We start from the raw sequence: 56749 nt of genomic DNA, 5'->3' as shown, positions 1-56749 counted from the left end.
CGGGATCTGGAAGACGCCGGGCAGGGTCAGCGCGCCGCCGAGGGCCGCGGCGAAGAACGCCGCCAGGCGGTACTGGCCGTCGACCCCGATGTTGAACAGGTTCATCCGGAAGCCCACGGCCACCGCGAGACCCGCGAGGTAGTAGGTCGTGCCCTTGTTGAGGATGTAGACCTGGCTGTCCGACTTCAACCCGTAGTCGAACATGATGCCGAAGGCGCTGAACGGTTCCTTGCCGGTGGCGGCGAGCACGAGGGCGGTCACCAGGAAGGCGACCACGATCGCGAGCAGCGGGGCGGCGATGCCCAGGAGCAGCCGCTCCTTGTCGAACTTCTTCATCGGTCCTCTCCCCCGTGCCGGGGGTCGGTGGCGTCGGCGCCGGCGTCCGGTGCCGCGAGATGGCCCGAGGCCGCGCCCGTCATCGCCGAGCCCAGCTCTTCGGGGGTGATGGTCGCGGGGTCGGCGTCCGCGACCAGCCGGCCGCGGTACATGACGCGCAGGGTGTCGGACAGGCCGATCAGCTCGTCCAGGTCCGCCGAGATCAGCAGCACGGCGAGCCCGTCGCGGCGGGCCTCGCGGATCTGGTCCCAGATCTGCGCCTGCGCGCCGACGTCCACCCCGCGCGTGGGGTGGGCGGCGATCAGCAGCTTGGGCGCGTGGCTCATCTCGCGGCCGACGATCAGCTTCTGCTGGTTGCCGCCGGAGAGGGAGGCCGCGGTGACCTCGATGCCGGGGGTGCGGACGTCGTACTCGCGCACGATCCGCTCGGTGTCGGCGCGGGCCGCCTTCAGGTCGAGGAAGGCCCCCTTGCTGTTGGGCTTCTCGGTGACGTGCCCGAGGATGCGGTTCTCCCACAGGGGCGCGTCCAGCAGCAGGCCGTGGCGGTGGCGGTCCTCGGGGATGACGGCCATGCCGCCCTCGCGCCGCTTGCGGGTGGCCAGGCGCGTGATGTCGGCGCCGTCCAGCGTCAGGACGCCGTGGTCGAGATGGCGCATCCCCATGATGGAGTCGACCAGCTCGGACTGGCCGTTGCCCTCGACGCCCGCGATGCCGAGCACCTCGCCCTTGCGGATGGTGAAGGTGACGCCGTCGAGCACGACGCGCACCACGCCGTCGGGATCGGTGACCGTCAGCCTCATGTCCTCGACGGTCAGCATCGGGACGTCGGTGACGGTGGACTCGCGGGTCTCCGGCGAGGGCAGCTCGCTGCCGACCATCAGCTCGGCGAGCTGCTTGGCGGTGGTGTTCGCCGGGTCGGCGGCGCCCACCGTCGTACCGCGCCGGATGACCGTGATCTCGTCGGCGACGGACAGCACCTCGCCCAGCTTGTGCGAGATGAAGATGACGGTGAGGCCCTCGGCCTTCAGCTCGCGCAGGTTGTCGAAGAGCGCGTCGACCTCCTGCGGCACGAGCACGGCGGTCGGCTCGTCGAGGATCAGGATGCGGGCGCCGCGGTAGAGGACCTTGAGGATCTCCACGCGCTGCCGGTCGGCGACCCCGAGGTCCTCGACCATGGCGTCCGGGCGGACCCCGAGGCCGTACGCCTCGGAGATCTCCTCGACCTTGGCGCGGGCGCGGTCCCCGATCCCGTACAGCTTCTCGGAGCCGAGGACGACGTTCTCCAGGACCGTGAGGTAGTCGGCGAGCATGAAGTGCTGGTGCACCATGCCGATCCCGCGGTCGATCGCGTCGCCGGGGTTGCCGAACGAGACCTGCTCGCCGTCGATCGTGATCGTGCCCTCGTCCGGCTTCTGCATACCGTAGAGGATCTTCATCAGGGTGGACTTCCCGGCGCCGTTCTCGCCGATCAGGGCGTGCACGGTGCCGCGGGTCACGGTGATGTCGATGTCGTGGTTGGCCACGACTCCGGGGAATCGCTTGGTGATGCCGCGGAGCTCTACGGCATGGGGACTGCTGGACGCTTTGATGACGCACTCTCCTTGACAGGAGCGGAGGACGGGAGCGAGGACGGCGGCGGCGCCGCGATCGGGGCGGGGTGTGGCGGGTGTGGCAGGGGGGACTGGTGAAAAATACCCCGCCCGGATGAGCTACGCGCGTAGCGCCGGCGAACGGCCGACCGGCGTGCGGCGGGAGCGCGCACGGCCTCCGGGCGGCCCGGAGGCGGTGGGTACGTGCGTCGGGGCCCGGAGGCACGGCCGAAAGCCGCGCTCCCGGACCCCGATGGCGACGGGCCGGTCAGGTCGTGGTCTTGACCTTGATCGTGCCGTCGACGATCTTCTTCTTCGCCTCGTCGATCTTGGGCTGGATGTCGGCGAGGTGGTTGCCCGTGGTGGTCAGGCTGACGCCGTTCTCGGCCAGCGAGTACGTCTGGGTGCCGGTCACCGGCTTGCCCTTGTCGACCGAGGTGATGAGGTCGAAGACGCCGCTGTCGACATTCTTGACGACGGAGGTCAGGATCGTCTGGGAGTACTTCGCCAGGGCCGGGTCCTTGGCCTGGTCGGAGTCGACGCCGATGGACCAGGCGCCCTTCTTGCCGGCCACGGCCTCGATCGCGCCGGCGCCGGAGCCGCCCGCGGCGGCGAAGATCACGTCGGCGCCCTTGTCGAGCATCCCCTTGGCGGCGGCCTCGCCCTTGTCGGGGCTGCCGAAGCCGGACAGGTCCGAGCCGGTGGACAGGTACTGGATCTGCACCTTGGCCTTGGGGTCGGTGTCGATGACGCCCTGCTGGAAGCCCGCGGCGAACTTCTTGATCAGCGGGAGGTCGACGCCGCCGATGAAGCCGACCTGGCCGTCCTTGGACTTCAGCGCCGCCGCGACACCGGCGAGGTAGGAGCCCTGCTCCTCGGTGAAGACGATGGAGGCGACGTTCTTGGCGTCGGAGACCGAGTCGATCAGGCCGAAGGTGGTGTCCGGGTGCGACGCGGCCACCTTGGCGATCGCGGCCTGGTAGGCGAAGCCGACCCCGATGACCGGGTTGTAGCCGCCTTCGGCGAGGGAGGCCAGGCGCTGCTCGCGGTCGGCCGGCGTCTCGCCGCTCTTGGCGGTGAGCTCCTTGGTCTCGGCGCCGAGGTCGGCCTTGGCCTTGTCCAGGCCGCGGGCGGCGGAGTCGTTGAAGGAGTTGTCCCCCCGACCGCCGACGTCGTAGGCCATGCCGACCTTGAGCTTGCCGTCGGAGTCGCTGGACTCGGTGGACGACTCGCCGCACGACGTGGCGGTGAGGGCGAGGGCCGCGGCGACGGCGCACGCAGCGGTGATCTTGGATACCCGACGCACGAGGGGGGTCCCTTCAAACTGGCCGAAAGCGCCACTTCCGGCGCTGGTTTCGCGGCGATCGTAACGCGCGTAGATGTCAGTTAAGAGTGCCTACGGAAGCCGTTATCGGATCGTCGTGAACAGCAGGGCCCCCCGTGTGTCCACGGACGGCCCGCGAACACCGCGTCAACCCCCCGCTAACGCTTCCCCTCCAGCAGCGCCGCGGCGGTGAACAGCTCGACCCCCACGGTGATCGCCTCCTCGTCCACGTCGAAGTTCCCCCGGTGCAGGTCGAGGCCGCGGGTGTCGCCCGGAGTCCGGACGCCCAGGCGGGCCATGGCCCCCGGCACCTTCTCCAGGTACCAGGAGAAGTCCTCGCCGCCCAGGCTCTGCTCGGTGTCCTCGATGGCGTACGAACCCCGGCGCTCGGTCATGGCGGCGTCCAGCAGGCCGATCGACTCGGCCTCGTTCACCACCGGCGGCACGCCGCGCACGTAGTTGATCACGGTCTTGGCCCGGTGCATTCCGGCCACCTCGTCCACGGCGGCGTGCACCAGGTCGGGGGCCGCCCGCCAGGCCCCCAGGTCGAGGCAGCGCACGGTGCCGGACAGCTCCGCGTGCTGCGGGATGACGTTGGGCGCGTGCCCCGTCTCCAGCCGCCCCCAGGTCAGCGCGAGCCCGGAGCGGGCGTCGACGCGGCGGGCGAGCAGGGCGGGGACGTCCACGGCGATCCGGGCGGCGGCGGTGACCAGGTCGGTGGTCAGGTGCGGCCGGGCGGTGTGCCCGCCGGGGCCGTCGAGCGCGATCTCCAGCCGGTCGCAGGCCGAGGTGATGGCCCCGATCCGCAGTCCGATCCGCCCGACGTCCACCTTCGGGTCGCAGTGCACCCCGATGATCCGCCCGACGCCGTCCAGCACCCCGGACCCGATCGCGTCGACCGCGCCGCCGGGGAGCACCTCCTCGGCGGGCTGGAAGATCAGCCGGACCGCGTTGGGCAGCAGCCCCTGCCGGTCCAGGTCGGCGAGGACCAGCCCGGCGCCGAGCACGGTGGTGGTGTGCACGTCGTGCCCGCAGGCGTGGGCCCGGTCGGGCACGGTGGACCGGTAGGGCACACCGGCCTTGGTGTCCGGGATCGGCAGCGCGTCGATGTCCGCGCGCAGCGCCAGCATGGGCGTGACGCCGTCCCACTCCCCCACGTCGCACATGAGCCCGGTCCCCACGGCGAGGACCCTGGGCCTCAGCCCGGCCTTCTCCAGCCGGTCCTTGATGGCCGCGGTCGTACGGAACTCCTGGTTGCCCAGCTCCGGGTGCATGTGGAGATCACGGCGGAAGGCGATCAGCTCGGCCCGGAGTCCGTCGGGAAGTCTGCCGGGCAGCGCACCTCCTCGGGGCTGGTCGGCCAGGTCGGGGAGGCGGGGGGCGCGGGACTTCACGTGGTTCACCTTCTGAAGGGTAGGCCTTAAGACCCCCCAACGGACCACGGATCAACAAAACTTCAGCCGCTCAGGGGAACGAAATCCGGGTGCGGACGTGTGGCGCGGGGTGGAGGTGGGTATACCTTGGCGCTTTTCGGACGGGAGCGGGGCAGGGCGGTCTTCCGCCGTCCGGAGCTCGTCCGCGGGGCTCCGGGCGGGGGCGAGCACCGTACGGCGGGGGGCGGCCCGTCGGGGCGTCCGCCGCCCGGTCCCGGTGACGTCGCAGGGCCGTCACGGCGTCCGGGCGTGTCCACGGGGACGGGGTGGCGGCGTCGGCCGTCCGGGCGCCCGCGGGAACGGAGTTGGCGGCGCCGGCCGTCCGGACGCCGGCGGATGCCGGGAGGAGTGGTGCCCTGGCCGGGCGCCACCGGAGGCCGGGATGGCCCGCGGCCGGGCTCGCACGGGCGGAGGCGCAAGGCCGGGCCCGCGGAGGGGGAGCGGGGGCGCCAGGCCGGGACCCGCCGGAGGCCGGCATGGCCCGCCGCCGGGGTCGCACAGGCGGAGGCGGGGGTGGCGTGTGGCCGGCCCCGCCTCCTGGGTGTGCGGGTGTCAGATGGCCACCGACGACAGCTTCTGCGCACCGCGCGCGGTCTCCGTGACCCCGCTCAGGAAGCCCTGGGCGCGGGGGGAGGCCGTGGCGCGCAGCCACTCCGGGTCGATGTCGCAGACCGCGACCCGGACGCCGGTGCCGGCCAGGGCGAGCGGGAGGGTGTGGACGACGGTGGAGGGGAAGCTCACGACCGTGCTGCCGATGGGGCCGCGGCGGGCGATGAGCTCCAGGGGGAGGTCCGGGCGGACGATCTCCAGGCCGGTGGCGGCTTCCAGGGCGTGGAGCTTCTCGGCGGACTCGCGGCGGTGGGCGAAGTAGCGGGTCGCCCCGTGGGCGCGGGTCAGGGTCATGACCGCGTCCTGGTACGGGACGGCGTCGACGACGCCCGTCTCGACCAGGGACGTGCCGACCAGGTCGGCCCCCGTGCCGATGCTCGGCGGGCCGAAGCGGGCGCGGGTCCAGGCGAAGGTGTTCGCGGTGACCGCGATGCCGGGCGGAGCCTCGACCGGCATCGCGGTGAACACCTCGACCATGTGCGTCGCCGACGGGGTGAAGCGGCGGCGGGCGGTGGCGGCCACCGGGGCCAGGACCAGCTCGCGCGGTCCGCTGCGGCCCCGGCGGTGCCAGCGCGTCAGCCGCTCGCCCCGGCCGAGTTGGGCGACGAACTCCATGGTGGCCGTGCCGTCGTCGACCACCGTCAGACGGTGGGCGCGGACCAGCGTCAGCAGAAGCTGGACGTAGCGCGAGAACGGGTCGCCGATGACGATGTGGTCCGCGCGCCTGACCAGGCCGGCCAGGGCGCGCAGGGCCTTCAGAGGCGCGCCGGACTCCCCGCGCGCCTCCTGCCAGCGGACGGTGATGCCCTCGTCGCGGGCCAGCTCCGCCATCCGGCGCAGTTGACCGCGCGACATCGGGTCGACCGGGGGGAGAACGACGACCGTGGTGTCGGACGGATCGTTTCCCCCCTGGGTGTGAACCCACTCCAGGACGTTCAGGAGCTGGACCGGGCTCTCGACGAAGGCGAGGTTCACCGGTCGGCGCTCAGACCGCGGCCGGCTCGGGGGCCGGAGCGTTCTCGGCGACGACGCCCGCGACGCGGCGGAGCTTCTTCATCGGGCCCAGCTCGGACTCGTAGACCTTCTTGACGCCGTCACCGAGCGACTGCTCGATGGTGCGGATGTCGCGGACCAGGCGGGCCAGGCCCTGCGGCTCGACCGAGGCGGCCTGGTCGGAGCCCCACATGGCGCGGTCCAGGGTGATGTGGCGCTCGACGAACGTGGCGCCGAGGGCGACGGCGGCCAGCGTGGTCTGCAGGCCCGTCTCGTGGCCGCTGTAGCCGATCGGGACGTTGGGGTACTCCTGCTGGAGGGTGTTGATGACCCGCAGGTTCAGCTCCTCGGCCTTCGCCGGGTACGTCGAGGTGGCGTGGCAGAGCAGGATGTTGTCGCTGCCGAGGACCTCGACCGCGTGGCGGATCTGCTTCGGGGTGGACATGCCGGTGGAGAGGATCACCGTGCGGCCGGTGGCGCGCAGGGCGCGCAGCAGCTCGTCGTCGGTGAGGGAGGCGGAGGCCACCTTGTGGGCGGGCACGTCGAACTTCTCGAGGAACGCGACGGCCTCGGTGTCCCACGGGGAGGCGAACCAGTCGATGCCGCGCTTGGCGCAGTGGTCGGCGATGGCCTGGTACTCGTCCTCGCCGAACTCGACGCGGTGGCGGTAGTCGATGTACGTCATCCGGCCCCAGGGGGTGTCGCGCTCGATGTCCCACTGGTCGCGCGGGGTGCAGATCTCCGGGGTGCGCTTCTGGAACTTGACGGCGTCGCAGCCCGCCTCGGCGGCCACGTCGATCAGCGCGAGGGCGTTGTCGAGGTCGCCGTTGTGGTTGATGCCGATCTCGCCCGTGATGTAGACGGGGTGGCCGGGGCCGGCGGTGCGGGTGCCGAAAGTGCGCTCGCGGGAGGTGCTCATGGTGGTGCTTCCTTACTTGGTGGGGACTGCGGGGACAGAGGGGTGCGTGGTCGTGAGGGTGGGGCCCAGGAGCCAGGCCGCGATCTCGCGGATGGCGCCGTAGCCGCCGGGGGTGGTCGTGACGGCGCGGGCGGCGGCGCGCACCGAGTCGTGGGCGCTGGCGACCGCCACGGGCCAGCCCGCGACCGCGAAGCAGGGCAGGTCGTTGACGTCGTTGCCGACGTAGAGGACCCGGTCGGGGGCGATGGAGTGCTCGTCGCACCAGCCCTTCAGCGCCTCGTCCTTGCGGTCGATGCCGTGCAGGACGGGGACCTGGAGCTTGCGGGCGCGGGCGGCGACGACCGGGTTCTGCTCGGTGGAGAGGATGAGCAGGGGCACGCCGGCCTTGCGCAGCGCCGCGATGCCGAGGCCGTCGCCCCGGTGCACGGACACGGTCTCACGGCCGTCGGAGTCGATCATGACCCGGTCGTCGGTCTGGGTGCCGTCGAAGTCCAGGACGACCGCGTCCACGTCCGCGAGGGTGGGCAGCGGCGAGGGGTCCAGGAGCGGGGCGAGCGCGCGGGCGCGGGCCAGGTCGTGCGGGTCGTCGATCTCCAGCACGCGGGCCGGGTCGGTGTGCACGAGGGCGGTGTGGCCGAAGAAGCGGTGGCGGTGGGTGCGGAAGCCCGCCGCGTCCATGGCGTACGCCGCGCCGGTCTCCAGGAGGTCCTGCGGACGGTCCTGGCGGCGGGGGCGCACGGCCTTGTCGTGGTTGACCCCGTACGTGCCCTCCTCGACCGCGTGCCCGTCGCGCCAGACGAAGCCGTGGAACGGGGCGACGGTGACGGCCGTGTCCGCGCCCTCGCGGGTCACCGCGCGGGCGACGCCGTCGATGTCCTCGCGGGAGACGAAGGGGCTGGTGCACTGGACGAGGAGGACCACGTCGACGGTCCGGGCGCGCTCGGCCTCGTAGACGTCCATGGCGTGCAGGACGGCCGCCTCGCTGGTGGCGGTGTCGCCCGCGATGGCGGCGGGGCGCTCCACGCAGTGCAGCCGGTGGGCCGCGCCGAGGTGGGCGGCGGCCGTGCGGGCGGCGTCGGCGATGGCCGCGTCGTCGGTGGTGACGACGACGTCGGTGACCTCGGGCGCGGCGATGGCGGCCCGCACCGCGCGCGCGACCAGGGGGATGCCGCCGACCTCGGCGAGGTTCTTGGCGGGCACGCCCTTCGATCCGCCGCGGGCGGGGATCACTGCGAGGACGGTCGGGGTCATGGAGGCTCCTGATGTGGTGGTCACAGATCGCCCATCCGGCGGATCACGGGGGCGACCCGCTGCACGCCGTGGCGGTAGGCGCCGCGTGCCGCGTTGCGTACGGTCTCCCGTACCGCGCCCCGCACCCGGCCGGTCTCCTGCGGTGCGGCGGCGCCCGGCAGGGGCGTGCCGTCCGGGGCGAGGTGGTGGCGGGCGAGGATGCCCGGAAGGTAGCCGGGCGCGGTGGCGGGGGTGTAGTAGGGGGCCAGGGGCGGGAGCCGGTCCTCGTCCAACAGGGCGGTGACCTTGGCCTGGGCGCTGTCGTAGGCCCGGCCGTAGGAACCGTCCGCGGCGACTCCCTGGCCGGCCAGCCACGCGCCGTCCGGGCGCGGCCGGTACCCGCCGTCGAGCCGGTCCCAGGAGGTGAGGAGGCCGGAGCCGATGAAGTGGTGGTTGCCCAGGGGCTCGCGGACTCCGAGATCGGTCAGGACGGCGGTCGGGATACGGCGGTGCAGGGACTCCAGGGCCGCGGTCGAGGAGACCGTGACCAGGAGGTCGGTGCGGTCGAGGACCTCACCCATATGACCGTACACCAGGCGGAAGTTGGGCGGCAGACCGCCCGGCATCCGCTGCGCGAGGCGCTGGTAGGGCAGCTCCTCGATGTGCGTGGTGTGCTCGCCGGGCTTGGAGCGCAGCTTGAGCAGCACCTCGCGGCGGGGGTGCAGCCGGGCGTGCTCGACGAGCCGGCGGAGCAGGTACGTGCGGTCGGCGCGCGAGGCCGGCACGGAGGGCTGGGCGGCGAACACGACGGTGTCGCGGCCCTCTTCGGGGCGGTAGGGCGCGCCGCCGAGGAACGGCAGCGCGGCCTCGGTGACGGCGGAGGCGTCGGCGCCCACGCCCTCGTACACCGCGCGGAAGCGCTCGGCGTCGTGGCGGGAGTTCGCGAGGACGACGTCGGCGCCGTGGCGCAGCAGGAGCCCGTCGGCGAGCTTCTCGTAGACGACGCCGACGTATCCGGTGACGACGACGGGGCGGCGCGGCAGGTCCAGGGCGGCGAGGCCGTGCAGCATGGCCTGGACGCCGCCGCCGACGAGGGCGAGGACGACGAGGTCGAACCCCTCGTCGCGCACGGCGTGCAGGAACTCGACGGCGGTGACCTCGCGGACCCGGTCGGCGTCGATCCCGACCTCGCCGACCTCGGCGAGCTGGCGGGGGGTGGGGGTGGCACGGCCGCGCAGCAGCAGTCCGCTGACCTCGACGGGGCGTGCGCCCGGTCCTCCCGCTCCCGAGGTCAGGCGGTGCGCGGTGAGCGCGCCCCACTTCCACCGGGTGTCGGAATCAGCGAGGACGGCGACCCGGAGCGCCGGGTGGGGCGAGACGGGGACTCCGGCCGGTTCGGCCGCATTGCTGGTACGTGGGGGCACGCCTTAAAAGCTAGGAACAAATTTCGATGTGTGGCCCAACGTAATGGCAACAATTGGTTAACAGAGAGCCGACTGTTGGAGAATCCTCGTCCACTTTGCGTCACATGTCCGTTAATGGGCGGTCGTTCACCTCTCCATCGCTGCCTGTTCACCCGTCAGAAGATGAACGGAGGGCTCGAGGGGAGGCTCGGGGCGCCGGGGCTTCCGGAGGGCCCGCGGAAGAACAGCAGGTGGTGCGGCACGACGGCGACGCGGACGGCGCGTCGGAGTGGTGCGGCGGGCGCGCGGCCCGGTCGGGGCCGCGCGGAGGGCGGCGACGGGCCCGGCGGGCAAGCCGCTTCACCGTAACGATATCTTCCGTTCACCTTAAATCCACTTGGCGGACAGGACGGAGGCCGCGATCACGCCTAGCGTGAGCGGGTGGTCAAGCTCTCCGTCATCGTGCCGTTCTTCAACGTACAGGCCTACGCCTCCGACACCCTGAGAAGTCTGCGGGCGAACGCCCGTGACGACTTCGAATTCCTCCTCGTCGACGACTGCTCGACCGACGGGACGGGGCTGCTGCTGGACCGGGCCGTGAACGAGGTCCCCGGAGCCGTGCTGCTGCGGCACGAGACCAACCGCGGTCTGGCGACCGCCCGGAACACCGGCCTCGACGCCGCGCGCGGCGAGTACATCGCGTTCCTGGACGGCGACGACTGGCTGGCCCCCGGCCACTACGAGCGGCTGGTGGCCCGGACCGAGGCGCTGGGCTGCGACTTCGTCCGCACCGACCACGTCCAGGTCAACGGCAGGACGCGCACGGTGCGGCGGGTCCCGCACGGCCTGCGCGACACGGTGGGCGACCCGCGGGACGCGATCCTGCCCGCCACCCGCACCACGTCGGTGGACTACGCGTTCGCCTGGGCGGGGCTCCACCACCGCCGCCTGCTCGACCGGGGGCTGCTGCACTTCACCGACGGGCTGCGCACGGCCGAGGACCGGCCGTGGATCTGGCGGCTGCACCGGGAGGCGGAGTCCTTCGCCGTCCTCGGGATGCTCGGCCACTTCTACCGGCGCGGGGTCGCCTCGTCGCTGACCCAGATCGGCGACGTGCGCCAACTCGACTTCCTCCGCGCCTACGACCAGATCATCGCGGACACCGCGGCCGACCGCGACGCGGAGACCCTGCTGCCCAAGGCCGTGCGCACCTACTGCGCCGTCCTCTCCCACCACCTCGGCACGGTCGACAAGTTCGAGCCGGCGGTGGCGCGGGAGCTGCGCTCGCGCGGCGCGGAGGCCCTGGGCCGCCTGCCGCGACCACTGTTGGACGAGGCGATCGACGCCATGGACGTACAGCGGGCGACCCGGCTGCGCAAGCTGCGCCGCCGCACCGTCGCCACGAAAGGGGCCTCGGCCGCATGACCACGCGCATCTTCCACGCCGCCACGCCCGCCGCGGCGGTCCTGCTCGCCGCGGCGGTCGACGCGGGGTGCTTCCCCGGTCCGGGCCGCCGGCTCCTGGTGCTGTCGGAGACCGGCCCGGTCCCCGAGGCCGTCCCGGACACGACGCGGACCCCCGGCTTCGAGCGGCTGCGCACCCGGTTCGACGAGGTGGTCTCGTGGAACGACGCGGTCTTCCCCTTCCACCCGAGCGGTTGGCAGCCGCGGGCCGACGACATCCCGCTGTGGGAGCGCCACTTCCGGCGCGCCTTCGGCGCCGGCGACGGGCGGGTGGAGCTGGTCCTGGACTCCCCGCACACCGGCCCCGCCCGGACCCTGGCCCAGGTCTTCCCCGGCGTTCCGATCGACGTGTACGCCGAGGGGGCGGCCGCCTACGGCCCGACCGGCGGCAAGATACCGCCGCTGACCGGCACCCGCGTACGGCGGCTGCTCCACCCGGACCTGGTCCCCGAGCTGCCGCCGCTGCTGCTGGGCGAGTTCGGGGCCGAGCCGCGGACCGTGCCGGCCGAGGCGGTCATGAAGGTCGTCGCCGAGCTGGCCGACGCCCCGCAGCCGTGGCCGGACGTCGAGGCGCCCGCGCTGCTGCTGGGGCAGGACCTCGCCGCCCGCGGGCTGCTCACGGCGGCCGAGGAGGACGGGCTGCGGCGGGAGATGGTGCGCGGCGCGGTGGCGCTCGGGCACACCCGGCTCGTGTTCGCGCACCCGTACGGGCCGGTGGAGAGCCCGGCGCCGCTGATCGTCGAGGCGGCCCGGCTGGGCGCCGAGCTGACCGTGCTGGACGCGGCGGTCCCGGTGGTGGCCGACGTCCTCCTGCACCGGCTGCGGCCCGCCCTGGTCGTCGGCTGCTCGTCGGCGGCGCTGCTCGGCGCGGAGCGGTTCCACGGGCTGTCCGCGGCGACCGCGGGCACGCGGCTGCTCCTGGAGCGCCTGACCCCGTACGAGAACGCCGAGCGGATACCCGTGACGGTCGCGGACGCCCTGCTGCCGGACGTGGCCGACGCCGACGCGGTCGCCGCCCGGACCCCGCGTACGGCGGGCGACCCGGCCGGCCTGCTGGCGGCCGTCGCGTTCGCGATGCAGCCCAGGGTCCGGCCCGATCTGCGGCCGGCCGCCGAACGCTACCTGGCGGAGCGGCTGGACGGCCACACCTGGCGCTACTTCAAGCGCCGCCGCCTGGCCTCGCTCGCCCTGCCCGGCGTGATGCCCGCCCGGCTGGCGTTCCTGCGCGGCAACCCCGCGCTGCGCCGGGTGGCGCGGCGGGCGCGGGCGCTGAAGAAGTCCGTACGCGGCTGAGCGGGCCGGTGGGGCGGCGCACGGCGGCCCCGGCCCTCCCCCCCCCCCCTACACGCCAGGTGCGCCGAGGGAGGTTAGCCCGCAGGGCACGCTTCTCCCGCGGGCGGTGTTCTACCGCCCCCCCCCCCCCCCCCCCCCCCCCCCCCCCCCCCACCGCCGAAAGGCCGGGCGTACCGCGGGAGTTCCGCGGTACGCCCGGCCTTTCGCGTGCTTGGGCCGACCTCGTGGCCGTACGGCTCGACTGCCGGCCGTGGGGCGGCCTTGCGGACGGGGGGGGGGGGGGGTGGGGGGGGGGGGGGGCGGCCCCCCCCCCCCCCCCCCAAAACCCCCCCCCCCCCCCCCCCCCCCCCCCCCCCCCCCCCCCCCCCCCTCCCCCCCCCGCCCCCCCCCCCCCCCCCCCCCCCCCCCCCCCCCCGCCGTCCGTCAGCCGAGGACCCGGCCCGCTCCCAGGCGGTTCCACAGCAGGGCCGCGCCGAAGGAGAGCGCCGTCGTGGCCGCCGTGACCCCGACGACGAGGGCGGCGGCGACCGGGGCGCTCAGGTCCGCCCGGACGAAGGCGTCCGTGAGCACGCCGAGGACCAGGACGTGCACCAGGTAGGCCCCGAACGACGCGTCGGCCAGCCGGGTCAGGCCGGGGCGCAGCCGCTCCGGGACCCGCAGCCCGTGCAGCGAGAGCAGGACGCCGAGGCTGAACAGGGCGACCAGGACGTGCGCGTACGGGATGGCGTAGTGGACCTCGTGCTGGTACGCGACCACCCCGGCCAGGCCGGCCGCCGCGAGCAGCAGCCACGGCAGCCGCCGCCGGCCGAACGTGCCCGCCGGTGCGGCGATCAGCAGCGCGCCGAGCACCGCGTAGATGAGCTGGTACGGGCCGAACGCCCAGCCGAACCGGGGCAGTTCGCGTCCGGTCGCCTCGGCCAGGTCGCCGAAGAGCGAGGGGGCGGCCGCCAGCACCAGCAGGACCGCGCCCAGGCCCCAGGGCCGCTTGCCCGCCCGGACCAGCACCACGAAGGCCAGGACCATGATCACGGGCAGGTACGCGTACAGGTACCAGAGGTGGTACGCGGGGCGGACGGACGCGAACACGGCGTCCAGGGCCAGTTCGCGCGTCGGGTCGTCGTTGGTGCCGCGCAGGCGGCCCCAGGCGAGGTAGATCGCCGTCCAGGCGGCGAGCGGCACCACGATGCGCACGACGCGCTGCCGCATCCGCGCCCCGTCCTTGGGCGGGGCCCCGACGAGGACCACCCAGCCGGCGATCGCGAAGAAGAGCGGCACCGCGAAACGGCCCGCCGAGTCGGCGGTGAGACCGGCCCAGTAGGTGCCGGGCCCCTGCGACGCCGTGCGGCCCACGGTGTTCACGAACGCGGAGCCGGTGTGGCAGACGATCACGCCGACCGAGCAGAGCAGCCGGATCAGGTCGATGTCGTAGCGGTGCTCGCGCACGGGAGCGGCCGCCGCCGTCACCGGCTTCGGGGACTCGGCGGCCGCGGCGGGGGCGGAAGGTGTGGTCGACATGGTCCTCAGGGGGTGGACGGGGTACGGGTGGTCACGGAGCGACGGCTCTCACGCCGGGCCGGAGCGCGGCGCGGCGGCCTCTCCCGCACCAACCCGGTCGCGGGGTCCGGCCGCCGTCGAGGGTCCGGCCGCCCCGCGCGGCGGCCGGGGTTCCGCCGGAGCGCGAGGGGCCGTGCGTACGGCCCCGGCCGCTCCGCCCCCGTCAGAGGCCCAGGGTGCTGCGGGTGCGCCGCACGGTGCGCCGCAGCCGGACCGCCGCCCCCCGAGGGCCGCCGCCGGGGAGGGTGAGGCTCTGGAGGCGTCGGCGCTTGAAGTAGTACTGGGTCGTGCTGTCGAGCCGCTCCCGCAGCCATTCCTCGGCGTCGGGGCGCAGTTGGGGGTGGAGTTTGGCCTGCATACAGTAGCCGACCGTCCGCACCAGCGGGCCGAGGGTGTCGGGCGCGGTGCGCGGCAGCGGGGGGACCGCTCCGCCGGTGTGCTCGTCCAGGTCGGGCAGGAGGTGGTCGGTGATGGTCAGCGGGATGCGGTTGCTGTTCTCGTACGGGGTGATGCGGTCCAGCACCAGCCGGGTGCCGACGCGCGCCACGGGGATGCCGTAGTAGGCGGCGGCGGTGAACAGCGCGGTGGAGAAGCAGCCGACGACGAGGGTGGGGGCGCACCGCTCGTAGAGCGTCTCGGCGAGCAGCGGGCCGTCCAGCTTGGTCAGCCGTACGCCGGCCTCGGCGGCGGCCTCGTCCAGGGCGCGGGAGTAGTCGGCCGGGGCGGTGGGGTGCGGCTTGAAGAGGATGGAGGTGTGCCCGGCGCGGGCGGCCCCGCGCAACATCCGTACGTGCAGGTCCTCCTCCTCCTCGACGGTCAGGATGTTGAGCGCGGCGAGGTACTGGCCCAGCAGCATCGCGGTGGGCGCCGCCGCCTCGGCCGCCGCGAGCCGGCGGTCGCCCTCGGCGGCGGTGGCGATCTCGGACAGGACGGCGCGGAAGGCGTCGTCCGGGACGAGCTCGGGTTCGACGCCCGTCTCGGCGAGCAGGAGCGGGCGCAACCCGGTCACCAGGTCGAGGTGGAGGACCCGGCGGATGCGGCAGGCGATGGACTGGGGCAGCCGGTTGCGGGTGGGGCCGTAGGACATCAGGCCGTCCGCGTACACGTGCACGGCGCTCTCGGAGAAGATCGCGGCCAGCGCGCGGGCCGGGTTGACCTGTATCGACTCCACGGCGAGGTCGATGGGGCCGTCCGGGTCGATGCCCCAGGCCAGGCGGAACGCCCGCTGCCACAGGACGGTCTCCTCCGAGCGCGGGCCCCAGCCGCTGGGGTGGTGCGGGCTGATCGCCTCGTTCCAGTCGACGACGGCGTCGAACCGCGCGGCGAGGGTGCCGTATCCGCGCATCTCCTCCATCCGCAGGGCCGTCTCGGGGACGGCCGCGTTGTTGGAGACGAGCAGGATGCGGTGGTGGTCCCGCGCCCGGCCGAACTGGCCCGCGTCGAGCGCGGCGGCGAGGGTGGCCACGCCGTACAGGGTGGAGACCTGGAAGATCTGGGTGCGCACGGGCATGGGTCAGGCGGCCTTCTGCTTGGCGCGCAGACGGCTGAGCAGCGTGCCGCGCTTTTCGTCGATCATCGTCAGGGTGCGGTCGAGCACGTCTTGCGGCATCCGGTGCAGCGCGGCGGTGGACTCGCCGCGCAGCCGCCGGGCGGTGGCGGGCTCGTAGTCGTCGGCCTTGCCGTTGTGGAAGGCGATCATCGCGCAGTAGGTGCGGACGGCCTTCGGAAGCAGCACGTCGGCGTCCCGGTCCGCCCGCAACTGGTCGAGCAGCGCGTCGTAGGCCGGGAAGAAGTCGAGCTGCCGGGCGTCCTTGATCTGGGTGAGGGAGGTGGTGACCCCGCGCCGGTAGAAGATGCCGTACAGCCCGAGGGAGGCGTAGGTGCGGGCGCGCAGGTGCAACTGCCATATCCACAGCCGGTCCTCGGCGGTGCGCAGCTCGGTGGCGAAGCGCTGGGCGCCGTCCTCGAACAGCCGCCGGTGGTAGATCCCGGCCCAGACGAACGGGTAGTCGACCATGGTCTCCCGCTCGGGCGTGCCGATCCCCTCGCGGGGGTCGAGCAGGGCGTCGCGGAGCGGGGCGGGGGCGCGCCGCACGACGCGGTTGGTCCCGGTGGACTGGACGTGGTCGGTGCGGGCGAAGTCGCAGTCGAGGTCCTGGGCGGCGCGCAGGAGCCGGTCCAGGTGGCCGGGGGCGTACCAGTCGTCGCCGTCGAGGAAGGTGATGTAGTCGCCGCGGGCCGCGTCGATGCCGCTGTTGCGTGCGGCGGCGATGCCCACGTTCGTGGCGTGCCTGATCACCTCGGCGCCCGGAAGCCGGTCGGCCCAGTGGTCGATGATGTCCTGCGTGCCATCGGTGGAGGCGTCATCGACCAGCAGGAACTCGACGTCCGGGTCCGCGTTGCGGGCCAGGCTGCTCAACGTGGTCGGGGCGTAGGCCGCGACGTTGTGGAGCGGTACGACGACGGACAGTTTCGGCACGCGTGCCCTCACCTTCGATCATGGTCCCGACAACGTAATGATGCGGTGAAAGGAGGGGATGAAGCCAGTCCCGACGGTGGATGAACTCTGCGCGACCGCAGGGTGGCCGGGTCCGCGTCCACGCGCACGCTTGACCTCCAGCGAGATTGAGGTTCTACGTTCGCCGGCATGGACTACTCACACGACGACGCGGGACTCGCACGCCAGCCGATCGGCTACTGGAGCGGAGCCGCGCACCAGGCGACGGTCACGCACATCCGGGCGGCGCTGGCCGAACACGGACTCTCCCAGCCCCCTTGGTGGGTGCTCAACCAACTGCACGACGCGGACGAAGAGGGGCGTGCGCGCGGGGAGTTGGCCGCTGTGCTCAGCGGTTACCTCGACACCGGGGAGGACGGCGTGGCGCGGGCCGTCGACGAAGTCCTCGCCCGCGCCCTGGCCACCGAGGGCGCCGACGGACGGCTGCGGCTGACCCCGCAGGGCCGCGCACTGCGGGAGAGGGCCATGGTCGGCGTCACACGGGCCGGCGCCGAAATCCACGAGGGCATCCCCGAGGCGGAGTTCGTCGCCGCGCTCAAGGTGCTCCAGCGGATGATCCACAACGTGGGGGCGACGGCCTGGCACCAGTGACGATCCTCACACCCCGCCACGCCTCCTAGACGCCGCTGAGCGAGAGTTTCGCGGCGAACCCGAGGAACAGCACGCCCGCCGCCGAGGTGGCTCCGGCGGAGAGCCGCTTGCGGCGGCGGAAGGCGGCGGCCAGGCGGGTGCCGCCGAAGATCAGCACGGACAGGTACAGGAAGCTGGCGAGCTGGAGCAGCGCGCCCAGCACGAGGAACGACAGGGCCGGGTAGGCGTACGCGGGGTCGACGAACTGCACGAAGAAGGAGATCAGGAAGAGGATCGCCTTCGGGTTGACCAGGCTGACCGCCAGCGCCCGGCGGTAGGGCCGCTCCGCGGGGGCGGAGGTCGCGGGGGCGGGGCCGGGGGTCGCGGGGGCCGCCGGGTCCGCCTCGACCAGTTCGGCCGTACGCCGGTGGCGCTCGCGCCACAGACCGGCCGCCTCCCGCAGCATCCCGACGGCCATCCAGGTCAGGTAGGCCGCGCCCGCGTACTTGACGACGGCGAAGAGCAGGGGCGTGGTCCGGAGCAGGGAGGCCGCCCCGAGCGCGGAGAGCGTCATCAGGACGGCGTCCCCGGTCCACACCCCGGCGGCGGCCCGGTAGCCGGTGCGCACACCGCGCCGGGCGGCGACGGAGAGCACGTACAAGGAGTTCGGCCCCGGCAGGAGGACGATCACCGCCAGGCCGGCGAGGTAGGTCGAGAGGTCGGTGACACCCAGCATGGGCGGAGTCTCGCACGCCCGCGCCATGTCCCGCACGCCTGTTCGGGGTGCCGCCGTCGCGGGGTGGAGGGGAGACGGAGGTACGACGGGGAGTGCGGCAGGGCGCGTAGGGCTGGGGGTGCGGGACCGGGCGCGGCGGGGGTCGTACGGAGGCGGGGCGCGGCGGGGGCACGGCAGGCGCACGGGGACGGGGCGCGGCGGGCGCACGGGGGTGCGGCGGCGGCACGGGCAGAGGTCGGGGACCGGGGTGGCGGGGGCACGGCAGGCGTGCGGGGACGGGGCGCGGCGGGCGCACGGGCAGAGGCGCGGCGGATGCGTACGCCGGGGAGGGCCGGCGGCGCGGCAGGCGCACGGGGCGGCGGCACGAGGGCGCCTCCCCGCCCGTAGGGGCCCGGCGCGCGGCCGGGAGGGTTCGTCGCGGCGGCAGCGGCAACACGGTCAGCGGGACCGGAGCGCAACACGGTCAGCGGGACCGGAGCGGCAACGGTCGGAGGAACGGCGGACGGTATCGGCCGCCGAAGGCGCGTACGAACCGGGGAGGGCTGGACGCGGGCTCCCGTCGCGGCGGAGGATTCACCCATCGGGCCGGGCGGGAACGCATCACCGGAGGCGCCGAACCAGCAGGACAGTCAAGGGGGTTCGAGCATGGCGGACACGAACAGCGGTGGCGGCGGCCGGAGCACGCGGGACGCGGCGGTCTCCTCACCGACCGGAGGCGCGCGGGCCGGAGGGCGGGTCGCCGCCGTCTCCGTACTCGCGCTGGCCGCTCTCGCGACGGGCTGCCAACCCGGCTCCGTCGAGGGGGCGTCCAACGCGCCCCCGCCGGTGCGGGCGTCGCGGACCGCCGAGCCGACCGCGACCCCCTCCCCCGTACCCCCCGCCGCCGTCGAGCCCCCGCCGAGCACCGCGCCGCCCACGCGTTCGCCGGCCCCGGCCCCGGAGCCGGACCCCACGACCGCGCGGCCCGTCCCGGCGCAGAGCACCGCGCCGGCTCCGCGCGTTCTGATGCGTACCGGTTCCTCGGGCGACCAGGTGCGCGAACTCCAGGCCCGACTGCGCCAGATCGGCCACTTCGGACGCACCCCCACCGGCTACTACGGCTCCGTCACCGCCGACGCCGTACGGTCCTTCCAGACCAAGCGGCAGGTGGCGGTCACGGGCAGCACCGACGCCGACACCTGGCAGAGGCTGCTCGCCATGACCCGCGAGCCGACCGCCGCCGAGCTGGACCCGCCGACCGAACGGCCGATGGACGCACCGGACGCGCGCTGTCTGGAGGGCCGGGTCATGTGCGTCAGCAAGAAGAGCCGGACCCTGGCGTGGATGATCGACGGCAAGGTGGTCTCGTCGATGGACGTGCGCTTCGGCTCGGAGTACACGCCCACCCGCGAGGGCGTCTTCAAGGTCTTCTGGAAGTCCCGCGACCACGTCTCGACGCTCTACGACACCCCGATGCCGTACGCCCTGTTCTTCAGCGGCGGCCAGGCCGTGCACTACTCGGCGGACTTCGCGGCCAACGGTTACGGCGGCGCCTCGCACGGCTGCGTCAACGTCCGGGACAAGAAGAAGATCGCGGCCCTGTTCGACCAGGTGAAGAACGGCGACAAGGTCGTCGTCTCCTGGTGACGCCGAGCGGCCGGCGCCCGGCGGGGCGCGGCCGGTGGCCGAAAAGGGCCGGCCTGGGAGCCGGGAAGGGGCGCGGGCGGGATCGGGGGAACCTGTCCCGCCCGCGCCGGCGCGCCGAGCCGAAAGGACCGGGGGGAACCCGGCTCGTCGCGCGGCCGATGACCAGTCGGCTCACTCCGTACTGCGCTCGACGGCGAAAAAACGTCACACCTGCGTCGGCGACCGCAACGGACACGCAGGTCAGCCGGTGGGAGCCGGGCGAAGAATCGTCACACCCGAGCCGACGACGACCGTGACGCGGACCCAGGTCAGCCGGTGGAGGCAGGGCGATGGAACGTCACACCTGAACCGGCGACCGTAGCGGAAGCGCGCATCAGCCGGCGGGGACGAGACGAAGGAACGTCTCATCCGAGCCCACGACGCCCCTGAGGAAAGACCGAGGTCAGCCGGCGGTGGCGGGGACGGCCGCGGACCTCTTCGAGGGCGGGACGGCCCCGGAGCCCCCGCCGTGCGCCGGGTTCGCGCCGGAGCCTCCGCCGTGCGCCGGGTTCGCGCCGGAGCCCGGCGCGGGCCGGGGGGAGGCGGACGGCGGCGCGCCGTCCCCGCCGTCGGTCCGGCCGTGCTCGGGACCGCCCCGGCCGGCGTCGTCGCTCTTGCCCTTGCCGCTCTCGCCCCCGCCGCCCCCCTTGCCGTCGTTCCCCTCCTCCGTCCCGCCGTCCTCGCCCAGCACCCGGTCGCAGAAGCGCCCCAGGTTCCCTTCGCCCTTGGCCTGTGCGGCCAACTGCCGGCGGTCCTGCTCGTCCAGGGAGCCCTGGCGGAGGGCCCTGCAGTCCTTGGCGGCCTTCGTGTACCCGTTCTTCGGGGCGTCGCCGTCCGGGCCGCCGGGGCGGCCTTCGTCGCGGCGGGCCCCCGCGGCGGCCTCCTCGCGGTCGGACTCGTCCGGCCGGTCCGCGTCGCCGGGGCGGTCCCCGCCGGACTCGGGGCCGGCGCCGCCGGTCTCGGGGTGGTCGGCGCCGGGCCCGGCGGACTGGCGCCGCGCGGCAGGCGAGGACCCCTTCGCCCCCTTGGGCGCGGAGGGGTCGGCCGGGGGCGGGTCCGCGTCCGGCGGCCCGGACGCCGGCGGCTCGGGGGTCGGCGCGGCCGATACGGAGACGGCGGGCGCGGGCGAACCGTGGTGGCCGAAGGGCCCGTCGAACATCCCCGTACCGGCGGCGACCGCCACGCCGCCGAGCGCGCAGCCCGCGAGCGACACGACCAGACCGAGGCGGACCGGGCGGTTCCATCGCGGACGGCGGGATGCGGCGTCGGGAGCCGTACCGCGCGGAACGGAACGCAGGGGCCCGGCGGCGGCTCGACGGGTGCGCAGCTCCGCACCGCCGCCGTGGGCGGCCTGCCGGAACGCGGTCAGCACCGCCTCCTCGCCGGGGAGGGCTCCGCCGGCCGGCCGCCGCGCGTCGCGGGCGGCGCCGAGCGCCGCGGAGAGCCGGAAGGCGTCGTCGCGCGCCCGGCGGCCGACGGGGACGACCGGTTCGCCGCGGAGCATCCTCTCCGCGGCGTCCTCGTCCAGCCACTCGTCGTGCTCGTCGGCCATCACATGTCCTTCTGCGTCCAGGCCCGCGAATGCGTCACACCGGGGGCGGCCCCGGCGGCCGCCGGACCGCCCCGGCCGATGCGCGGCGCGGACACCCCGCCGAGCCCCGTACCGCCGCCCACCGTCGCGTCCGCGATGCGCCCGGCATCCCCGACCGGTTCGGGACCGCTGCCCGGCCTGGGCGAGGGGTGCTCCGCGCCCAGGAGTTCGGCCAGCCGCTTGAGGCCGCGGTGGGCGGCGGTGCGTACGGCGCCGGGGCGCTTGCCCAACGTCAGCGCCGCGCTCTTCGCGTCCAGCCCGACGACCACCCGCAGCACGACGGCCTCCGCCTGGTCCTGCGGCAGTTGGGCGATGAGGGACATGGTCCGGTCGGTGTCCAGCGCCTCGATGGCGTCCCCCGCGGTGTCGGACGCGGCGGCCCGGCCGGTCAGTTCACTCTCGTCACCGCCGATCGCCGGACGGCGGCTGCGCATCCGCAGGTGATCGAGCGCCCGGTTGCGCGCGATCCGGGCCGCCCACCCCCGGAACCGGTCGGCGTCGCCGCTGAACCGGTCGAGGTCCCGCGCTATCTGCAACCACGCCTCGGAGGCCACGTCCTCGGCGTCCGGCTCCCCCACCAGCGTCCGTAAATACCCCAACAGCCTCGGCTGCACCGCGCGGTACACAGAACGGAAGGCATCCTCGTCCCCGCCCTGCGCCGCGAGCACCGCGGCGGTCAGCTCCGCGTCGTCCCCCAGCACTCCCCAACCCGCCCCGCCGTGCTCGACAGCGGCTGGTCACCACTGTCCGCGCCACTCTGCGCGAAGCAGCACGCTACGTGCTCGGCGGGGCCGCGTCCATGACTTGTACAAGGCGCAACGACCCGGTTCCGGGCGGCGGTGTGACAGAAAACGCGGGCGCGGCGCTGAGTGGAGTACGGGGTCGTGCTGCGACCCCGTGGAAGACGGCCGGGGCCTCTCCTGTGGGGGGTGGCGGCCCCGGTCGTCGCTCCACCTCGCCCCCCTCCGACCAGCCACTCCGCGGGCCGCCTGACCCTTGGGCCCGACCATCGGCGCGACCCGGCCCGGCGGGCCCCTCGGCCGTCCCGGACCGGGCCGATGCGCCGCGCCGTTCCTCTCTCGGGACTCCGCCCCGCTTCCGGCCCGCCGCGCTGCGTGCCGTCGGGCAGCTCGGCGCGCGGCACGGGACATCGACGGGGGTCCGATGGCGGGGCCCTCTCCACGGGAACCGACCCGGCGGTCAGGAGTGGTGGCGGGCGGCGAGGATCACGATGCCCTTGCCCGTGACGCGCTTCCCGCGCGGGCGGCCGCCGCGTGGAAGACCCCCGCCCGGCCCCGCACGGACGGTCCCCGCCGGGCCGGCCCCCTGGGGAAGCGGAGCTTCCGGACGACGGCCCAGGCGCTCCCCCGATCTCCGGCCAAACGGGCATAGGCGGGCAGAACGATGCCACTATTTCCAGCCAGGTCTAAACCACTGCCCCATCGCGCACCCATGCGCCACAGACCGAAAGATCTTCACAAGCGAGGCACATTTTCGACGGAATCTTCGCTTCCGCACTCGCCCCCGTGCTGCCGCGGCTCGCGACCCGTGTCGGTGGCACCCCTATGACCTGTACGGATGTGTCCGTATGACAGCCAACCAAAAACGTCCTCCTTATGCGGCCGTCAGGGCCCGTGTAGACATGGCCGAGGCGGCCCCGAACATCCTGGGAGGCCGCCTCAGCCATGTTCTGGAGGTATTTTCGCCATGTCCAGACCCACCCGCCGCCAGGCCCTCGGGGCCGCCACCGGTGTAGCCGCGAGCGTTGCGCTCGTCGGCATGGCCTCCACGTCCACGGGCGCCGTGTCGGCCGCGCCCAGGGCCAAGGCCCCCGCGCCGGACGCCGCCGCGGGGCCCGCGCCCTTCGACGAGGTCTACCAGGGGCGCCGCATCCAGGGCCTGCCCGTCGAGGCCCAGGCCCACGCCCACGGCCACGCGCACGCCGGGCACGGCGCCGGTTACCGCGTACTGATCGACGGCCGCGAACTCCACGTGATGCAGCACGGGAAGAGCGGCTGGAGCAGCGCGATCAACCACTACGAGAGGTTCGCGACCCCGCTCGACGCCGCTCGCACCGCGGTCATCTCCCTCAAGGGCGCCTTCGTCGTCCCCTTCGACCCCACCGCCTGAGCCGGGAGCAGCGACCATGACCGTACGCAAGAACCAGGCGAACCTCACGACCGCCGAGAAGAAGGCCTTCGTCGACGCCGTACTGGCGCTGAAGCGCAAGGGCGTGTACGACGAGTTCGTCTCCACCCACCGCACGCGGTTCGCGCTGGACATGAACACCGGCAGATACGTGGGCCACTTCGGCCCGTCGTTCCTGCCCTGGCACCGCAAGTACCTCATCGACTTCGAGCACCACCTCCAGCAGATCGACCCCTCGGTGTCGATCCCCTACTGGGACTGGACCGTCGACAACACCGTCGCCTCGTCCCTCTGGGCGCCGGACTTCCTCGGCGGCACCGGCCGCCCGCTGGACGACCAGGTGATGGACGGCCCCTTCGCGTTCTCCACCGGCAACTGGAAGATCAACATCCAGGCCGACAGCCGCGAGTTCCTCGCCCGCAACCTCGGCCACCGCGTTCCCACGCTGCCGCCGAAGTCCGAGCTCGACGCCGCCCTCGCCATCCCCACCTACGACTCCGCCCCGTTCCGCGACGGCTCGGCCGGTTTCCGCGCCACGCTGGAGGGCTCGGCGGGGTACCTGAGTATGCACAACCGCGTGCACACCTGGGTCTGGGGCCAGATGGAGTCCAGCGTCTCCCCGAACGACCCGGTCTTCTGGCTGCACCACGCGTTCGTCGACAAGGTCTGGGCCGACTGGCAGGCGCTCCACCCGACCAGCGCCAAGTACCTCCCGGACGGGGGCACCACGGACGTGATCGACCTGAACGAGACCATGCCGCCCTTCCCCGCGACCACCCCGCAGGACATGCTGGACCACACCCCGTTCTACACCTACGCCTGATCGTTCGGCGGAAACGATGCGCCGCCCCCGCCGTCTCCGGACGGCGGGGGCGGCGGCTTGGGCCGGGCCTGTCGGCGGCGTTCAGCCCGCGCTGCCCGTCCGCTTCGCCAGCTCCTGGAACCGCGGCCAGCTCAGCGCGGGCTTCCTCGGGTCCCAGAGCTTCTGCGAGGTGGCGACCAGCGGCATCCTGATGCCGTCGGCGACCTGCTGGGCGGTCTGCGCGTTCGGCAGGTCGCCCCAGACGGCGAACCGGCCGCCGAGGATCTGCCCGGAGTAGCGCTCCGCGACCGGTTCGGTGCCGCGCAGGACCAGCGGGGTCCACTGCTCGTAGATCCGCTTCCCGGTCGGGTAGACGAACTGGTTGGGCTCGCCGAGCACGTAGTAGAGGAACTCGTCGTTGAGGTTGAGGACCTGGTAGCCCGCGGCGAGGTACTCCTGCGGCGGGCGGGCGCCGATCTCCTTGCCGGTCCAGTACTCGATCTCGATGTCCTCGTCGCCCTTCACCCCGGTGCCCCGGAACAGCCCGTCGTTCCAGGCCTTGGCGGTCCGGCCCTTCGGGACGACGACGGCCGCGCGGTCGTTCAGCCAGCCCGTGGCCAGGTCCTCGATGGTCGCGCCGGAGCCGTGCTCCTTCTCGGCGGCCCGCTGGAGCTGGGGGTAGGAGGCGGCGGGGTCCCGTACGGTCAGCGCCTGGTACTCGTCCGCGCCGAGGTGCCAGTACTTCCCCGGAAACAGCTCGGTGTACTCGTCGAGCAGCTCGTCGATCAGCTTGGCCGCGCCCGGCTTCGAGATGTCGATGGACCCGCGCGAGGCCGTCCCGGCGGTGTTGCGGAGCTGGAGGTCGGGGTGGGCGCGCAGCACCGCGCCGAGGTGTCCGGGCGAGTCGATCTCGGGGACGATCTCGATGTGGCGGGCGGCGGCGAGGCCGACGATGCGGCGGACCTCGTCCTGGGTGAGCGCTTCGTCGGAGACGACCTCGGGGTGGCTCTTCGACTCGATCCGGAAGGCCTGGTCGTCGGAGAAGTGCAGGCCGAGCTGGTTGAGCTTGAGGTCGCCCATCTCGCGTATCCGGTCCTCGATCCACTCCGCGCTGTAGTGCTTGCGCGCGATGTCGAGGTTGAGGCCGCGCTGCGGGCGGTCCGGCCGGTCGTTGACGACGCCCTCGGGGACGGTCCCGTCGGCCTTCAGCGACTGCTTCAGGGTCCGGGTGCCGTAGAAGACGCCCGACTCGTCGGGTCCGGTGATCTTCACCGTCCGGTCGCGCACGGTGAGCGTGTACGACTCGGTGGGGCCCGCGTCCTTGTCGCCGAGCGCCAGCTCGACGTCTCCGGCGCGGGCCGGCTCGGCGCCCCGGTAGCGGATCTTCAGCTCCTGGGCGAGCAGCCGCGCCTCGTCGGCGAGGACCTGGCTCTTGCGTCCGATGACGACGGCGCTGTCCTCGATGGGCCGCCAGCCGGGCCCGCGGGCGGCGGTGTGCTCGCGCACCGCGGGGATCACGCTCGGGGTGCTGGACAGCGGGTGGTCGCGGGAGGGCGAGGGGGCGGCGGACGTGCCGCGGGGCGAGGCGGCGTCCCCGGACGGCCCGCCGTCGGAGCCCTCGGGCCAGACGACGACGGTGAGGACGACGGCGGCCGCGACGGTGACCGCCGCGCCGGTGACGAGGGCACCACGTGTGGGCGTCATCGGTCAGATTCCTCCGTTGAGGGGCCAAGGGCAGGTGAAACGAGTGAATAGGCTGAAAGATTGGCATTTTTGCCGACACTTCGCCCATCGGGGGCGAGGGCAGGTCGACCGGTACCCCGGCCTCCGCAGGTCAGACGTCCATCACACGTTCCGAAACTCTTCCGTTCGAGTGGTTTTCCGCGATCCGTCGGACGGCCGTCGACCGCTCTCGCTACCGTGGTGGTGCGGTCGCCCCTCCCGGCCCGCCCCTTTCTGTCCATTTCCGTCCTCTTCCGTGCAACCTCGTTGCGCTCCGGACCCTCTTCCAGGTCACAGAAGTCGTTGATGCGAGGAGTCCACGCTGTCCAGGTCCAGCGAGCCCCCCGCCGGCCTGCCGACCCCCTCGGCCCGCCCGGCCGCGCGGGCCGCCCTGCCCGTCCAGCTCCGCCCGGCCGACGCGGTCGGCCCGGAGCGGCTGCCCGCCGACGCACCGGCCCATGATCACGCAGTCGGACTCGCCCGGCTCAACGGCCTTCCCTTCCTCGTCGCCGAGGCGGCCTTCCTGGAGTGCTGCGGCAGCCGCCGCTGGGCCCACCGGTTGGCCGCCCACCGCCCCTACCCCGATCTCGACGCCCTATGGGCCGCCTCCGACGAGGCGGGGTACGACCTGGCGCCCGGCGACATCGCGGAGGCGCTGGCCGTGGAGCCGGCCCCCTGCCTGCACCACGCGGCGCCCCGCGCCGCGCATCTGGCCCTCCGGGCGGCACACGCCGCGTACGAGAGCAAATTCGGCCATTCCTTCGTGATCTGTCTGGAAGCCGTCCCTCCCTCCCAGCACGTGGACCACGTGCTGGCCGGCATCCGCGTCCGCCTCGCGCACGACCGGGACGAGGAGCGGGCGGTGACCGCCGAGGAGCTGCGGAGACTGGCCCGCAGCCGCCTCGCCGAGCTGGTCGCGGCGGAGGCGCCCCGGCCGGGCCGCGCGCCCTGACCGGGGTCCGGGTCCGCCGTCGGCGCTAGCCCGTACGTGCCTGTTTGATTGCCTCTTTGATCACACCGGAGGCCCCGGCGCGAACGAACCGACCGGGCGTCGCTACGATGGCCGGGGCCGGTGGACCGTACCCGGCCGGGTCAGACCGACAGTCAAGCCGGCCGACCCCAATCCCCGCTCCCGGAGGGTTCTTCCGTGCCGGCTGGAACGCTGTACCGCGGCCGGGAAGGCATGTGGTCCTGGGTGGCTCATCGAGTCACCGGTGTCCTCATCTTCTTCTTCCTGTTCGTACATGTCCTGGACACCGCTCTCGTCCGCGTCTCCCCCGAGGCCTACGACGACGTCGTGGCCACGTACAAGACGCCGATCGTCGCGCTCCTCGAATACGGCCTCGTGGCCGCGATTCTCTTCCACGCGCTGAACGGTCTCCGGATCATCGCCGTGGACTTCTGGGCCAAGGGCCCACGACTCCAGAAGCAGATGCTCTGGACCGTGGTGGGCATCTGGATCGTGCTGATGGTCGGGGCCCTGTACCCCGTCCTCGGTCACGCCGTACGCGACGTCTTCGGGAGCTGAGGCCCATGTCCAGCGAGACTTCTTCCGCAGCCGCGATCGGGGACGTCGAAGGCGTGAGCCTGTACGACGTCGACCACCCGGCCCCGGTGATCGAGCCCCCGCGCAAGCGGACGGGCAAGACCCCCAAGGGTTCGCGCACCAACTTCGAGATGTACGCCTGGCTCTTCATGCGCCTGTCGGGCATCGTCCTGGTCGTCCTCGTCCTCGGCCACCTGCTGATCCAGCTCGTGCTCGACGGCGGCGTCTCCAAGATCGGCTTCGCCTTCGTGGCGGGCCGCTGGGCCTCGCCGTTCTGGCAGGTCTGGGACCTGACGATGCTGTGGCTCGCCATGCTCCACGGCGCCAACGGCCTCCGTACGGTCATCAACGACTACGCCGAACGGGACAACACCCGCTTCTGGCTGAAGATGCTCCTGTACACCGCCACGGTGTTCACCGTCCTGCTGGGCACGCTGGTGATCTTCACCTTCGACCCGAACATCCGCTAGGCGCCGGGACAGAGGGACCAGAGGAAACCATGCAGATCCACAAGTACGACACCGTCATCGTCGGCGCCGGCGGCGCCGGTATGCGCGCCGCCATCGAGGCGACCAAGCGCAGCCGTACCGCCGTGCTGACGAAGCTCTACCCCACCCGCTCCCACACCGGCGCCGCGCAGGGCGGCATGGCCGCCGCGCTCGCCAACGTGGAGGAGGACAACTGGGAGTGGCACACCTTCGACACGGTCAAGGGCGGCGACTACCTGGTCGACCAGGACGCGGCCGAGATCCTGGCGAAGGAGGCCATCGACGCCGTCCTCGACCTGGAGAAGATGGGCCTGCCGTTCAACCGGACGCCCGAGGGCCGCATCGACCAGCGGCGCTTCGGCGGCCACACCCGCAGCCACGGCGAGGCGCCGGTCCGCCGGTCCTGCTACGCCGCGGACCGCACCGGCCACATGATCCTCCAGACGCTGTACCAGAACTGCGTCAAGGAGGGCGTGGAGTTCTTCAACGAGTTCTACGTCCTGGACCAGCTCATCACCGAGGTCGACGGGGTCAAGAAGTCCGCCGGCGTCGTGGCGTACGAGCTGGCGACCGGCGAGATCCACGTCTTCCAGGCGAAGTCGGTCATCTATGCCTCCGGCGGCACCGGCAAGTTCTTCAAGGTGACGTCCAACGCGCACACCCTGACCGGTGACGGCCAGGCCGCCTGCTACCGGCGCGGCCTGCCGCTGGAGGACATGGAGTTCTTCCAGTTCCACCCGACGGGCATCTGGCGCATGGGCATCCTGCTGACGGAGGGCGCCCGCGGTGAGGGCGGCATCCTCCGCAACAAGGACGGCGAGCGCTTCATGGAGAAGTACGCGCCGGTCATGAAGGACCTCGCCTCCCGCGACGTCGTCTCCCGCTCCATCTACACGGAGATCCGCGAGGGCCGCGGCTGCGGTCCGGCCGGCGACCACGTCTACCTCGACCTGACCCACCTGCCGCCGGAGCAGCTCGACGCGAAGCTCCCGGACATCACCGAGTTCGCGCGGACCTACCTCGGCATCGAGCCCTACACGGACCCGATCCCGATCCAGCCGACCGCGCACTACGCCATGGGCGGCATCCCGACCAACGTCCAGGGCGAGGTGCTGGCCGACAACACCACCGTCGTGCCGGGCCTGTACGCCGCCGGCGAGGTCGCCTGCGTCTCGGTGCACGGCGCCAACCGCCTGGGCACCAACTCGCTGCTCGACATCAACGTCTTCGGCAAGCGCTCGGGCATCGCCGCCGCCGAGTACGCGGCGACGACCGACTTCGTCGAGCTTCCCGAGAACCCGGCCCAGTTCGTCGCCGACCAGGTCGAGCGGCTGCGCAACTCCACCGGCACCGAGCGCGTCGCCACGCTGCGCACGGAGCTCCAGGAGTGCATGGACGCCAACGTGATGGTGTTCCGCACCGAGCAGACGATCAAGACGGCGGTCGACAAGATCGCCGAGCTGCGCGAGCGGTACCTCAACGTGTCCATCCAGGACAAGGGCAAGCGGTTCAACACCGACCTGCTGGAGGCCGTCGAGCTGGGCAACCTGCTCGACCTGGCCGAGGTCATGGCGGTCTCCGCGCTGGCCCGCAAGGAGTCCCGCGGCGGTCACTACCGCGAGGACTACCCGAACCGCGACGACGTCAACTTCATGCGCCACACCATGGCGTACCGCGAGGTGGCCGCCGACGGCGCCGAGTCGATCCGGCTCGACTACAAGCCGGTCGTGACGACCCGCTACCAGCCGATGGAGCGTAAGTACTGATGGCTACCCCGACTCTGGACAAGACCGACAAGGCCGAGGCCGGCTTCGCGGACTCGCCGTTCATCACGGCCACGTTCCGCATCCGCCGCTTCAACCCGGAGATCTCCGACGAGGTCCAGTGGCAGGACTTCCAGATCGAGATCGACCCGAAGGAGCGCGTCCTCGACGCCCTTCACAAGATCAAGTGGGAGCTGGACGGGACGCTCACGTTCCGCCGGTCCTGCGCGCACGGCATCTGCGGCTCCGACGCGATGCGGATCAACGGCAAGAACAGGCTCGCCTGCAAGACGCTGATCAAGGACATCAACCCGGAGAAGCCGATCACGGTGGAGGCCATAAAGGGCCTCACGGTCCTGAAGGACCTCGTGGTCGACATGGACCCGTTCTTCCAGGCGTACCGCGACGTCATGCCCTTCCTCGTCACCAAGGGGAACGAGCCGACCCGCGAGCGCCTGCAGTCCGCCGAGGACCGCGAGCGGTTCGACGACACCACCAAGTGCATCCTGTGCGCCGCGTGCACGTCCTCGTGCCCGGTGTTCTGGAACGACGGCCAGTACTTCGGCCCGGCGGCGATCGTCAACGCCCACCGCTTCATCTTCGACTCGCGCGACGAGGCCGGGGAGCAGCGGTTGGAGATCCTCAACGACCGTGACGGCGTGTGGCGTTGCCGCACCACGTTCAACTGCACGGACGCCTGCCCGCGCGGCATCGAGGTCACCAAGGCGATCCAGGAGGTGAAGCGCGCGCTCATCACGCGTCGCTTCTGACCCTCGCGGGTCGTCCGGTACGCCGACGGACCCCGTCCCCGCAGCGCGAGCGCTGCCGGGGGCGGGGTCCGTCGCTGTGCGGGGCCGGGGCGATCGGTCCGGTACCGGCGGAGCGGACGCGGGCCCGCGTGGGCGAGCCGCGTCCGTACGGGGACGACGCGTGCGGCCGGGGCCCGCTCCAGCGGCCGGGGCGCCCGCCGGCCGCGGACGGCCAGGGGGCTGTCCGGGCACCGCCCGGCGCAGGCCGCCCGGCGTACGGCCCTCCGCCGCCGGTCACGGCCGCCGAGCCCGGACGCGTTCCCCGCGGTCACGGGCCGGGTGCGCCCGGCCCGCTCGATGAACGCGGGACTCCACCGGCCGCCGGGGCGGACGGTGGAGTCGGGTGGGCGCCGACCGGTGGGCCGGTCAGATCCAGGACAGCTCCCACAGGCGCCAGAGGCCGGTGCCGTCGGTGAGGTACTGGGAGCCGGAGACCTCCGGCTTGGCGACGACGTAGTCCTTCTTCTGCCACAGCGGCACCAGCGGGACCTCCTCGCCGACCAGCGACTGCAACTCCTTGAAGTCGCTCACGGTCCGGCCGCGGTCGCTGTACTGCTGGGTGGCGGCGATCAGCCGGTCCATCCGCTTGTTGGAGTAGCCGGTGTGCAGGACGTTGCCGGTGCCGACGAGGGACTGGGCGAAGGTGTCCGGGTCCGGGAAGTCCGGGAGCCAGCCGACGGTGTACATGTCGTACGCCCCGGCCGCGTACTCCTTCTGGAACTTCGTCCACTCGACGGCCTTGACGGAGACCTTGAACAGGCCGTCCTTCTCCAGTTGGCGCCGCAGCTCGGCGCTCTCCTCCGTGTACGCGTCGTCGGCGCGGTAGGCGAACTCGACGGCCAGGGGCGTCGTGACGCCCGCGTCCTCCAGCAGCTCCTCGGCGCGCGCGGGGTCGGCGGACGGGTAGCGGTCGAAGAACGGGGTGCTGTGGCCGATGAAGCCCTGCGGGATCAGCGAGTAGAGCGGCTCGACGGTGCTCTTGTAGACGTCCCGCACCAGCGGCCCGCGGTCGATGAGCGAGGCGACGGCCTGCCGGACCCTCTTGTCGGCGAACGGCGATGTGTCGCGGGCGTTGAAGAAGAGGCCGCGGGTCTCGGCGCTGCCCGCCTCGGTCACCCGCAGGTCCGGGGCGCCGGTGTGCAGCTCCGCGAGCCGGGCCGGGGGGAGCTGGCGGTGCGTGACGTCGACCTCGCCCCGGTCCCAGCCCGCCTGGAGCTCCTCGGAGCCCTTGTAGAAGCGGACGGTGACGGGTCCGCCGGTCTCCTTGACCGCGCCCTTGTACTTCGGGTTGGGCACCAGCTCGGCGCGGTCCTTCCCGTCGTAGGCCTTCAGGGTGTAGGGGCCGGAGCCGTCGACCTGGTTGCCGGTGCGCAGCTTGTCCTTCGGGTACTTCGTCGAGTCGACGATGGCCCCGGCGCCGGTCGCGATCTTCTGCGGGAAGGTCGCGTCCCGTGCGGACAGGTTGAAGGTGATGGTGCGGCCCTCGGACACCACGGAGTCCAGGGTGGTGAACAGACCGGCGGGGCCGACGTCCGCCTTGATCCGCAGCATCCGCTCGAAGGAGTGCACGACGTCCTCGGCGGTCATCTTCTTGCCGTTGGAGAACGTCAGGTCGTCGCGGAGCCGGCACTGGTACGTCTGGAGCTTCTGCCCGACGAAACCGCAGCTCTCGGCGGCGTCCGGCTCCGGGGTGACGGCCCCGGCCTTGAGGGTCATCAGCGACTGGTAGATGTTGCTGTAGATCGCCCAGGAGCCGGAGTCGTAGGCTCCCGCGGGGTCGAGCGAGGTCACCAGGTCCGACGTGCCGACCGTGACCGGATCGGTCTTCGCCTCCCCCGACGGGAGGAGTTGCCAGGCGCCCACGCCTGCGATGACCACTACCGCGAGAATCGCGAGTATCCGTACCCGGACCGACCGCATTGCCGTGCTCTCCCTTACCAGCCCCGCCGCGGCTCATGTGGTCAGACACGCACATTGCCGCATGTTCGCGCTCACCCAATCACACGATTTTCACATCTGGAAGAGTGAACAGGGCTTTGGCCGCCTTTTGTTGGACACCTGCGACTTTCGCTGTCCGAAAAAGTCGCTTCGCGTCTCCCACCTGCTGCTTCTCGTAGCTGACGGTGATCCCGCGGGCCGGATTCCATCACCTCGCCACCCGGTCGCGCAACGCTCGCAGACGCAACGGCGCCCCGCTCCGGGCCCGTACTACGCCTGCCGCGAGGCGAGTTCCACGACGGTGATGTCGGAGGGGGCGCCGACCCGGACGGGCGGACCCCAGGCGCCGGCGCCGCGCGAGACGAAGAGCTGGGTGTCGCCGTAGCGTTCGAGCCCGTCCACGGTGGGGTTGGCCAGCTCGGCGAGGTAGTTGCCCGGCCAGAGCTGGCCGCCGTGGGTGTGGCCGGAGAGCTGGAGGTCGACGCCGTGCGCGACGGCGTCGTCGATGACCACGGGCTGGTGGGCGAGGAGGACGGCGGCGCGGGCGCGGTCGCGGTCCCCCAGCGCGCGGGCGAAGTCGGGCCCCTGCCCCTCGGTCTCGCCGGCCACGTCGTTGACCCCGGCGAGGTCGAAGCCGCCGATCTCGACGCGGGCGTTCTCCAGGGGGTGCAGCCCCAGTTCGCGGACGTGGTCGACCCACTGGGCCGCGCCGGAGAAGTACTCGTGGTTGCCGGTGACGAAGAAGCTGCCGTGCCGCGACCGCAGGGCGGACAGCGGTTCGGCGGCGGAGCCCAGGTCCGCGACGGAGCCGTCGACGAGGTCGCCGACGACGGCGACCAGATCGGGCGAGGTCGCGTTGATCGTGTCGACGATGCGGCGGGTGTGGGCCCGGCCCAGTACGGGGCCGATGTGGATGTCGCTGACGACGGCGATCCGGAAGCCGTGGGCCGCACGGGGCAGCTTGGCCAGCGGCACGGTGATCCGCCGGACGCTCGGGCCGTTCAGCACCCCGTACGCGCCGTACCCGACGGTGGCGAGCCCGGCGGCGGCCGCGGCCCCGCCGACGACGCGGGAGACGAACAGCCGCCGGGAGGGGGCGGGCGCGGCCTCGGGGACCGGCGCGGGCGCGGCGCTCACGGCCTCGGGGGCCGGGGCGGGCGCGGTCCGGGGCTCGGGCTCCTCGGTACGGGGCTCGGTGAGCGTCCCGGACGGCGTTCCGCCCCCGGTCGCCCCGCCCCTCGCCGCCGCGCCGGCGGGGACGGGCCGCGCGGCGGCCTCGGGGGCCGGCGTGGGAGCGGCGGGCGCCGCGGGCCGCGGGGCCGTGCCGAGGGGCACCCCGTCCCGCCGGGCCAGCACCCGCAGCAGCACCGGCCGGACGGCCTCGCCCACGAGCAGCGCCAGCGTCAGGTAGAGCAGGGCGGCCAGCCACAGGAATCCGGGCCAGGCCAGCACCTGCTGCACCCAGAAGGGGGCGCCCATCCGGCCGGAGGTCATGGCCCCCAGGCTCAGCAGCGGCAGCACGAAGGCCGCGACGGTGCCCGCCCGGCGCAGCGGGCTGCCCGGAGCCGTCGTGTCGCCGACGAAGCGCCGCCAGACGTACCGGTGCACGGCGGCGAGCAGCGCCAGCACCACGAGCGCCACCAGGGCGAAGATCACTGCTGCCATCCGCGATTCCCCACGTTCTCTCCGTCAGGTGCGCTGGTCGCGCAAAGCCCGGACGCCACGCAACCCGATCGCGCCGACCGCCGTCCCCAGAAGAAAGGACGTGATGGCGAGCAGCAGGTGCACCCAGAAGTACCCGGTCGGCTCGCCCGCGTCGTCGAAGGCGAGCCCGCTGCCGTCCTGCCACAGGTTCTTGACGAAAGTGATCCAGATGAACCAGCTCCACACCCCGAACGCGAGCAGGAACCAGGAGACGGGGCGGCTGAGCTTCATGGGTCCAGTATCGCGGCCGCCCTCAGCCGCCCTCGTGCGGGGGGCCGCCCGAACGGGGCTGTCCCGGCGGTCCCTGCGGCGGGTCAGCCGATCCGGCTCCTCATCCCCATCGACGCCCTGTACGTTTTCGACCGTGCCTGCTCTGAAAAAGATCGCCCTGACGGTTGCCTCCGCTACATTTTTGTCCGCTTTTGCCCTTAATCCGGCATTCGCCGCTGACAAGGACAAGGACGCGAAGGAGGACCGGCAGCCGCGGCCGCCCCAGGTGATGTCGAGCGTGGGCGGAGAGCGGCTCGCCAAGGCCGGCACCCAGGTCGATCTGGGGCCGGGGGCCCCGGTGCTGCCCAAGGGGCTGACCGGGCGGTCGTGGATCGTGGCGGACGCGGAGAGCGGGCAGGTCCTGGCGGCGCACAACCCGCACTGGCGGCTGCCGCCCGCCTCCACGCTGAAGATGCTGTTCGCGGACACCCTCCTGCCGGCGCTCCAGCCGACCACGCTGACCCACAAGGTGACCGACCGCGAGCTGGCGGGGGTGGGCGAGGGCAGCAGCCTGGTCGGGGTCAAGGAGGACCACACCTACACGGTCCACGACCTGTGGCTCGGGGTGTTCCTGCGCTCCGGCAACGACGCGGTGCACGTGCTCTCCGAGATGTACGGCGGCATCCCGAAGGCGGTGACCGCGATGCAGAGGCACGCCGAGGAGTTGCAGGCGCTGGACACCCGCGTGGTCTCGCCGGACGGGTACGACGCGCCGGGCCAGGTCTCCAGCGCCTACGACCTCACCCTGATCGCCCGCAGCGGGCTCCAGAAGAAGGACTTCCGCGAGTACGCGGCGACGGCCTCGGCCGACTTCCCCGGCGAGGAGAAGGACGGCAAGCGCGCCTCCTTCGAGATCCAGAACACCAACCGGCTGATCACCGGGGACATCGGCGTGGACCCGTACAAGGGCATCGCGGGCGTCAAGAACGGCTACACCACCCACGCGGGCAACACCTTCACCGGCGTCGCCGAGCGGAACGGGCGGGTGCTGCTGGTGACGGTCATGAACCCGTCCGACGAGGAGAGCCACGCCGTCTACAAGGAGGCCGCCCACCTGCTCGACTGGGGCTTCGCCGCGAGCGGCAAGGTGACCCCGGTGGGCGAACTGGTGCCGCCGAGGTCCGTGGAGACCGGTCCGGGCAAGGGCGCGAAGCCCGCCACCGGGGCGGACCGGGGCTCCGACGGGCAGGTGCGGACCGCGCACGCCTCGGCGGCCGACGGCTCCAGCGGGGCCGGGACCGCCCTGGCGATCGCCGGCGGCGCGCTGGCGGTCCTGGTGGCCGCGGTGTTCCTGGTCAACCGGCGCTGGCCGCTGCTGCCGCGCCGCTGACCCCGCGCCGCCGCCGGGACGGCCGGGAGCCGACCGGCGCGGGCGGCCCCGCCCCCGTCAGGCGGTCCGGGTCGAGCCGCCGGCGGCCTCGACCGCCTCGCCGGGCCCCGGCGGGGCGGTGGCCTCCTCGGGGTCCCCCTCGCCCCGGCTGCGCGTCGCGGTCCAGGCGGCGCAGAACAGCAGGAGCTTCGCGGTGAGGTTGATCCACAGGAGCAGCGCGATCGGCACGCCGAACGCCCCGTACATGCTCTTGCCCGCGACGCCCTTCATGTAGCCGCCGAGCAGCAGCTTGAGCAGCTCGAAGCCGACCGCGCCGAGCAGGGCCGCGACCATCAGCCGCCGCCGGGGCGGCTCCACGCCGGGCAGCAGCGACAGCAGGTAGAGCAGCAGCAGGAAGTCGGCGGCGACCGCCACCGCGAGCGCGGCCACGCGCAGCACGACCCCGCCCACCCCGCCCTCGGGGATGCCGAGCAGGTCGGCGGTCCAGCCGACCGCCGTCGAGCCGACCGTGGAGACCGCGAGGGTGGCCAGCCCCGCACCGCCGAGGCCGACCAGCAGCACGGCGTCCTTGACCTTGGCGACGACCGGATTGGCCTCCTGGACGTCGTCCAGGTCCCAGACCGCGCGCAGGCACTCGCGCAGCGAACCGACCCACCCGATCCCGGTGAACAGCAGCAGCGCACCGGCCACCAGCCCGACCGTGCCCGCGTTGGCGACGAGGTCGTCGATGCCGAGCTGGTCGGAGATGCCGGGCACCTGCTCGGCGAGCTTGTCCTTGACGGTGTCGACCTGCTCGTCGCTCAGCAGCGCGGCGGCGACCGCCGCGCCGACCGCGATCAGCGGGAAGAGGGCCAGGAAGCTCATGAAGGTGATGGCCGCCGCGAGCCGCGCCCAGTGCACCCGGTCCAGCGTCTCGTAGGAGCGCCATGCGTGCGTCCGCATCAGCCGGGCCACCAGGGGCCCGACGACCGGGAGTTTCGTGAGCCAGTCCATGGTCTACGCGTACCCTCCTGGGCCCGGAACACCAGCGGCCCGCCCCGGACTCTCCCGGACGGGACGGGGCGCGCACGGGGCCGGGGCGCCGACACCCGCTCCATCACCCGTTCCGGTGAGCGATGGGATCAATGCCTCGAATGGGGTTTAGCGGACGATACGGTCGCCCTCATGTCCGTCGACACGGTGTCCTTGACCGGCTGGGGCCGCACCGCCCCGACGACCGCCGTGCGGTTCAGGCCCCGTACGCGCGAGGAGGCCGCGGCCGTCGTCCGGGGCCGGGGGCCGCGGGGCGTCCTCGCGCGTGGGGCGGGCCGGGCGCCGGGGGACGCGGCGCAGAACGCGGGCGGCTCGGTGCTCGACACCAGGGGGCTGGCCCGGATCGGCGCGGTGGACGCGGCGTCGGGCACGGTGCGCTGCGAGGCCGGGGTGGGCCTGGAGCGGCTGGTGCGGGCGCTGCTGCCGCTCGGCTGGTTCCCGCCGGTCGTGCCGGCGTCCGGCCGGGTCACGGTGGGCGGGGCGATCGCCTCCGACGCGGACGGCCGCGACCACCGGACGGCCGGCTCCTTCGCCCGGCACGTGAGCGCCCTGGAGCTGCTCACCGCCGACGGCGAGGTGCGTACGGTGCTGCCGGGCACCGCCCTCTTCGACGCGACGGCGGGCGGCCTGGGGCTGACCGGGGTGATCCTGTCCGCCACGCTCCGCCTGCGCCGCGTCGCCACCTCGCTGGTCGCCCTCTCCACCGAGCGCGCCGGGGACCTGGACGACCTGCTGGCCCGCTTCACGGCGGACGGGGACCGCCTGCCGTACGCCTCCGCGTGGATCGACCCGCTCGCACGGGGCCGGGCGACCGGGCGCGGGGTCCTCGTACGGGGGGAGCACGCACCCCTGGACGCGCTCCCGGCGTACGCCCGGCGCACATGGCACGTGCCGCGCACCGGCGGCACGGGGCTGCCGCCCGCGCCCGCTCTCCTGTCGCTGCCGGGCGGTCCGCTGGGCCGGGCCGCCGCCGCGCTCTCCCACGAGGTCCGCTACCGCTGCGCGCCCCGCGCGCGGACCGGGGAGCTGTGCTGGGCCCCCCGCTACCTCCTCGCCGCGGAACCCCCGTCCGCCGCGGGCTCCCCGTACGGCCGGCGCGGCCTGGTGCACTACCGGTTCAGCGTCGGCCACGGCCAGGAGGAGGTGCTGCACCGGGTGGTGCGCCGGATCGCGGCGCGCCGGGACCCGGTGGCGGGGGCCGTGCTCCAGCGGTTCGGGGCGGCGGGTCCGGGGTGGCTGTCGTTCCCCGCGCCCGGCTGGACGCTCGCCCTGGACCTGCCCGCCTCCGCTCCCGGTCTCGGCCGCTTCCTGGACGGGCTGGACGAGGAGGTGGCCGCCGCCGGGGGCCGGGTCTGCCTGGCGCGGGACTCCCGGACGCGCCCGGAGACGGCGGCCGCGATGTACCCGCGGCTGGCGGAGTTCCGGGAGCTGCGGGCGGCCCTGGACCCGGCGGGCGCGTTCCGCTCCGACCTGGCGCGCCGGCTGGGGCTGTGACGGCCGGGGCGCGAGCGCGCCCCGGCCCCCTCCCGGCGTACGCCCCCGCCCTCCCGCACCTCTTCCCCGTACCCCCTCTGAACTGGAGTGTTCCGTGAAGGATGCCTTCGGCGCCCCGCAGTCCCTGCTCGTCCTCGGCGGCGCCTCCGAGATCGCCCTGGCCACCGCGCGCCGCCTGGTCGCCGTGCGCACCCGCCGCGTATGGCTGGCCGGGCGGCCCTCCCCCGCCCTGGAGGCGGCCGCCGCCGAGCTGCGCGGCCGGGGGGCTCGGGTGGACCTCGTGGAGTTCGACGCGCTGGACCCCGCCTCCCACGAGGTGGCGCTCGGCAAGGTGTTCGCCGAGGGCGACGTGGACCTGGTGCTGCTGGCGTTCGGCGTCCTGGGCGATCAGGCGCGCGACGAGGAGGATCCGATGGCGGCGGTCCGCGTCGCCCAGACCAACTACACGGGGGCGGTCTCCGCCGGGTTGGTGTGCGCCGGCGCACTTCAGGCGCAGGGGCACGGTTCGCTGGTGGTGCTCTCGTCCGTGGCCGGGGAGCGCGCCCGGCGCGCCGACTTCATCTACGGGTCGAGCAAGGCGGGCCTCGACGCGTTCGCGCAGGGGCTGGGGGACGCGCTCCAGGGCACCGGGGTGCGGGTGATGGTGGTCCGCCCCGGCTTCGTCCGGACGCGGGCCACGGCGGGGCGTCCGGAGCAGCCGTTCGCCGCGGTCCCGGAGGAGGTGGCGGAGGCGGTCGTCACGGGGCTGCGCCGGGGCGCGGAGACGGTGTGGGTCCCCGGATCGCTCCGGCTGGTGATGGCGGCGCTGCGGCACCTGCCGCGCCCGCTCTACCGGCGGCTGCCGGTGTGACGGCACCGCCGCGCGGCGGTCAGCTCCGCAAGGAGGGTGCGTCGAGGGTGTGGCCGCTCTGGGCGGGGAGGGCGGGCGCGCCGCCCCCCGACCCGAACGGGAAGTCCTTGAGCTTGCGCCAGACGGCGTCCTCGCCCTGCTCGTACAGGGCGAAGGAACCGCAGGTCCAGGCCGCCTCGTAGTCCGCCAGCTCCGCATAGGCCCGGTCCATGGCCTCCTCCGTGATGCCGTGGGCCACGGTGACGTGCGGGTGGTAGGGGAACTGGAGCTCGCGCACCAGCGGGCCGGAGGCGTCCCGGACCCGCTTCTGGAGCCAGGAGCAGGCCGAGGCCCCCTCGACGACCTGGACGAAGACCACCGGCGAGAGCGGCCGGAACGTGCCCGTGCCGGACAGCCGCATCGGGAACGGCCGGCCGGCCGCCGCGATCTCGCCCAGGTGGGCCTCGATGGCCGGCAGGTCGGCCGTCTGCGCCTCGGTCGGCGGGAGGAGGGTGACGTGGGTGGGGATGCCGAAGGCGGCAGGGTCCCCGAAGCTCGCGCGGCTTTCCTGGAGCAGGCTGCCGTAGGGCTCCGGGACCGCGATCGAAACGCCGAGCGTTACGGTCCCCACGTCGTTCTCCTCCGTCGTCGATGGTCGATTTCCGGTCATGCGGTGCGGGCCTCCTGTCCGGCCCGCACGTCCCTCCGCCGCAAGTGTGGCCCCTCGGCCGGTGGACTGGCCAGGGCCGTCGGACTCAGTGCTTGGCGGGCAGGAAGCCCATCCGGTCGTACGTCTGCGCCAGCGTCTCCGCCGCGACGGCCCTGGCCTTCTCCGCTCCCTTGGCCAGGATGGAGTCCAGCGTCTCGGGGTCGTCCAGATATTCCTGGGTGCGGGCCCGGAACGGCGTGACGAACTCCACCATCGCCTCGGCGAGGTCGGTCTTGAGCGCACCGTAGCCCTTGCCCTCGTACGCGCGCTCCAGATCCTCGACGGAGCCGCCCGTGAGAGTGGCGTAGATGGTGAGGAGGTTGCTCACGCCGGGCTTCTTCTCGGTGTCGTAGCGGATCACCGTGTCGGTGTCGGTGACGGCGCTCTTCACCTTCTTCGCGGTGACCTTCGGGTCGTCGAGGAGGTTGACCAGGCCCTTCGGCGTGGACGCCGACTTGCTCATCTTGACCGCCGGGTCCTGGAGGTCGAGGATCTTCGCCGTCTCCTGGAGGATGTACGGCTCCGGGACGGTGAAGGTCCGGCCGTACCGGCCGTTGAACCGCTCCGCGAGGTCGCGGGTCAGCTCGACGTGCTGGCGCTGGTCCCCGCCGACCGGGACCTGCTCGGCCTGGTAGAGCAGGATGTCGGCGACCTGGAGCACCGGGTAGGTGAAGAGGCCGACGGTGGCCCGGTCGGCGCCCTGCCTCGCGGACTTGTCCTTGAACTGCGTCATCCGGGAGGCCTCGCCGAAGCCGGTGAGGCAGTTCATCACCCAGCCGAGCTGGGCGTGCTCGGGCACATGGCTCTGGACGAAGAGCGTGCAGCGCTCAGGGTCCAGTCCGGCCGCCAGCAGTTGCGCCACGGCGAGCCGCGTGTTGGACCGCAGCTCGGCGGGGTCCTGCGGGACCGTGATGGCGTGCAGGTCCACGACCATGTAGAACGCGTCGTGGGACTCCTGCAGCGCCACCCACTGGCGCACCGCGCCCAGGTAGTTGCCGAGGTGGAACGAGCCCGCGGTGGGCTGGATCCCGGAGAGCACCCGCCGACGGGCGGCCGCACCGGTGCGGCCCGTCTGCGGCTGGTCGGTGGTGAGCGAGGGGCGATCAGAGGCCATGGCCCCATTGTCTCAGGTGTCCGGCCCGTCTCCGGCAGCCGGTGCGGGGCGGAGCGGGCGCGCGGCAGCGGGGGCGGGGGCACGGGAGCGCACGCCTGAGACGAACGGCACATTCCGACCGCTGGCGTGCGACGGCGGGCGCGCCGCGCGGCGGAGGTTTCCCGGCGCGGGGCGCGACCGACGATACAAAGTGGGCGCCACCCCCGCCCCCACCGCACGACGAACGGAGATCCCGTGTCCCTCACGGAAACCGCCATCGCCTCCGCCGAGGCGCACAGCGCGCACAACTACCACCCGTTGCCGGTCGTCGTCGCCTCGGCGGACGGCGCGTGGATGACCGACGTCGAGGGGCGCCGCTACCTCGATCTGCTCGCCGGGTACTCGGCGCTCAACTTCGGCCACGGCAACCCCCGTCTCATCGCCGCGGCCAAGGCCCAGTTGGACCGGGTGACGCTGACCTCGCGGGCCTTCCACCACGACCGGTTCGCCGACTTCTGCGTCCGGCTCGCCGAGCTGTGCGGCATGGAGACGGTCCTGCCGATGAACACCGGGGCGGAGGCGGTCGAGACCGCCGTCAAGACCGCCCGCAAGTGGGGCTACCGGGTGAAGGGCGTCCCGGACGGCATGGCGAAGATCATCGTGGCCTCGGACAACTTCCACGGCCGTACGACCACGATCGTCAGCTTCTCCACGGACCCGGAGGCGCGGGCCGACTACGGCCCGTACACGCCGGGCTTCGAGATCGTCCCGTACGGGGACCTCACCGCGATGCGGGAGGCGATGACCGAGAACACCGTGGCGGTCCTGCTCGAGCCGATCCAGGGCGAGGCCGGGGTGCTGGTGCCGCCCGCCGGCTACCTGCCCGGCGTCCGGGAGCTGACCCGCGAGCGGAACGTGCTGTTCATCGCCGACGAGATCCAGTCGGGCCTGGGGCGGACCGGGAAGACCTTCGCGTGCGAGCACGAGGGCGTGGAGCCGGACGTGTACGTGCTCGGCAAGGCGCTGGGCGGCGGGGTGGTGCCGGTCTCCGCGGTGGTCTCGTCGGCGGACGTGCTCGGGGTCTTCCGGCCCGGCGAGCACGGCTCCACGTTCGGCGGCAACCCGCTGGCGTGCGCGGTGGCGCTGGAGGTCATCGCGATGCTGCGGACCGGGGAGTACCAGCAGCGCGCCGCCGAGCTGGGCGACCACCTCCACCGGGAGCTGGGCCTGTTGGCGGGTGGCGACGCGGTGGAGGCGGTACGCGGCCGGGGCCTGTGGGCGGGCGTGGACGTCGCGCCCGCCCTGGGCACGGGCCGGGAGATCTCCGAGCGGCTGATGGAGCGGGGGGTGCTGGTGAAGGACACCCACGGCTCCACGATCCGGATCGCGCCACCGCTGGTGATCAGCAAGGAGGACCTGGACTGGGGCCTGGACCGGCTGCGCACGGTGCTGGGGGTCTGAGGCGGGGATTGGGCGCTGGGGGCTGGGGACTGAGCGGGGGGGCGGGCGCCGCGTACGGTCCTGAGCCCGGCCCTGGGCTGGGCCCTGGGCCGGGCCCTGGGCCGGGCTCGGGGGCGGGCGGGATACGGCCCGGCTGCGGAGGCGTGCGGGCGGGGACTCCTGGCCGGGGGCGTGCGGGCCGGGGTCGGCGCACGGGCCGGGGGCCGGGCGCGGGGACGTACGGGCCGGGGGCCGGGCGCGGGGGCGTACGGGCCGGGGTCGGCGCACGGGCCGGGCGCGAAGCCGGCGTACGGGCCGGGCCGGTCGCGAAGCCGGCGTACGGGCCGGGGCTCCTGCCGACCGGCCGCCGGGGGGCAGGCTCAGAGGATGACGTGGGGCAGGAAGCGGGCGTACTCGTCCGTGACCGGCCCCGCCGACTCCCGGATGCCGAGCCCCGCCGCCTCGTCCTCGACGACCCACGCGCCGAGCACCACCCGGTTGCCGTCGACCTCGGGGAGCGGGGCCAACTCCTGGTAGCAGCACGGCTCGTCGCGCCGGACGGCCGGTGAGCCGGGGGCGTGGAGGTGGACCCCCGCGCCCTCGCGGCCGAGCAGGGGCTTGGACGCGTACCCCGCCCCGCCGGGTCCGGCCAGTTCGCGGGGGCCGTCGAGGTAGGCCGGCAGCAGGTTCGGGTGGCCGGGGTACAGCTCCCACAGGATCGCCAGCAGCGCCTTGTTGGAGAGCAGCATCTTCCAGGCGGGCTCGATCCAGCAGGTGGTGCCGGTGCCGCCGCCGTTGTCGAGGGTGTCCAGCACCTGCGGCCCGAAGCGGTCCGTGGCCAGCCACTCCCAGGGGTAGAGCTTGAAGCAACTGCGGATGAAGCGGAGCCGGTCGTCCACGAAGCGGCCCGACAACCGGTCCCAGCCGATGTCCTCGACGGCCAGCGCCGCGGTCTCGATCCCGGCCTGCTCGGCGGTCTCGCGGAGGTAGGCGACCGTCATCAGGTCCTCGCCCAGCTCGTCGCCGTCCGAGTGGGCGAAGTGCAGGAGGCCGGGCGGCAGCAGGGGCGCCTGCCGCCGCCACGCGTCGACGAGCCGCTCGTGCAGGGAGTTCCACTGGTCCGCGCCGGGGAACCGCTCCTCCATCCAGAACCACTGCGCGCTCGCGGCCTCCACCAGAGAGGTGGGGGTGTCGGCGTTGTACTCCAGCATCTTCGCCGGGCTGTCCCCGTCGTAGCGCAGGTCGAACCGCCCGTAGACAGAGGGCAGTTCCGCTCGCCGCCGCCAGGATTCGGCGATCAGCGAGGCGAGTCGCGGGTCGGTGACGCCGAGGTCGGCGAAGCGGTCGTGCTCGACGATGTGCGCGGCGGCGGCCAGGCACAGGGCGTGCAGCTCCTCGACGGTCTCCTCCAGCGCCTCGACCTCCGGCAGCGAGAAGACGTAGTAGGCGCTCTCGTCCCAGTAGGGGCGCAGCGAGCCGTCCGGGTAGCGGGTGAGCGGGTAGACGACGCCCTGCGCCTCGACCGTCTCCTGCCAGCCGGGGCGGGGCTCGATGGTGCGGCGGTGCACGCGCTCAGCCTCCGCCGGACCGGGAGCAGCCGAAGCCGCCGCGGTCGACGGCGGACTTGTCGAAGCTGCCGCCCTTGACCTTGCCGTCGGAGGCGTCGCCGCCGTAGTAGTACGAGCCGCGGCTGCCGCCCGAGCCGCCGCCGCTCCCGCCGCCCCGGCACTCGTAGTTGGGCAGGGTCTGGCGGGTCGTCCGGTCGGCGCACCGCCGGTCCGGTTCCGATCCGCAGGACGAGAGCGTCAGGGCGAGCAGCCCCATGCCGCCGAGCACGACCGTGCTCGACCTCAGCCTCCGTTGGCGCATGTCCGGTTCTCCCCCATGGTCCGTGGTGCGGCCGACCCCCGTCTCCCTGCCGGCCCGATCGTCAGACTAGTTGGGCGGCCGATCCGGTCGGAACCCGAGTCCGCGATCACCGCCCGGTACGCTCTCCGGCTACCCCGGAACGGGTCGTCCCATGGCAGTACCCGACGCGGGGCCGCCCGTGCGCCGGGGTCGCGTCAGCGCGTGAGTCCCTCTGGGTCTCTGTCGGCGGGCCAGGAGCCGGTCCCAGGTCCCGTCCGCCGACCAGCGGCGGCACCGTTCGTAGACCGTCTTCCACGGCCCGTACCGCTCCGGCAGGTCCCGCCGGGCGGCGCCCGTGACTCCGAGGAGCGTCGGGGGTACGAACTACGCCTGTCTATGGGACAGTTGACGACGGTGTCTCACCATCTGCCGGGGGGAAGGGCGCACTGTGGCGGACGAGTCGGAGAGTGACTGGCTGTCGGAGCGCCAGGTGAGCGTCTTGTGGCCGGGCGTCGGTACTCGCTCGGTGTATGTGAATGCGTTGGCCCGTGGGGTGCGGATGAGATCGGAGGGCTGGCTGACCACTACGGGGTACGCCGGCAAGACGTGGTATGACGCCGACGACGTGCGCCGAGTGGCCCCGCAGATAGCAGCCCAGCCACCCCTCAAGGGGCCGTCCCGGATCCCGTGCATTCTGGTGCTGATCCTTCTGGCGGCGATACCGGTCGTGTGGCTGGTGATGGCCGTACGAGGCGGGCAGTAGAGGTCGGTGGCTGGCTGCGCGGTCGGCTGGAGCGCGTCTCTCTGATCGGCTGGTCAGTTGGTCAGATGCGCCTGTCCGATGGGTGATCACTGATGCCATGTGGGGCCGGATCGAACCGCTGATGCCGCCCGATCCGGTCCGCGGCCGGCGGTGAGCCGATCACCGCCGGACCTTGGAGGCCATCGCGTGGAAGTACCGCGCCTGCTCACCCTGGCGCGACCTGCCTGGCGAGCCCGGCTCGTTCCAGACCGTCCATGCCTGATCGGGTGGGCCGTGGACGGCACCTGGAAACGCACCCTCGCCGCGGTCCCGGCAGAGGCCGAGGCTGAATGACGACGTGGACGGCGCTCTGCACGCGTTCATCCTGCACACCTCCGCGTACCGCGCGTTCCGCGAGACGTACGCGGGCCGCTTCCTGGAGCACCGCCCCCCGGCCCGGCGCCGGGGGCAGGGCCCCGGCGAAGGCGCGGGCGACCGCGCACGCGCTGAAGGCGAACGGGTTCCAGGTCCTGGACGACCTGTGGACTGCCCGGCGGCCCCGCGGGCCCCGCCGGACCCGCGCGCGCCTGGTGGGGAACGGGCGCGGCGCCACCCTGCGGACACGGGAACGGGCCGCCCTACGGCAGCACCCGGCACAGGGCCGCGAGTGCGCCCGCCCAGGCGCTCTCCGGGGGTGAGCCGTAGCCGATGACCAGGGCGTCGCGGCCGGTCGGGGCGTCGGGGTGGCGGTAGCGCGCCAGGCCCTCCAGGGCCAGGCCCTCGAAGGCCGCCGCCTGGATCACCGAGCGCTCCGCCCCGGCCGGGAGTTCGAGGACCGCGTGCAGCCCCGCCGCGATCCCGCTGACCTCGATGTCCGGAGCGTGCTCGGCGAGCGCGGCGACGAGCTGGTCGCGGCGGCGGCGGTAGCGCAGCCGCATCGCGCGCACGTGCCGGTCGTACGCCCCCGACGCGATGAACTCCGCGAGCGTCAACTGGTCCGGGGCGCCCGACGTCCGGTCGGCCGCGCCCTTGGCCCGCACCACCTCCTCCACCAGGCCCGCCGGGAGCACCATCCAGGCCAGGCGCAGTCCGGGGGCCAGCGACTTGCTGGCGGTGCCGAGGTGGACGACCCGCTCCGGATCGAGCCCCTGGAGCGCGCCCACCGGCTGCCGGTCGTACCGGAACTCCCCGTCGTAGTCGTCCTCCAGGATCAGCCCGCCGGTCGCGCGGGCCCAGTCGACGGCGGCGGCCCGCCGCTCGGGGTGGAGCGGTACGCCGGTGGGGAACTGGTGCGACGGGGTCAGCAGGACCGCGCCCGCGCCGCGCAGCGCGGCCGGCTCGTCGGTCCGGGAGCCGCGCTCGTCCAGCGGCAGGCAGGCGGTGCGCAGCCCGGCGTCGGTGAGGACCGCCCGGTGCAGGTCGAGGCCGTAGGACTCGACGGCGATCTCCCGCACCCGGCGCCCGCGCAGCACCCGGCCCAGCAGCGCCAGCCCGTGGGCGTACCCGGAGCAGACCACGATGCGCTCGGGGTCGGCGTACACCCCGCGCGCCCGCGCCAGGTACTCGGCGAGCGCGGTGCGCAGCTCGACGCGCCCGCGCGGATCGCCGTAGCCGAAGGCGTCGTGGGGCGCTTCGGTGAGCGCCTTGCGGGCGGCCCGGAGCCAGGCCGCGCGCGGGAAGGAGGAGGCGTCCGGCGAGCCGGGCTTGAGGTCGTACGAGGCCCCGGCCCGCGCCGGACGGGCGGGGGTGGCGGCCGGGTCGGCCCGGCGGGGGGCGGCGCGCCGGGCGACGCGGGTCCCCGAACCCTGTCGGGCGGTGAGCCAGCCCTCGGCGACCAGTTCGGCGTAGGCGTCGGCGACCGTGTTGCGCGCGACGCCCAGGTCGGCGGCGAGCGCCCGCGAGGACGGCAGCCTGGTGCCGGGGGCCAGCCGCCCGCCGCGCACCGCTTCGCGCAGCGCCCGCGTCAGCCCGCTGCGGAGCCCCGCCCCGAGCGGTTCCAGATGCAGGTCAGCGCCGAAAGTGGCCCAGGAATCCGTCACGGGAATGGACCATAGCGGCACGCCATCGGGCGCGTAGCGTCGTCCCCATGAGCACACACGAGCACCACACCCCCGCGACCGCGTACGCCCCCGAGCACCCCGCCCGCCTCCCCTGGACCCAGTTGGCCCCCGAGGTCTACAAGGCGATGGTCCGCCTCGACGTCGCCGCCCGGAAGGGGCTGGACCCGCTGCTGCTGGAGCTGGTCAAAGTGCGGGCCTCCCAGCTCAACCGCTGCGCCCTCTGCCTGGACATGCACAGCAAGGACGCCCTGGCGGCGGGCGAGTCCGTCGAGCGGATCGTCCAGTTGAGCGCCTGGGAGGAGTCGCGCCACTTCTACACGGAGAAGGAGCTGGCGGCGATCGAGCTGACCGAGGCGATCACGCTGCTGACGGAGGGCTCCGTCCCGGACGAGGTGTACGCCAAGGCCGCCGAGCACTTCGAGGAGGCGGAGCTGGCCCAGTTGATCGCCGCGATCACGGTGATCAACGCCTGGAACCGCTTCGGCGTCGCCACCCGGCAGGTCCCCGGCCACTACACGCCCGGCGACCTGAAGAGCTGACGCTTCGTCAGAACGGGGCGGCGTACGGGTCGAAGTGGGTCACGGCGGTGGCGAGGATCTCCTCGTGCCGGGGCCACTCGCTCTCCGGGGCGGCGACCAGCACCGCGTAGAGGCGGCCGTCCGACGCGGTGAAGACCCGCTCGACCACCTGCCGGCGGCCGCCCGCCTCCGCGCTGTCGTACGCGTACACCAGCTCGGCGGCCTCGCCCCCGAGCGGGTTGTCCACGGCCCCGATGCGGACCTCGGTGAAACCGGGGTTCGTACTGCGCTCGCTCGATGCCGCGCGGACCGCCTCCAGCGCGGTCATGCCGGGCTCGGAGACCCGGAAGACCTGGACCAGCGCCGTGCCGTCGGCGGGCTTGTAGAACACCCCGCCGGTGTTCTGCGTGCGCTCGTCCCACTCCTCGGGCACGACGATCCGGAAGCCCTCCAGGTCGTCCCGCGCCACGTATCCGGGCGGCGGGCCGGCAGTCGGGGAGGCGGAGGCCGACGGGTCGGAGGCGGTGGCGTCGGTGGACGTCCCCTCGCCGGTGGCCGGGTCCGACCCGGACGCGTCGGCGGAGACGCCGGCGGTCTGCTCCCGCGCTTCGTTCCCCCCGCCCTCGTCGCCGCCCGCGAGCCCGAACCAGAGGGCCGCCGCCCCCGCGGCGAGCACGGCCACGGCGAGCCCGGCGGCCGGCGGGGTGATCCGGGCGCGCGGCGACCGAGGGGCGGCCGGGCCCGCGCCGCCCCCGGAGCCGTCGTACCCGCCGGGCAGGTCCTCCGCGACCGCGTACGGGGCCGGGGTCACCGGCGGCACGGGCGGTGGTGGCGGCGGGGGCGGGATGTAGGCGCGCTGCGGCTCGGTCTCCCACCTCTGCGTCTCGTCGTTCCAGCGTGCCCGGCCGCCCCCGTTCATCGGTCAGCCTCCCAGCAGGGCGGACAGCGCCTGGGCCACCGCGATGCCGGAGGCCAGGCCGCCGGTGAGCGCGCCGGCCGCGGTCAGCGCCCGCTGGAGCCGGCCCAGCCGGTCCGGGGTCGCCGCGCCCGCGGTCTCGATCTCCTCGGCCACGGAGACCAGCTCCGCGTCGAGGACCTCCGTGGCGTCGGAGGCCACGAACCGGGCGAGGTCGGCCCGGAGTTCGCGGACGGCGCGCAGCAGTTCGGCCTGGGCCTCGTCGGCCGGTGCGGCGTGCTGGTGCTGGGTGACGGTGTTGTGGTCGCCGACGGCGAAGGCGCTGCCGGTCACCGAGCCGATGTGGACGGTGCGCGGCTGCTCGTCGGGGGTCCCGGTCATTTCTCTCCTGCTCTCGGCTGTCGGTCCGGCGCCGCGGCGGGCCCCTGCGGCCCGCGCGGTCCGGGCGCGCCCGGCTGTGCGCCGGGCCCCTTCTTCGTACCGGCGCCCCGGCCGGGGCCGGACGGGGCCGAGGGCCCCGAGCGCCGGATGTCGTTGTGGTCGCCGATCCCGATGGCGCTGTCCCGCGCGGACTCGATGAACACGCCGCCCGCGCCGATGTTGACGATCTTCTGCTCGAACTCGTCCGTCTTCCAGCCCGCTTCGCGCAGGGCGAGCCGGACGCCGCCGTTGACCCGGTCCTCGATGCTCTTCAGATACCGGTTGACGTCCATGTCCTGGAAGAGCGACGCCTCGTCGTCGGCCCCCAGCTCGCGGACGGAGAACGCGGGCCCCTCGGCGAGCGCGCCGCTGTTCCCGGCCGTGAGCACCTTCCAGACGCTGATCGCGCCGCGCCCCAGGGTGACCACCGAGCGCACCAGCGAGGCGGGGGTGTGGGCGAGCGCCCAGACCGCCTTGCCGAACCCGTTGTTGTTGCGGTGGCGGTGGGCGATCCGGTCGGCGTCGCGGAACAGCGGGTGGACCGGCATCAGCACGTGCGGGGCGACCTCCAGCATCAGCATCCCGCCCTGGGTGTGGACCCGGACGAAGACGGTGACGACGACCTCCTCGTTCCAGCCGCCGACCCGGATGCGCAGGAAGTGCCGCCGGCTCTCGCCGCCCTCCTCGACGGCGCGGCTGCGGTGCTCCTCGAACCCCTCGGGCCCGTACGGGGCGTCCTCGCGCCGGGCCATGCCCACCACCGGCAGGAAGACGCACTCGTCGATCACCAGCTCGCGCAGCCGGTCGCGGACGGCGGCCGCGCCCTGGGGCGAGCCGTGCGGGGAGGGCACCCGCAGGGCCTCCAGCAGCGGCACGATCCGGCGCAGGATCTGGGCGTTGCCGAGCGGTTCGGTGGGGCCGTCGTCGCTCGGCCGCAGCTCGACCGCCAGGTTCCACGGGCGGTAGGGCGTCCCCGCGCCGCAGAACGGCTGCTGCTCGGCGTACATGATCAGCGGGGCGTGCTGCTCCAGCCGGATGCGGTGCCTCAGCCGCCGGAAGCGGGCGTCGGTGACGCGCTCGGCGGGGTCGGCGGCGAGGTCGGGGAAGTTGCCGCGGGCCAGCTCCTCCGACATCACCCGTGCGAACTGGCCGCGCTGGAGGCCGATCAGCCCGGCGATCAGCGCGAGGAAGAACAGGGCGGTCCAGGCGGAGCCGGTGGCCGAGTAGTCCGAGGAGCCGCTGGTGAGCCCGGCGAGGAACAGGTCGAAGAGGTCGGGGAAGCCGTCGGAGCCGGAGGATTCGAGACCGTACGGGTCGGACTCGTACGGGTCGGAGTCGTCCTCGAACAGGCCGATGACGGCGCTCCCGAAGAGCCACAGGCCGAAGGCGAGCAGCAGCAGGCGGCCGTACCAGCGCAGGAGGAACGCGGCGATCCGCCGGTAGGGGGGCGGGGTCGGCGCGGCGCCCCTGACCCGAGGCGCGAGGGCGATCAGGACGCACGGGAGGAACAGCGCGCCGATCGCGCCCCGGCTGACGACGGCGCCCAGCAGCCAGGCGCCCAGGATGCCCGCCGCCCACCACAGCTCGGTGCGGCGGGCGCGCAGGGCGTGGGCGAGGACGCGGGCGGCGTCGAAGCCGGACGAGGGAGCCACGATGCGGTGCTCCTGGACGTACAACTGGTCGATGACCGCGTCCCGGTAGCCGTCGTGCAGGTGGGTCCCGGCGCACAGGAGCCGGGTCGCCTCGCTCGTGGCGGGGTGCACGGGCGGTTTCCCGAGCAGATCGTCCTGGCCCTGCGACGGACGCGGCACGGCACTCCCGGTCACCGATTCCCCATTTCCCCTGGTGCTGCGCGCTCGCCCCGGCCCCCGGTCGTACGCACGGGTGGGCGGGCGGCTGAAAGGTGCCAATGTAGCGAGACGCGGGCCGGAGGGTGAGGCGATTGTCGGCCATCCTGCGCGTACGGGAGGCGGCGGCGGGAGAACGGCGGAAAGCCGCGGGAGAACCGAAGCGCCCCCGGCGGCACGGGCCGTCGGGGGCGCTTCAGGGGTACGGGGCCGGGGCGCGGGCTGCCGCCCGCCCGGCCGGACGCGTACGGGTCAGATCAGGCCGAGCTCGCGGACCGCGTCGCGCTCCTCGGTCAGCTCCTTCACCGACGCGTCGATGCGCGCGCGGGAGAACTCGTTGATGTCCAGGCCCTGGACGATCTTGTACGAGCCGTTCTCCGTGGTGACCGGGAACGAGGAGATGATGCCCTCGGGGACGCCGTAGGAGCCGTCCGACGGGATGCCCATCGAGGTCCAGTCGCCCGCGGCGGTGCCGTTGACCCAGGTGTGCACGTGGTCGATGGCGGCGTTGGCGGCCGAGGCGGCCGAGGACGCGCCGCGGGCCTCGATGATCGCGGCGCCGCGCTTGGCGACGGTCGGGATGAAGGTGTCGGCCAGCCACGCCTCGTCGGCGACGACCTCGGCGGCGTTCTTGCCGGCGATCTCCGCGTGGAAGATGTCCGGGTACTGGGTGGCCGAGTGGTTGCCCCAGATCGTCAGCTTCTTGATGTCGGAGACGGCGGCGCCGGTCTTGGCGGCCAACTGCGAGATCGCGCGGTTGTGGTCCAGACGGGTCATCGCGGTGAAGCGCTCGGCCGGCACGTCCGGGGCGGCGGCCTGCGCGATGAGCGCGTTGGTGTTGGCCGGGTTGCCGACGACGAGGACCTTGATGTCGTCTGCGGCGTTGTCGTTGATGGCCTTGCCCTGCGGCTTGAAGATGCCGCCGTTGGCGGCGAGCAGGTCACCGCGCTCCATGCCCTTGGTGCGCGGGCGGGCGCCCACGAGGAGGGCGATGTTCGCACCGGCGAACGCCACGTTCGGGTCGTCGGTGATCTCGATGCCGCGCAGCAGCGGGAAGGCGCAGTCGTCGAGCTCCATCGCGGTGCCCTCGGCGGCCTTGACGCCCTGCGGGATCTCCAGAAGGCGCAGGTTGACCGGCACGTCCGGGCCGAGCAGGTGGCCGGAGGCGATGCGGAAGAGCAGCGCGTAGCCGATCTGGCCGGCAGCGCCGGTCACGGTGACATTCACGGGAGTGCGGGTCATGGCGGTCTCCGTTAGAGAGCTGGCGGTGGGGGACCGGCCCCTGGTGCCGGACCCTGGTGCTGGACGTCCCTTCCGCCTCGCTGAATCTTGACGTGAAGAGATATCCGGCGGCCAGGCTATCGGACCCGGCGGAGCCGGGCCGCGCGCCCCCCTCGCGGCGCCGTGCGGGGCGGTGCGTCGGATCAGCCTCGCGGGGCGTCGGTGGGCGGGGACGGCGGGCGCGGGGCGGCGGCGGGTGGGGGTGCGCCGGAGTCCTCGGGCCGGGGCGGCGCGCCCCCGTACACCTGACCGGCGCTCCGTGCCGGGTCGGCCTGCCATCGTTGCGCGACGATCACACCGTGCCGGAATGGTCACCTCCGTGCCACAGGCCCACGGGAGCCGTTGAAGCGACTCCGCATGTCCATGACGCTGGAAGCGGGACGGGGCGAGACCGCTCCTCCGCCCCGGCCCGGACGCCGTTCCGGGCGGCGCCGGGCGCGGCGTCCGTCCCTCCTCGGGGGAGGGGACGGACGCCGCGGCCGGCTTCCGGCACGGTCCCGCCGCCGGGCGGCGCGCGGTCAGCGGATCGTGAAGCGGACCGCGTCCTCCAAAATCGGGACGTCCAGCCACGGTTTGGGCTGGGCGACCAGCGCGAGCAGGACGATGAGCGTCCCCATCACCCCGTAGGTGACCAGGTCGGTGAAGCGGGAGCGCACCGCCAGCATCCCGACCGAGGGCACCGCCCAGCGCAGCACGGCCCCGGCGATCAGCGCGGCGCCGATCAGGATGGCGCCGACGCGGAACGCCTCGGCGAACGGGTCCAGCACCACGACGAGCAAACCCACCCCCACCGTGGAGAGCACGGTGAGCAGCGGCCACTGCCGGGCCGGGGCGGGCGCGTCGCCCGACGCCGCCCGGCCGCCGCCCTCGGGGAGGGCGGTGTCCCGCGTGAACAGCGGGAACCGCCGGGACCGACGGCCCGGCGCGGGACCGGAACCGGCTCCGGCCTCGGGGCCGGGATCGGCTCCGGCGTCGACGCCTGCGTCGGCGTCGGCTCCGGGCGCGGCCCCGGCTCCCGGCGCCGCCCCGGCCTCCGTACCGGACGCGTCACCGGTACCGGACGCGTCACCCGTCCGAGGGTCGGCCCCTGTGCCGGGCGCGCCACCCGTACCGGACGCGTCACCCGTGCCGGGCGCGTCTCCCGTGCCGGGGCCGGCTTCCGCCTCCGCTTCCCGCGCGGACCCGGACTCCTCCTCGCGGCCGGTCGCCGCGTCGCGGTCGGCCGGGCTCGTACCAGCACCCATGGGGTTCCCTCCGCTTCCGGCCGTCAGCCCGCCTCGGCGGCGGACCGCTCGGCCGCCTCGACCACGTTGACCAGCAACTGCGCGCGGGTCATCGGGCCGACGCCGCCGGGGTTCGGCGCGACCCAGGCGGCCACCTCGCGGACCCCCGGATGCACGTCGCCGACGATCTTGCCGTTCTCGTCCCGGCTGACGCCGACGTCGAGCACCGCGGCGCCCGGCTTCACGTCCTCGGGCTTGATCAGGTGCGGCACCCCGGCGGCGGCGACGATGATGTCGGCCTGCCGCAGATGGGAGGAGAGGTCGCGGGTGCCGGTGTGGCACTGGGTCACCGTGGCGTTCTCCGACTTGCGGGTCAGCAGCAGCGGGATCGGGCGGCCGATGGTGACGCCGCGTCCGACGACGACGACGTGCGCCCCGTCGATCTCCACCCCGTGCGCGCGCAGCAGTTGGACGACGCCCTGCGGGGTGCAGGGCAGCGGGGCCCGCTCGCCGAGCACGAGGCGGCCGAGGTTCGTCGGGTGCAGGCCGTCGGCGTCCTTGGCCGGGTCCATCAGCTCCAGGACGCGGTTGGTGTCGATGCCCTTGGGCAGCGGCAGCTGGACGATGTAGCCGGTGCACTCCGGGTTGGCGTTCAGCTCCCGGACGACGTCCTCGATCTCCTCCTGCGTGGCGGTGTCGGGGAGTTCGCGCTGGATCGAGCCGAGGCCGACCTGCGCGCAGTCGCGGTGCTTGCCGTTGACGTACCACCGGCTCCCCGGATCGTCGCCGACGAGCAGGGTTCCCAGGCCGGGGGTGATGCCCTGCGCCTTGAGGGCCGCCACACGGACGGTCAGATCGGATTTGATCGCGGCAGCGGTGGCCTTGCCATCGAGAATCTGGGCAGTCATGGCCCCATCCTCGCGGATGACCCCGCCCGCGTACCAATTGCCCGCGCCTCCCCGGAGACGAGATTGCACTTGCACAACGTCTGGGGCCTCGGGCTGGACAAACCGTGCTCCCGCTCATCACGATGAGGGCCGCGGTTGTACGGGGGGTGGGCCGCTGACGTCGTCCTTCCTCCGTGTGGCCCTCTCGTCCCCGCACGCCTGTTGAAGGAACACCCCATATGAGCTTCGGCGACCCGAACAACCCGTACGGGCAGCAGCCCGGACAGCCGCCCCAGGGACAGCCCGGTTACGGCTACCCCCAGCAGGCTCCGCAGGGCGTCCCGCAACAGGGTTACGGCTACCCCCAGCAGCCGGGCTACCCCCAGCAGCCCGGCCAGCCCTACGGCGCGTACCCGCAGCCGGGATACGGCGGCGGGATGCCGGAGTTCGCCCACTGGGGTCTGCGCCTGGGCGGACTGATCGTCGACGGGCTCGTGATGATGGTGCCGTACATCCTCGTCGCCGTCGGGGGCGCGGTGGGCGACTCGGTCGGCGGGATCCTCTCGTTCGTCGGTTTCCTCGGCGTCGTCGGCGTGGCCATCTGGCAGCTCTACCAGGAGGGCTCCACCGGCCAGACCATCGGCAAGAAGGCAGTGGGCATCCGCCTGCTGCGCGAGGCCGACGGCCGCCCGCTGGGCTTCGGGATGGCCTTCGTGCGCCGCCTGGCCCACGTCCTGGACAGCCTCGCCTGCTACATAGGCTGGCTGTGGCCGCTGTGGGACCAGAAGAAGCAGACGTTCGCGGACAAGGTCTGCTCGTCGGTGGTCGTCAAGGCCAACTGACCCTCCGACACCGCACGCGCGAAGGCCGCGCCCGTCCACCGGGCGCGGCCTTCGCGCGTGCGGGCGGCGGTGCGCCCCGGCGTCAGCGGTCCGTGCCCGGAATCGTCTCCGGCTCCGGCGTCGTGCGCTCCATCACCACGAAGCTGCCGCCGCGGTGCTTGAGCCGGTAGCGCGCTTCGGGGTGCAGTTGCTGGGCGTACGCCACCGGGTCCTGGATCGGCCGGGACCAGCCGAAGTCCAGGTTGACGGCGACGATGTCCGGCGCGGTGCCCGGAGCGCCGCCGATCCAGTAGACGGTGCGGTCGGAGGTGAGGTGCGCCATCAGCGTGATGTCGGTCTCGACCCGCGACCCGACCGGGATCGCCTCCAGCGCCTGGCGGGCGGCGAGGGTGCGGGCGTCGGTGCGGTAGCTCTCCGGGCGCAGCAGGTCGCGCAGCGGCAGGTGCTGGGTCAGCGCGACGGCGGTCGCGGCCATGACGGGCAGGGCGACCTTGGCGTACGAGGCGAGCCACGGGCGGTGCGCGTCGCGGCTGCGGCGGACGCCGTCGGCCGCGGCGAGGACGAGCACCGGCATGAGGATCGCGCTGTAGTGCCAGACCATGCCCCAGTGGTTGCTGTCCTGCGACAGCAGCCGCCAGCCGATCGTGGGGAGGATCAGCAGCGTCAGGGGTGAGCGGAGCGCCATGAACGCGGTGATGCCGAGCAGGAAGACCAGCATCTCGATCTTGACCGGGGAGTCGAGCACGCCGAGGACGGAGTCCAGCAGCGGGACCTCCTGGCCGTCCTTCTGGTCGATCTTCTGCCAGTAGTCGTACGCGCCCGCACTGCTGGCCGCCGGGATGAGGACGGTGAGGGTGACCACGAAGGCCACCACCCCGAAGGCGGCGAGCAGCGCACCCTGGAGGCGGCGGCCGTACACGAAGAGCAGGAGGCCGACGACGGCGACGGTGGCCCCGAGGTCCTCCTTGACCAGGACCAGCGGCAGGGACCACAGGAGCGCGGCCGTCCAGCGCCGCAGCAGCAGGGCGCGGCAGACCAGGGCGAGCAGCGGGACGGCGAAGGCGATCTCGTGGAAGTCGGACTTCACCGCCTCCTGGATGCCCCAGGACAGCCCGTACGCGAGCGTGGCGCAGAGGCCGGAGCGTCCGCCGAGGAGCTGCTGGGTGGTGCGGCCGACGACCACCGCGGCCAGCGCGAACAGCGCCGCCTGGGCGAACAGCAGGGCCTCGGCCGAGGGCCAGAGCCAGTACAGGGGGGCCAGCAGCGCCACGACCGGGGAGAAGTGGTCGCCGAGGATCAGGTAGCCGGGGCCCTTGATGTCGACGACCGGGGCGTTGAACCCGGCGTACGCCCTGACCTCCTGCTCGAAGATCCCGAGGTCCCAGGAGGGTGAGCCGAAGCGGCTGTACTGGAGGTGGGAGTAGAGGAAGTAGAGCGCGCACAGGACGGCGGCGGCGACGAGGTACGGACGCAGCGGGACGCGCACGTCCGCCGGATCGCCGCCGGTCCCGGCCTCGGGGACGGCGCCGGGCGCCGGCTCCGGTGCGGGGTCGGGGCCCTGCGCCTGCGCGGGCAGCCGGCCCGGCCGGTCGGTTCCAGTCTTGTTCAGCTCAAGCACGGTGCCCCCGCTGCGGTCTTCACGGCCGCCCGGAGAGGTGCGGCCGTTCATTGAAACAGAGCGGCGGTACGGCCCTCGCGCCGGACACGGCGAACGGCTCCGGGGGGGGGTCCGGGGGGGGGGGGGGGCGGGGGGGGGGGGGGGGGGGGGGGGGGGGGGGGGAGGGGGGGAAGGGGGGGGGGGGGGGGGGGGGGGGGGGGGGGT

Annotated in this window: 49 protein-coding genes and 2 pseudogenes (1 of these 51 cut by a window edge); 19 read left to right on the top strand and 32 right to left on the bottom strand. The window is 73.6% G+C overall.

The genetic code is table 11. The annotated features are described in order from the left end of the window. From ACZ6EJ_RS20125 to ACZ6EJ_RS20090, 8 genes are all read right to left on the bottom strand, one after another. On the bottom strand, window positions 1–336 hold the 5' portion of the coding sequence (locus ACZ6EJ_RS20125; protein WP_469268792.1) for an ABC transporter permease. Its footprint begins 777 nt before the window's first position; 336 of the gene's 1113 nt are visible here — the first part of the coding sequence; it begins with the start codon at window positions 334–336; its stop codon lies beyond the left edge, outside the window. Beyond that, the gene (locus ACZ6EJ_RS20120) at window positions 333–1925 is read right to left on the bottom strand and encodes an ABC transporter ATP-binding protein (protein ID WP_469268800.1); all 1593 of its coding nucleotides are present in this window, start codon (window positions 1923–1925) and stop codon (window positions 333–335) included. Before ACZ6EJ_RS20120 ends, ACZ6EJ_RS20125 begins: the two co-directional genes overlap by 4 nt. 268 nt (window positions 1926–2193) lie before the next feature. Next, window positions 2194–3231 (bottom strand): BMP family lipoprotein, encoded by a 1038-nt coding sequence (locus ACZ6EJ_RS20115; RefSeq protein WP_469268791.1) that lies wholly within the window; start codon window positions 3229–3231, stop codon window positions 2194–2196. Window positions 3232–3407: 176 nt separating this feature from the next. After that, window positions 3408–4643, bottom strand: a complete 1236-nt coding sequence (locus ACZ6EJ_RS20110) for an amidohydrolase (RefSeq protein WP_469268799.1) — start codon at window positions 4641–4643, stop codon at window positions 3408–3410. 591 nt (window positions 4644–5234) lie between these two features. After that, on the bottom strand, window positions 5235–6266 hold the full coding sequence (locus ACZ6EJ_RS20105; RefSeq protein ID WP_469268790.1) for a hypothetical protein: 1032 nt from the start codon (window positions 6264–6266) through the stop codon (window positions 5235–5237). Between the two features lie 10 nt (window positions 6267–6276). After that, a complete protein-coding gene (locus ACZ6EJ_RS20100) occupies window positions 6277–7203 on the bottom strand; it encodes an N-acetylneuraminate synthase family protein (RefSeq protein WP_469268788.1) in 927 nt (308 codons plus the stop codon). Window positions 7204–7215: 12 nt separating this feature from the next. Further along, window positions 7216–8454, bottom strand: coding sequence for a cytidylyltransferase domain-containing protein (locus ACZ6EJ_RS20095; protein WP_469268786.1), 1239 nt, complete (start codon window positions 8452–8454; stop codon window positions 7216–7218). A 20-nt stretch (window positions 8455–8474) separates the two neighbouring features. Further along, the gene (locus ACZ6EJ_RS20090) at window positions 8475–9857 is read right to left on the bottom strand and encodes a DUF6716 putative glycosyltransferase (RefSeq protein WP_469268785.1); all 1383 of its coding nucleotides are present in this window, start codon (window positions 9855–9857) and stop codon (window positions 8475–8477) included. Window positions 9858–10277: 420 nt separating this feature from the next. Here ACZ6EJ_RS20090 and ACZ6EJ_RS20085 point away from each other — a divergent pair, with 420 nt between their 5' ends. Continuing rightward, window positions 10278–11261: a glycosyltransferase family 2 protein gene (locus ACZ6EJ_RS20085; protein ID WP_469268782.1), complete on the top strand. Its 984-nt coding sequence runs from the start codon at window positions 10278–10280 to the stop codon at window positions 11259–11261. Further along, the gene (locus ACZ6EJ_RS20080) at window positions 11258–12592 is read left to right on the top strand and encodes a polysialyltransferase family glycosyltransferase (protein WP_469268781.1); all 1335 of its coding nucleotides are present in this window, start codon (window positions 11258–11260) and stop codon (window positions 12590–12592) included. The genes ACZ6EJ_RS20085 and ACZ6EJ_RS20080 overlap by 4 nt, the downstream gene beginning before the upstream one ends. A 423-nt stretch (window positions 12593–13015) precedes the next feature. Here ACZ6EJ_RS20080 and ACZ6EJ_RS20075 read toward each other — a convergent pair whose 3' ends face one another. The 3 genes from ACZ6EJ_RS20075 to ACZ6EJ_RS20065 all read right to left on the bottom strand — a co-directional run bounded on the left by ACZ6EJ_RS20075 (window position 13016) and on the right by ACZ6EJ_RS20065 (window position 16625). Then, window positions 13016–14107, bottom strand: a complete 1092-nt coding sequence (locus tag ACZ6EJ_RS20075; protein WP_469268779.1) for an acyltransferase — start codon at window positions 14105–14107, stop codon at window positions 13016–13018. Window positions 14108–14309: 202 nt separating this feature from the next. After that, window positions 14310–15656, bottom strand: coding sequence for a polysialyltransferase family glycosyltransferase (locus ACZ6EJ_RS20070; protein WP_469268777.1), 1347 nt, complete (start codon window positions 15654–15656; stop codon window positions 14310–14312). A gap of 3 nt (window positions 15657–15659) precedes the next feature. Then, window positions 15660–16625, bottom strand: coding sequence for a glycosyltransferase family 2 protein (locus tag ACZ6EJ_RS20065; RefSeq protein WP_469268776.1), 966 nt, complete (start codon window positions 16623–16625; stop codon window positions 15660–15662). Between the two features lie 168 nt (window positions 16626–16793). On the opposite strand from ACZ6EJ_RS20065, the gene ACZ6EJ_RS20060 reads away from it, so the two are divergent. Then, window positions 16794–17255, top strand: coding sequence for a MarR family winged helix-turn-helix transcriptional regulator (locus ACZ6EJ_RS20060; RefSeq protein ID WP_469268775.1), 462 nt, complete (start codon window positions 16794–16796; stop codon window positions 17253–17255). 25 nt (window positions 17256–17280) lie between these two features. Here the strand turns inward: ACZ6EJ_RS20060 and leuE are convergent, their stop codons facing one another. Then, on the bottom strand, window positions 17281–17970 hold the full coding sequence (gene leuE / locus ACZ6EJ_RS20055) for a leucine efflux protein LeuE (protein WP_469268773.1): 690 nt from the start codon (window positions 17968–17970) through the stop codon (window positions 17281–17283). A 645-nt stretch (window positions 17971–18615) separates the two neighbouring features. Between leuE and ACZ6EJ_RS20050 the strand changes: the two genes are divergently transcribed. Continuing rightward, window positions 18616–19596, top strand: a complete 981-nt coding sequence (locus ACZ6EJ_RS20050; RefSeq protein WP_469268771.1) for a L,D-transpeptidase family protein — start codon at window positions 18616–18618, stop codon at window positions 19594–19596. A 442-nt stretch (window positions 19597–20038) separates the two neighbouring features. Here the strand turns inward: ACZ6EJ_RS20050 and ACZ6EJ_RS20045 are convergent, their stop codons facing one another. Continuing rightward, entirely contained in the window at window positions 20039–21187 is a 1149-nt protein-coding gene (locus ACZ6EJ_RS20045) for a hypothetical protein (protein WP_469268770.1), read from the bottom strand. Next, window positions 21187–21927 (bottom strand): RNA polymerase sigma factor, encoded by a 741-nt coding sequence (locus ACZ6EJ_RS20040; protein WP_469268768.1) that lies wholly within the window; start codon window positions 21925–21927, stop codon window positions 21187–21189. Before ACZ6EJ_RS20040 ends, ACZ6EJ_RS20045 begins: the two co-directional genes overlap by 1 nt. 1006 nt (window positions 21928–22933) lie before the next feature. Between ACZ6EJ_RS20040 and melC1 the strand changes: the two genes are divergently transcribed. Continuing rightward, window positions 22934–23356, top strand: a complete 423-nt coding sequence (melC1, locus tag ACZ6EJ_RS20035; RefSeq protein ID WP_469268766.1) for an apotyrosinase chaperone MelC1 — start codon at window positions 22934–22936, stop codon at window positions 23354–23356. A 16-nt stretch (window positions 23357–23372) separates the two neighbouring features. Next, the gene (locus ACZ6EJ_RS20030) at window positions 23373–24197 is read left to right on the top strand and encodes a tyrosinase family protein (RefSeq protein WP_469268764.1); all 825 of its coding nucleotides are present in this window, start codon (window positions 23373–23375) and stop codon (window positions 24195–24197) included. Between the two features lie 81 nt (window positions 24198–24278). On the opposite strand, the gene ACZ6EJ_RS20025 is transcribed toward ACZ6EJ_RS20030, so the two are convergent. Continuing rightward, entirely contained in the window at window positions 24279–25880 is a 1602-nt protein-coding gene (locus ACZ6EJ_RS20025; RefSeq protein ID WP_469268762.1) for a family 20 glycosylhydrolase, read from the bottom strand. A 454-nt stretch (window positions 25881–26334) separates the two neighbouring features. On the opposite strand from ACZ6EJ_RS20025, the gene ACZ6EJ_RS20020 reads away from it, so the two are divergent. The 5 genes from ACZ6EJ_RS20020 to ACZ6EJ_RS20000 all read left to right on the top strand — a co-directional run bounded on the left by ACZ6EJ_RS20020 (window position 26335) and on the right by ACZ6EJ_RS20000 (window position 30465). Further along, window positions 26335–26850 (top strand): 2-oxo-4-hydroxy-4-carboxy-5-ureidoimidazoline decarboxylase, encoded by a 516-nt coding sequence (locus ACZ6EJ_RS20020; protein ID WP_469268797.1) that lies wholly within the window; start codon window positions 26335–26337, stop codon window positions 26848–26850. A 195-nt stretch (window positions 26851–27045) separates the two neighbouring features. Continuing rightward, window positions 27046–27426, top strand: coding sequence for a succinate dehydrogenase, cytochrome b556 subunit (gene sdhC / locus ACZ6EJ_RS20015; RefSeq protein WP_073740310.1), 381 nt, complete (start codon window positions 27046–27048; stop codon window positions 27424–27426). A gap of 5 nt (window positions 27427–27431) precedes the next feature. Then, window positions 27432–27914, top strand: coding sequence for a succinate dehydrogenase hydrophobic membrane anchor subunit (locus ACZ6EJ_RS20010; protein ID WP_469268760.1), 483 nt, complete (start codon window positions 27432–27434; stop codon window positions 27912–27914). 29 nt (window positions 27915–27943) lie between these two features. Then, window positions 27944–29698: a succinate dehydrogenase flavoprotein subunit gene (gene sdhA / locus ACZ6EJ_RS20005; RefSeq protein WP_469268759.1), complete on the top strand. Its 1755-nt coding sequence runs from the start codon at window positions 27944–27946 to the stop codon at window positions 29696–29698. Next, window positions 29698–30465 carry a succinate dehydrogenase iron-sulfur subunit gene (locus ACZ6EJ_RS20000; RefSeq protein WP_469268757.1) on the top strand — a complete coding sequence of 256 codons (768 nt, stop codon included), beginning with the start codon at window positions 29698–29700 and terminating at the stop codon, window positions 30463–30465. Before sdhA ends, ACZ6EJ_RS20000 begins: the two co-directional genes overlap by 1 nt. Window positions 30466–30870: 405 nt before the next feature. On the opposite strand, the gene ACZ6EJ_RS19995 is transcribed toward ACZ6EJ_RS20000, so the two are convergent. From ACZ6EJ_RS19995 to ACZ6EJ_RS19985, 3 genes are all read right to left on the bottom strand, one after another. Then, entirely contained in the window at window positions 30871–32424 is a 1554-nt protein-coding gene (locus tag ACZ6EJ_RS19995) for an ABC transporter substrate-binding protein (RefSeq protein WP_469268755.1), read from the bottom strand. Between the two features lie 288 nt (window positions 32425–32712). Beyond that, on the bottom strand, window positions 32713–34098 hold the full coding sequence (locus ACZ6EJ_RS19990) for a metallophosphoesterase (protein WP_469268795.1): 1386 nt from the start codon (window positions 34096–34098) through the stop codon (window positions 32713–32715). Window positions 34099–34131: 33 nt separating this feature from the next. Further along, the gene (locus ACZ6EJ_RS19985; RefSeq protein WP_336677087.1) at window positions 34132–34377 is read right to left on the bottom strand and encodes an SCO4848 family membrane protein; all 246 of its coding nucleotides are present in this window, start codon (window positions 34375–34377) and stop codon (window positions 34132–34134) included. A 133-nt stretch (window positions 34378–34510) separates the two neighbouring features. On the opposite strand from ACZ6EJ_RS19985, the gene ACZ6EJ_RS19980 reads away from it, so the two are divergent. Continuing rightward, entirely contained in the window at window positions 34511–35746 is a 1236-nt protein-coding gene (locus ACZ6EJ_RS19980; protein ID WP_469268753.1) for a D-alanyl-D-alanine carboxypeptidase family protein, read from the top strand. Window positions 35747–35803: 57 nt separating this feature from the next. Here the strand turns inward: ACZ6EJ_RS19980 and ACZ6EJ_RS19975 are convergent, their stop codons facing one another. After that, a complete protein-coding gene (locus ACZ6EJ_RS19975) occupies window positions 35804–36739 on the bottom strand; it encodes a YihY/virulence factor BrkB family protein (protein WP_469268751.1) in 936 nt (311 codons plus the stop codon). Between the two features lie 171 nt (window positions 36740–36910). On the opposite strand from ACZ6EJ_RS19975, the gene ACZ6EJ_RS19970 reads away from it, so the two are divergent. Both ACZ6EJ_RS19970 and ACZ6EJ_RS19965 read left to right on the top strand, forming a co-directional pair. Next, on the top strand, window positions 36911–38272 hold the full coding sequence (locus ACZ6EJ_RS19970; RefSeq protein ID WP_469268749.1) for an FAD-binding oxidoreductase: 1362 nt from the start codon (window positions 36911–36913) through the stop codon (window positions 38270–38272). Window positions 38273–38366: 94 nt separating this feature from the next. Next, window positions 38367–39122 (top strand): decaprenylphospho-beta-D-erythro-pentofuranosid-2-ulose 2-reductase, encoded by a 756-nt coding sequence (locus tag ACZ6EJ_RS19965; RefSeq protein ID WP_469268747.1) that lies wholly within the window; start codon window positions 38367–38369, stop codon window positions 39120–39122. Between the two features lie 19 nt (window positions 39123–39141). Here the strand turns inward: ACZ6EJ_RS19965 and ACZ6EJ_RS19960 are convergent, their stop codons facing one another. Both ACZ6EJ_RS19960 and trpS read right to left on the bottom strand, forming a co-directional pair. Next, a complete protein-coding gene (locus tag ACZ6EJ_RS19960) occupies window positions 39142–39732 on the bottom strand; it encodes a 2'-5' RNA ligase family protein (protein WP_469268746.1) in 591 nt (196 codons plus the stop codon). Between the two features lie 124 nt (window positions 39733–39856). Then, complete coding sequence (trpS, locus tag ACZ6EJ_RS19955) at window positions 39857–40849, bottom strand: tryptophan--tRNA ligase (RefSeq protein WP_469268794.1); 993 nt, start codon at window positions 40847–40849, stop codon at window positions 39857–39859. Between the two features lie 309 nt (window positions 40850–41158). Here trpS and rocD point away from each other — a divergent pair, with 309 nt between their 5' ends. Continuing rightward, the gene (gene rocD, locus ACZ6EJ_RS19950; protein WP_469268744.1) at window positions 41159–42364 is read left to right on the top strand and encodes an ornithine--oxo-acid transaminase; all 1206 of its coding nucleotides are present in this window, start codon (window positions 41159–41161) and stop codon (window positions 42362–42364) included. 359 nt (window positions 42365–42723) lie between these two features. Here the strand turns inward: rocD and ACZ6EJ_RS19945 are convergent, their stop codons facing one another. The 3 genes and pseudogenes from ACZ6EJ_RS19945 to ACZ6EJ_RS19935 all read right to left on the bottom strand — a co-directional run. After that, entirely contained in the window at window positions 42724–43911 is a 1188-nt protein-coding gene (locus ACZ6EJ_RS19945; protein ID WP_469268743.1) for a glutathionylspermidine synthase family protein, read from the bottom strand. Window positions 43912–43915: 4 nt separating this feature from the next. Continuing rightward, window positions 43916–44212, bottom strand: a complete 297-nt coding sequence (locus tag ACZ6EJ_RS19940) for a hypothetical protein (RefSeq protein ID WP_469268741.1) — start codon at window positions 44210–44212, stop codon at window positions 43916–43918. Between the two features lie 225 nt (window positions 44213–44437). Further along, window positions 44438–44548, bottom strand: a pseudogene (locus ACZ6EJ_RS19935) (transposase); the annotation flags it as partial. A 202-nt stretch (window positions 44549–44750) separates the two neighbouring features. On the opposite strand from ACZ6EJ_RS19935, the gene ACZ6EJ_RS19930 reads away from it, so the two are divergent. Together ACZ6EJ_RS19930 and ACZ6EJ_RS19925 are read left to right on the top strand one after the other, a co-directional pair. Beyond that, window positions 44751–44954, top strand: coding sequence for a hypothetical protein (locus tag ACZ6EJ_RS19930; RefSeq protein WP_469268739.1), 204 nt, complete (start codon window positions 44751–44753; stop codon window positions 44952–44954). A gap of 97 nt (window positions 44955–45051) precedes the next feature. Then, window positions 45052–45281: pseudogene (locus ACZ6EJ_RS19925) on the top strand (transposase); the annotation flags it as partial. Window positions 45282–45571: 290 nt separating this feature from the next. Here ACZ6EJ_RS19925 and pdxR read toward each other — a convergent pair. Continuing rightward, window positions 45572–46972, bottom strand: coding sequence for a MocR-like pyridoxine biosynthesis transcription factor PdxR (gene pdxR, locus ACZ6EJ_RS19920; protein ID WP_469268737.1), 1401 nt, complete (start codon window positions 46970–46972; stop codon window positions 45572–45574). A gap of 47 nt (window positions 46973–47019) precedes the next feature. On the opposite strand from pdxR, the gene ACZ6EJ_RS19915 reads away from it, so the two are divergent. After that, complete coding sequence (locus tag ACZ6EJ_RS19915) at window positions 47020–47532, top strand: carboxymuconolactone decarboxylase family protein (protein WP_469268735.1); 513 nt, start codon at window positions 47020–47022, stop codon at window positions 47530–47532. Window positions 47533–47539: 7 nt separating this feature from the next. On the opposite strand, the gene ACZ6EJ_RS19910 is transcribed toward ACZ6EJ_RS19915, so the two are convergent. From ACZ6EJ_RS19910 to ACZ6EJ_RS19885, 6 genes are all read right to left on the bottom strand, one after another. Next, the gene (locus tag ACZ6EJ_RS19910) at window positions 47540–48430 is read right to left on the bottom strand and encodes a DcrB/PsbP domain-containing protein (protein WP_469268733.1); all 891 of its coding nucleotides are present in this window, start codon (window positions 48428–48430) and stop codon (window positions 47540–47542) included. 3 nt (window positions 48431–48433) lie between these two features. Beyond that, on the bottom strand, window positions 48434–48808 hold the full coding sequence (locus ACZ6EJ_RS19905) for a hypothetical protein (RefSeq protein ID WP_469268732.1): 375 nt from the start codon (window positions 48806–48808) through the stop codon (window positions 48434–48436). After that, window positions 48805–50673, bottom strand: a complete 1869-nt coding sequence (locus ACZ6EJ_RS19900; protein WP_469268730.1) for a hypothetical protein — start codon at window positions 50671–50673, stop codon at window positions 48805–48807. The genes ACZ6EJ_RS19905 and ACZ6EJ_RS19900 overlap by 4 nt, the downstream gene beginning before the upstream one ends. Window positions 50674–50946: 273 nt before the next feature. Further along, window positions 50947–51936: a malate dehydrogenase gene (locus ACZ6EJ_RS19895; protein WP_469268728.1), complete on the bottom strand. Its 990-nt coding sequence runs from the start codon at window positions 51934–51936 to the stop codon at window positions 50947–50949. 557 nt (window positions 51937–52493) lie between these two features. Next, window positions 52494–53219, bottom strand: a complete 726-nt coding sequence (locus ACZ6EJ_RS19890) for a DUF3017 domain-containing protein (RefSeq protein ID WP_469268727.1) — start codon at window positions 53217–53219, stop codon at window positions 52494–52496. Between the two features lie 23 nt (window positions 53220–53242). Next, a complete protein-coding gene (locus tag ACZ6EJ_RS19885; RefSeq protein WP_469268725.1) occupies window positions 53243–54106 on the bottom strand; it encodes a bifunctional methylenetetrahydrofolate dehydrogenase/methenyltetrahydrofolate cyclohydrolase in 864 nt (287 codons plus the stop codon). A 218-nt stretch (window positions 54107–54324) separates the two neighbouring features. Between ACZ6EJ_RS19885 and ACZ6EJ_RS19880 the strand changes: the two genes are divergently transcribed. Continuing rightward, window positions 54325–54927, top strand: a complete 603-nt coding sequence (locus ACZ6EJ_RS19880) for an RDD family protein (protein ID WP_469268724.1) — start codon at window positions 54325–54327, stop codon at window positions 54925–54927. A gap of 82 nt (window positions 54928–55009) precedes the next feature. On the opposite strand, the gene ACZ6EJ_RS19875 is transcribed toward ACZ6EJ_RS19880, so the two are convergent. Next, window positions 55010–56545, bottom strand: a complete 1536-nt coding sequence (locus ACZ6EJ_RS19875) for a DUF2079 domain-containing protein (protein ID WP_469268722.1) — start codon at window positions 56543–56545, stop codon at window positions 55010–55012. Window positions 56546–56749: the final 204 nt, after the last annotated feature.

Source organism: Streptomyces sp. NPDC041970, assembly GCF_055588985.1.
The sequence above is the reverse complement of the archived record's forward strand: the minus strand, read 5'-3'. Positions and strand labels throughout refer to the sequence as shown.

Coding starts and splice junctions, on each gene's coding strand:
- ACZ6EJ_RS19915 (WP_469268735.1), top strand. CDS start 47,020: ATGAGCACACACGAGCACCACACCCCCGCGACCGCGTACGCCCCCGAG.
- ACZ6EJ_RS20025 (WP_469268762.1), bottom strand. CDS start 25,880: ATGACGCCCACACGTGGTGCCCTCGTCACCGGCGCGGCGGTCACCGTC.
- ACZ6EJ_RS19985 (WP_336677087.1), bottom strand. CDS start 34,377: ATGAAGCTCAGCCGCCCCGTCTCCTGGTTCCTGCTCGCGTTCGGGGTG.
- ACZ6EJ_RS20010 (WP_469268760.1), top strand. CDS start 27,432: ATGTCCAGCGAGACTTCTTCCGCAGCCGCGATCGGGGACGTCGAAGGC.
- ACZ6EJ_RS20060 (WP_469268775.1), top strand. CDS start 16,794: ATGGACTACTCACACGACGACGCGGGACTCGCACGCCAGCCGATCGGC.
- ACZ6EJ_RS19895 (WP_469268728.1), bottom strand. CDS start 51,936: ATGACCCGCACTCCCGTGAATGTCACCGTGACCGGCGCTGCCGGCCAG.
- ACZ6EJ_RS19880 (WP_469268724.1), top strand. CDS start 54,325: ATGAGCTTCGGCGACCCGAACAACCCGTACGGGCAGCAGCCCGGACAG.
- ACZ6EJ_RS20050 (WP_469268771.1), top strand. CDS start 18,616: ATGGCGGACACGAACAGCGGTGGCGGCGGCCGGAGCACGCGGGACGCG.
- ACZ6EJ_RS20070 (WP_469268777.1), bottom strand. CDS start 15,656: ATGCCCGTGCGCACCCAGATCTTCCAGGTCTCCACCCTGTACGGCGTG.
- ACZ6EJ_RS20000 (WP_469268757.1), top strand. CDS start 29,698: ATGGCTACCCCGACTCTGGACAAGACCGACAAGGCCGAGGCCGGCTTC.
- ACZ6EJ_RS19890 (WP_469268727.1), bottom strand. CDS start 53,219: ATGGGTGCTGGTACGAGCCCGGCCGACCGCGACGCGGCGACCGGCCGC.
- ACZ6EJ_RS20080 (WP_469268781.1), top strand. CDS start 11,258: ATGACCACGCGCATCTTCCACGCCGCCACGCCCGCCGCGGCGGTCCTG.
- ACZ6EJ_RS20045 (WP_469268770.1), bottom strand. CDS start 21,187: ATGGCCGACGAGCACGACGAGTGGCTGGACGAGGACGCCGCGGAGAGG.
- ACZ6EJ_RS19940 (WP_469268741.1), bottom strand. CDS start 44,212: ATGCGCCAACGGAGGCTGAGGTCGAGCACGGTCGTGCTCGGCGGCATG.
- ACZ6EJ_RS19910 (WP_469268733.1), bottom strand. CDS start 48,430: ATGAACGGGGGCGGCCGGGCACGCTGGAACGACGAGACGCAGAGGTGG.
- ACZ6EJ_RS19970 (WP_469268749.1), top strand. CDS start 36,911: ATGTCCGTCGACACGGTGTCCTTGACCGGCTGGGGCCGCACCGCCCCG.
- ACZ6EJ_RS19930 (WP_469268739.1), top strand. CDS start 44,751: ATGAGATCGGAGGGCTGGCTGACCACTACGGGGTACGCCGGCAAGACG.
- ACZ6EJ_RS19885 (WP_469268725.1), bottom strand. CDS start 54,106: ATGACTGCCCAGATTCTCGATGGCAAGGCCACCGCTGCCGCGATCAAA.
- ACZ6EJ_RS20075 (WP_469268779.1), bottom strand. CDS start 14,107: ATGTCGACCACACCTTCCGCCCCCGCCGCGGCCGCCGAGTCCCCGAAG.
- ACZ6EJ_RS19905 (WP_469268732.1), bottom strand. CDS start 48,808: ATGACCGGGACCCCCGACGAGCAGCCGCGCACCGTCCACATCGGCTCG.
- leuE (WP_469268773.1), bottom strand. CDS start 17,970: ATGCTGGGTGTCACCGACCTCTCGACCTACCTCGCCGGCCTGGCGGTG.
- melC1 (WP_469268766.1), top strand. CDS start 22,934: ATGTCCAGACCCACCCGCCGCCAGGCCCTCGGGGCCGCCACCGGTGTA.
- ACZ6EJ_RS20030 (WP_469268764.1), top strand. CDS start 23,373: ATGACCGTACGCAAGAACCAGGCGAACCTCACGACCGCCGAGAAGAAG.
- ACZ6EJ_RS20100 (WP_469268788.1), bottom strand. CDS start 7,203: ATGAGCACCTCCCGCGAGCGCACTTTCGGCACCCGCACCGCCGGCCCC.
- ACZ6EJ_RS20095 (WP_469268786.1), bottom strand. CDS start 8,454: ATGACCCCGACCGTCCTCGCAGTGATCCCCGCCCGCGGCGGATCGAAG.
- ACZ6EJ_RS19995 (WP_469268755.1), bottom strand. CDS start 32,424: ATGCGGTCGGTCCGGGTACGGATACTCGCGATTCTCGCGGTAGTGGTC.
- ACZ6EJ_RS19975 (WP_469268751.1), bottom strand. CDS start 36,739: ATGGACTGGCTCACGAAACTCCCGGTCGTCGGGCCCCTGGTGGCCCGG.
- sdhA (WP_469268759.1), top strand. CDS start 27,944: ATGCAGATCCACAAGTACGACACCGTCATCGTCGGCGCCGGCGGCGCC.